At 36.8% G+C, this 57,671-nt stretch carries 55 protein-coding genes (1 of these 55 running past the window's edge); 26 read left to right on the forward strand and 29 right to left on the reverse strand.

Annotation, left to right across the window (positions count from 1 at the left end):
- Together ACN5J7_RS14895 and ACN5J7_RS14900 are read left to right on the forward strand one after the other, a co-directional pair.
- A partial coding sequence (locus ACN5J7_RS14895; protein WP_418604564.1) for a T9SS type A sorting domain-containing protein occupies positions 1-136 on the forward strand: 136 nt, incomplete at its 5' end.
- A 144-nt stretch (positions 137-280) separates the two neighbouring features.
- On the forward strand, positions 281-1,027 hold the full coding sequence (locus ACN5J7_RS14900; protein WP_418604517.1) for a head GIN domain-containing protein: 747 nt from the start codon (positions 281-283) through the stop codon (positions 1,025-1,027).
- Between the two features lie 72 nt (positions 1,028-1,099).
- Here ACN5J7_RS14900 and ACN5J7_RS14905 read toward each other — a convergent pair whose 3' ends face one another.
- The 3 genes from ACN5J7_RS14905 to gldA form a co-directional block, all read right to left on the reverse strand.
- Positions 1,100-2,296 carry an acetate/propionate family kinase gene (locus ACN5J7_RS14905; protein ID WP_418604518.1) on the reverse strand — a complete coding sequence of 399 codons (1,197 nt, stop codon included), beginning with the start codon at positions 2,294-2,296 and terminating at the stop codon, positions 1,100-1,102.
- A gap of 3 nt (positions 2,297-2,299) precedes the next feature.
- Positions 2,300-4,390 (reverse strand): phosphate acetyltransferase, encoded by a 2,091-nt coding sequence (pta, locus tag ACN5J7_RS14910; protein ID WP_418604519.1) that lies wholly within the window; start codon positions 4,388-4,390, stop codon positions 2,300-2,302.
- 126 nt (positions 4,391-4,516) lie between these two features.
- The gene (gene gldA, locus ACN5J7_RS14915; RefSeq protein ID WP_418604520.1) at positions 4,517-5,413 is read right to left on the reverse strand and encodes a gliding motility-associated ABC transporter ATP-binding subunit GldA; all 897 of its coding nucleotides are present in this window, start codon (positions 5,411-5,413) and stop codon (positions 4,517-4,519) included.
- Positions 5,414-5,746: 333 nt separating this feature from the next.
- Here gldA and ACN5J7_RS14920 point away from each other — a divergent pair, with 333 nt between their 5' ends.
- The 4 genes from ACN5J7_RS14920 to ACN5J7_RS14935 all read left to right on the forward strand — a co-directional run bounded on the left by ACN5J7_RS14920 (position 5,747) and on the right by ACN5J7_RS14935 (position 9,963).
- The gene (locus tag ACN5J7_RS14920; RefSeq protein ID WP_418604521.1) at positions 5,747-6,574 is read left to right on the forward strand and encodes a prephenate dehydratase; all 828 of its coding nucleotides are present in this window, start codon (positions 5,747-5,749) and stop codon (positions 6,572-6,574) included.
- Positions 6,571-7,716 carry a pyridoxal phosphate-dependent aminotransferase gene (locus tag ACN5J7_RS14925; RefSeq protein WP_418604522.1) on the forward strand — a complete coding sequence of 382 codons (1,146 nt, stop codon included), beginning with the start codon at positions 6,571-6,573 and terminating at the stop codon, positions 7,714-7,716. The genes ACN5J7_RS14920 and ACN5J7_RS14925 overlap by 4 nt, the downstream gene beginning before the upstream one ends.
- 2 nt (positions 7,717-7,718) lie before the next feature.
- Positions 7,719-8,570, forward strand: a complete 852-nt coding sequence (locus ACN5J7_RS14930) for a prephenate dehydrogenase (RefSeq protein ID WP_418604523.1) — start codon at positions 7,719-7,721, stop codon at positions 8,568-8,570.
- Positions 8,571-8,880: 310 nt separating this feature from the next.
- Entirely contained in the window at positions 8,881-9,963 is a 1,083-nt protein-coding gene (locus tag ACN5J7_RS14935) for a bifunctional 3-deoxy-7-phosphoheptulonate synthase/chorismate mutase type II (RefSeq protein ID WP_311934998.1), read from the forward strand.
- Positions 9,964-10,018: 55 nt separating this feature from the next.
- Here ACN5J7_RS14935 and ACN5J7_RS14940 read toward each other — a convergent pair whose 3' ends face one another.
- On the reverse strand, positions 10,019-10,471 hold the full coding sequence (locus tag ACN5J7_RS14940) for a hypothetical protein (RefSeq protein ID WP_311934996.1): 453 nt from the start codon (positions 10,469-10,471) through the stop codon (positions 10,019-10,021).
- A 79-nt stretch (positions 10,472-10,550) separates the two neighbouring features.
- Here ACN5J7_RS14940 and rsgA point away from each other — a divergent pair, with 79 nt between their 5' ends.
- The 9 genes from rsgA (at position 10,551) to queA (ending at position 20,495) form a co-directional block, all read left to right on the forward strand.
- Positions 10,551-11,501, forward strand: a complete 951-nt coding sequence (rsgA, locus tag ACN5J7_RS14945; protein ID WP_418604524.1) for a ribosome small subunit-dependent GTPase A — start codon at positions 10,551-10,553, stop codon at positions 11,499-11,501.
- Between the two features lie 32 nt (positions 11,502-11,533).
- Positions 11,534-12,694, forward strand: a complete 1,161-nt coding sequence (locus tag ACN5J7_RS14950; protein WP_418604525.1) for a sialidase family protein — start codon at positions 11,534-11,536, stop codon at positions 12,692-12,694.
- 13 nt (positions 12,695-12,707) lie between these two features.
- A complete protein-coding gene (dtd, locus tag ACN5J7_RS14955) occupies positions 12,708-13,160 on the forward strand; it encodes a D-aminoacyl-tRNA deacylase (protein WP_418604526.1) in 453 nt (150 codons plus the stop codon).
- Entirely contained in the window at positions 13,161-13,694 is a 534-nt protein-coding gene (locus ACN5J7_RS14960; protein ID WP_418604527.1) for a metal-dependent hydrolase, read from the forward strand. It begins immediately after the preceding gene.
- A gap of 69 nt (positions 13,695-13,763) precedes the next feature.
- Positions 13,764-15,677, forward strand: coding sequence for a DUF3857 domain-containing protein (locus ACN5J7_RS14965; RefSeq protein ID WP_418604528.1), 1,914 nt, complete (start codon positions 13,764-13,766; stop codon positions 15,675-15,677).
- Between the two features lie 5 nt (positions 15,678-15,682).
- A complete protein-coding gene (locus ACN5J7_RS14970; protein WP_418604529.1) occupies positions 15,683-17,692 on the forward strand; it encodes a DUF3857 domain-containing protein in 2,010 nt (669 codons plus the stop codon).
- A complete protein-coding gene (locus tag ACN5J7_RS14975) occupies positions 17,692-18,018 on the forward strand; it encodes a nucleotide pyrophosphohydrolase (RefSeq protein WP_311934981.1) in 327 nt (108 codons plus the stop codon). The genes ACN5J7_RS14970 and ACN5J7_RS14975 overlap by 1 nt, the downstream gene beginning before the upstream one ends.
- 118 nt (positions 18,019-18,136) lie before the next feature.
- Positions 18,137-19,366, forward strand: a complete 1,230-nt coding sequence (locus ACN5J7_RS14980) for a 3-phosphoshikimate 1-carboxyvinyltransferase (protein ID WP_311934979.1) — start codon at positions 18,137-18,139, stop codon at positions 19,364-19,366.
- Between the two features lie 79 nt (positions 19,367-19,445).
- Positions 19,446-20,495, forward strand: a complete 1,050-nt coding sequence (gene queA, locus ACN5J7_RS14985) for a tRNA preQ1(34) S-adenosylmethionine ribosyltransferase-isomerase QueA (protein WP_311934977.1) — start codon at positions 19,446-19,448, stop codon at positions 20,493-20,495.
- A gap of 77 nt (positions 20,496-20,572) precedes the next feature.
- Here queA and ACN5J7_RS14990 read toward each other — a convergent pair whose 3' ends face one another.
- From ACN5J7_RS14990 to radC, 4 genes are all read right to left on the reverse strand, one after another.
- Positions 20,573-21,436, reverse strand: coding sequence for a hypothetical protein (locus tag ACN5J7_RS14990; protein ID WP_311934975.1), 864 nt, complete (start codon positions 21,434-21,436; stop codon positions 20,573-20,575).
- Between the two features lie 190 nt (positions 21,437-21,626).
- Positions 21,627-22,316, reverse strand: a complete 690-nt coding sequence (locus ACN5J7_RS14995; protein WP_311934973.1) for a YjjG family noncanonical pyrimidine nucleotidase — start codon at positions 22,314-22,316, stop codon at positions 21,627-21,629.
- Positions 22,306-23,607: a polysaccharide deacetylase family protein gene (locus tag ACN5J7_RS15000; RefSeq protein ID WP_311934971.1), complete on the reverse strand. Its 1,302-nt coding sequence runs from the start codon at positions 23,605-23,607 to the stop codon at positions 22,306-22,308. The genes ACN5J7_RS14995 and ACN5J7_RS15000 overlap by 11 nt, the downstream gene beginning before the upstream one ends.
- A gap of 94 nt (positions 23,608-23,701) precedes the next feature.
- Positions 23,702-24,400 (reverse strand): RadC family protein, encoded by a 699-nt coding sequence (radC, locus tag ACN5J7_RS15005; protein WP_311934969.1) that lies wholly within the window; start codon positions 24,398-24,400, stop codon positions 23,702-23,704.
- Between the two features lie 64 nt (positions 24,401-24,464).
- Between radC and ACN5J7_RS15010 the strand changes: the two genes are divergently transcribed.
- On the forward strand, positions 24,465-25,061 hold the full coding sequence (locus ACN5J7_RS15010; RefSeq protein WP_311934967.1) for an FMN-binding negative transcriptional regulator: 597 nt from the start codon (positions 24,465-24,467) through the stop codon (positions 25,059-25,061).
- Between the two features lie 75 nt (positions 25,062-25,136).
- On the forward strand, positions 25,137-26,702 hold the full coding sequence (locus ACN5J7_RS15015; RefSeq protein WP_311934965.1) for an arylsulfatase: 1,566 nt from the start codon (positions 25,137-25,139) through the stop codon (positions 26,700-26,702).
- Between the two features lie 53 nt (positions 26,703-26,755).
- Here the strand turns inward: ACN5J7_RS15015 and ACN5J7_RS15020 are convergent, their stop codons facing one another.
- A complete protein-coding gene (locus ACN5J7_RS15020; RefSeq protein ID WP_418604530.1) occupies positions 26,756-27,733 on the reverse strand; it encodes a polyprenyl synthetase family protein in 978 nt (325 codons plus the stop codon).
- A 298-nt stretch (positions 27,734-28,031) separates the two neighbouring features.
- Here ACN5J7_RS15020 and ACN5J7_RS15025 point away from each other — a divergent pair, with 298 nt between their 5' ends.
- Positions 28,032-28,910, forward strand: coding sequence for a choice-of-anchor J domain-containing protein (locus tag ACN5J7_RS15025; RefSeq protein ID WP_418604531.1), 879 nt, complete (start codon positions 28,032-28,034; stop codon positions 28,908-28,910).
- Positions 28,911-28,940: 30 nt separating this feature from the next.
- Here ACN5J7_RS15025 and rlmN read toward each other — a convergent pair whose 3' ends face one another.
- The 6 genes from rlmN to ACN5J7_RS15055 form a co-directional block, all read right to left on the reverse strand.
- The gene (rlmN, locus tag ACN5J7_RS15030) at positions 28,941-29,981 is read right to left on the reverse strand and encodes a 23S rRNA (adenine(2503)-C(2))-methyltransferase RlmN (protein ID WP_418604532.1); all 1,041 of its coding nucleotides are present in this window, start codon (positions 29,979-29,981) and stop codon (positions 28,941-28,943) included.
- 240 nt (positions 29,982-30,221) lie between these two features.
- Complete coding sequence (locus tag ACN5J7_RS15035; RefSeq protein WP_418604533.1) at positions 30,222-31,712, reverse strand: cellulose synthase family protein; 1,491 nt, start codon at positions 31,710-31,712, stop codon at positions 30,222-30,224.
- Positions 31,709-32,425 carry a glycosyltransferase family 2 protein gene (locus tag ACN5J7_RS15040; RefSeq protein ID WP_311934955.1) on the reverse strand — a complete coding sequence of 239 codons (717 nt, stop codon included), beginning with the start codon at positions 32,423-32,425 and terminating at the stop codon, positions 31,709-31,711. The genes ACN5J7_RS15035 and ACN5J7_RS15040 overlap by 4 nt, the downstream gene beginning before the upstream one ends.
- Entirely contained in the window at positions 32,422-32,898 is a 477-nt protein-coding gene (locus tag ACN5J7_RS15045) for a hypothetical protein (RefSeq protein ID WP_311934954.1), read from the reverse strand. The genes ACN5J7_RS15040 and ACN5J7_RS15045 overlap by 4 nt, the downstream gene beginning before the upstream one ends.
- A 63-nt stretch (positions 32,899-32,961) precedes the next feature.
- Positions 32,962-34,542 (reverse strand): 4Fe-4S binding protein, encoded by a 1,581-nt coding sequence (locus tag ACN5J7_RS15050; RefSeq protein WP_418604534.1) that lies wholly within the window; start codon positions 34,540-34,542, stop codon positions 32,962-32,964.
- A gap of 9 nt (positions 34,543-34,551) precedes the next feature.
- Positions 34,552-35,943 (reverse strand): NAD(P)/FAD-dependent oxidoreductase, encoded by a 1,392-nt coding sequence (locus ACN5J7_RS15055; protein ID WP_418604535.1) that lies wholly within the window; start codon positions 35,941-35,943, stop codon positions 34,552-34,554.
- 205 nt (positions 35,944-36,148) lie between these two features.
- Between ACN5J7_RS15055 and ACN5J7_RS15060 the strand changes: the two genes are divergently transcribed.
- From ACN5J7_RS15060 to ACN5J7_RS15085, 6 genes are all read left to right on the forward strand, one after another.
- Positions 36,149-36,862, forward strand: coding sequence for a DUF547 domain-containing protein (locus tag ACN5J7_RS15060; protein ID WP_418604536.1), 714 nt, complete (start codon positions 36,149-36,151; stop codon positions 36,860-36,862).
- A gap of 32 nt (positions 36,863-36,894) precedes the next feature.
- A complete protein-coding gene (locus ACN5J7_RS15065) occupies positions 36,895-37,761 on the forward strand; it encodes a transporter (protein ID WP_418604537.1) in 867 nt (288 codons plus the stop codon).
- Positions 37,762-37,798: 37 nt separating this feature from the next.
- The gene (locus ACN5J7_RS15070; protein WP_418604538.1) at positions 37,799-38,806 is read left to right on the forward strand and encodes a glycoside hydrolase family 113; all 1,008 of its coding nucleotides are present in this window, start codon (positions 37,799-37,801) and stop codon (positions 38,804-38,806) included.
- The gene (locus ACN5J7_RS15075; protein ID WP_418604539.1) at positions 38,803-39,537 is read left to right on the forward strand and encodes a hypothetical protein; all 735 of its coding nucleotides are present in this window, start codon (positions 38,803-38,805) and stop codon (positions 39,535-39,537) included. Before ACN5J7_RS15070 ends, ACN5J7_RS15075 begins: the two co-directional genes overlap by 4 nt.
- Positions 39,534-40,796, forward strand: coding sequence for a POTRA domain-containing protein (locus ACN5J7_RS15080; protein WP_418604540.1), 1,263 nt, complete (start codon positions 39,534-39,536; stop codon positions 40,794-40,796). Before ACN5J7_RS15075 ends, ACN5J7_RS15080 begins: the two co-directional genes overlap by 4 nt.
- Before the next feature lie 200 nt (positions 40,797-40,996).
- Complete coding sequence (locus tag ACN5J7_RS15085) at positions 40,997-41,728, forward strand: metallophosphoesterase family protein (protein WP_418604541.1); 732 nt, start codon at positions 40,997-40,999, stop codon at positions 41,726-41,728.
- A 109-nt stretch (positions 41,729-41,837) separates the two neighbouring features.
- On the opposite strand, the gene ACN5J7_RS15090 is transcribed toward ACN5J7_RS15085, so the two are convergent.
- From ACN5J7_RS15090 to ACN5J7_RS15135, 10 genes are all read right to left on the reverse strand, one after another.
- The gene (locus tag ACN5J7_RS15090; RefSeq protein WP_418604542.1) at positions 41,838-43,364 is read right to left on the reverse strand and encodes a carboxypeptidase-like regulatory domain-containing protein; all 1,527 of its coding nucleotides are present in this window, start codon (positions 43,362-43,364) and stop codon (positions 41,838-41,840) included.
- A gap of 78 nt (positions 43,365-43,442) precedes the next feature.
- Positions 43,443-44,243: a TIGR04283 family arsenosugar biosynthesis glycosyltransferase gene (locus ACN5J7_RS15095; protein WP_418604543.1), complete on the reverse strand. Its 801-nt coding sequence runs from the start codon at positions 44,241-44,243 to the stop codon at positions 43,443-43,445.
- 54 nt (positions 44,244-44,297) lie between these two features.
- Entirely contained in the window at positions 44,298-45,140 is an 843-nt protein-coding gene (locus ACN5J7_RS15100; RefSeq protein WP_418604544.1) for a DUF547 domain-containing protein, read from the reverse strand.
- Between the two features lies 1 nt (position 45,141).
- Positions 45,142-46,257, reverse strand: a complete 1,116-nt coding sequence (locus ACN5J7_RS15105) for an inorganic phosphate transporter (RefSeq protein ID WP_418604545.1) — start codon at positions 46,255-46,257, stop codon at positions 45,142-45,144.
- 125 nt (positions 46,258-46,382) lie between these two features.
- Positions 46,383-47,351: an arsenosugar biosynthesis arsenite methyltransferase ArsM gene (gene arsM / locus ACN5J7_RS15110; protein WP_418604546.1), complete on the reverse strand. Its 969-nt coding sequence runs from the start codon at positions 47,349-47,351 to the stop codon at positions 46,383-46,385.
- Positions 47,352-47,432: 81 nt separating this feature from the next.
- A complete protein-coding gene (locus tag ACN5J7_RS15115) occupies positions 47,433-48,245 on the reverse strand; it encodes a purine-nucleoside phosphorylase (protein ID WP_418604547.1) in 813 nt (270 codons plus the stop codon).
- A 69-nt stretch (positions 48,246-48,314) separates the two neighbouring features.
- On the reverse strand, positions 48,315-48,944 hold the full coding sequence (locus ACN5J7_RS15120; RefSeq protein WP_418604548.1) for a TIGR04282 family arsenosugar biosynthesis glycosyltransferase: 630 nt from the start codon (positions 48,942-48,944) through the stop codon (positions 48,315-48,317).
- The gene (locus tag ACN5J7_RS15125; RefSeq protein WP_418604549.1) at positions 48,937-49,431 is read right to left on the reverse strand and encodes a rhodanese-like domain-containing protein; all 495 of its coding nucleotides are present in this window, start codon (positions 49,429-49,431) and stop codon (positions 48,937-48,939) included. The genes ACN5J7_RS15120 and ACN5J7_RS15125 overlap by 8 nt, the downstream gene beginning before the upstream one ends.
- A gap of 82 nt (positions 49,432-49,513) precedes the next feature.
- Positions 49,514-50,572 carry an arsenosugar biosynthesis radical SAM (seleno)protein ArsS gene (arsS, locus tag ACN5J7_RS15130; RefSeq protein ID WP_418604550.1) on the reverse strand — a complete coding sequence of 353 codons (1,059 nt, stop codon included), beginning with the start codon at positions 50,570-50,572 and terminating at the stop codon, positions 49,514-49,516.
- 435 nt (positions 50,573-51,007) lie between these two features.
- Positions 51,008-51,343 (reverse strand): arsenosugar biosynthesis-associated peroxidase-like protein, encoded by a 336-nt coding sequence (locus tag ACN5J7_RS15135; protein ID WP_311934915.1) that lies wholly within the window; start codon positions 51,341-51,343, stop codon positions 51,008-51,010.
- Positions 51,344-51,496: 153 nt separating this feature from the next.
- Here ACN5J7_RS15135 and xdhC point away from each other — a divergent pair, with 153 nt between their 5' ends.
- Positions 51,497-52,288 carry a xanthine dehydrogenase accessory protein XdhC gene (xdhC, locus tag ACN5J7_RS15140; RefSeq protein ID WP_418604551.1) on the forward strand — a complete coding sequence of 264 codons (792 nt, stop codon included), beginning with the start codon at positions 51,497-51,499 and terminating at the stop codon, positions 52,286-52,288.
- Here the strand turns inward: xdhC and ACN5J7_RS15145 are convergent.
- The 4 genes from ACN5J7_RS15145 to ACN5J7_RS15160 all read right to left on the reverse strand — a co-directional run bounded on the left by ACN5J7_RS15145 (position 52,265) and on the right by ACN5J7_RS15160 (position 57,069).
- Entirely contained in the window at positions 52,265-52,783 is a 519-nt protein-coding gene (locus ACN5J7_RS15145; protein WP_311934911.1) for a hypothetical protein, read from the reverse strand. The genes xdhC and ACN5J7_RS15145 overlap by 24 nt on opposite strands.
- Before the next feature lie 80 nt (positions 52,784-52,863).
- Positions 52,864-55,188 carry a xanthine dehydrogenase molybdopterin binding subunit gene (locus ACN5J7_RS15150; protein ID WP_311934909.1) on the reverse strand — a complete coding sequence of 775 codons (2,325 nt, stop codon included), beginning with the start codon at positions 55,186-55,188 and terminating at the stop codon, positions 52,864-52,866.
- Entirely contained in the window at positions 55,181-56,590 is a 1,410-nt protein-coding gene (locus tag ACN5J7_RS15155; RefSeq protein WP_311934907.1) for an FAD binding domain-containing protein, read from the reverse strand. The genes ACN5J7_RS15150 and ACN5J7_RS15155 overlap by 8 nt, the downstream gene beginning before the upstream one ends.
- Positions 56,590-57,069, reverse strand: a complete 480-nt coding sequence (locus ACN5J7_RS15160; RefSeq protein ID WP_311934905.1) for a nucleoside deaminase — start codon at positions 57,067-57,069, stop codon at positions 56,590-56,592. The genes ACN5J7_RS15155 and ACN5J7_RS15160 overlap by 1 nt, the downstream gene beginning before the upstream one ends.
- 206 nt (positions 57,070-57,275) lie before the next feature.
- Between ACN5J7_RS15160 and ACN5J7_RS15165 the strand changes: the two genes are divergently transcribed.
- Positions 57,276-57,671: the 5' portion of a helix-turn-helix domain-containing protein gene (locus ACN5J7_RS15165; protein ID WP_311934903.1), read on the forward strand. It continues 2,040 nt past the right edge of the window; 396 of the gene's 2,436 nt are visible here — the first part of the coding sequence; its start codon is at positions 57,276-57,278; its stop codon lies beyond the right edge, outside the window.

The raw sequence follows: 57,671 nt of genomic DNA on the forward strand, positions 1-57,671 counted from the left end.
ATTAAAATCAAAAAAAGACCTAACCAATAAAAAGAATTATACTTTAAACATTCCCAACTTAAAAAATGGCATGTATTATTTAAAGGTAATAACAGAAAAACATACCGAAGTACACAGAATACTTGTAGACCGCTAAAAGTAAGTGGTTATCAGTAAAACGAAAAAAGCCCTATAATTTCTTTTTAAAAAATTATGGGGTTTTTGTTTGGGTTTTTTAATATAAACTGAAAGCTTAATAATAGTTGTTCGCAATACCTATATTTGCAGGCATAACAAATAAATGAAAAAACTAATTTACATATCAATTCTGTTTTTAATTTTTGCTTGTGATAGTGAAAACGCAAACGACTGTTTCCAAAAAATGGGAAGCCTTATTCAAAAGGAAATAACCGTTGATGCTTTTGATAAAATATTGGTGAATCGCGATATTGAACTAATCGTTAAAGAAGGTCCAACCCAAAAAGTAAGTATTGAAACCGGAGAAAATTTATTGAACGATGTTACGGCGACCGTTGTTGATGGCAAACTAACACTTACCGATAATAATAGTTGTAATTATGTACGCGATTATGGGGTAACAAAAGTATATATTACATCGCCGAATCTTACCGAAATACGCAGTTCCACGCAATACGACGTAAGGTCAGACGGGGTTTTAAGCTATCCGAATTTAACCGTTTTATCCGAAGATTACAGCGCGCCAGACACCTTTACCAATGGCAATTTTAGACTTCAAATTGATAATAATACCTTCACTTTGGTTTTTAATAACCTATCGAATTGTTTTATCTCTGGAAAAACCAATAGCCTAAATATTACGTTTGCTGCCGGAACATCGCGTTTTGAAGGTCGCGATTTAATCGCTCAACAGGTTGGTATTTGGAATAGAAGCTCAAACGATATGATTGTAAATCCACAGCAATCCATAAAAGGAAAAATATCTGGGACTGGTAATGTCATCGCTGTAAATAAACCTGGAACAGTCAATGTGGACGAACAATACAAAGGCCGATTAATTTTTGAATAAATTTTGGTTACATGTCATTTCTAAAGCAAGACATATAAATCGTTAGAAATCTTATAAATAAATTAAATTGCCTTAGTTTGAAATGGTTTCGAATAAATTTACCGACTGTTTCGCTATTTCCAATTCTTCATTTGTTGGGATTACCAATATTTTAACTTTCGATGTTTCGGTGTTAACGGCTTTTAAGCTTTTGGGTCTGCAATTGTTCTTTTCCGCATCTAATTCAATACCTAAAAAATCCATGTTTTTACAAACATGTTCCCTGATAAACTGTGAGTTTTCACCAATGCCTGCGGTGAACACAATGGCGTCCAATCCGTTTAAAACGGCTGCGTAACTGCCTATGTATTTTTTTATGCGGTACACATTCATTTCCAATGCCAATTGACAAGCTTTATTGCCTTTTTCAGCTTCTGCTTCAATATCCCTTAAATCGCTATAACCCGTTAAACCAAGCATACCACTTTTCTTTTGTAGTAAGGTATTTATTTCGGTTAAACTGTAATCGTATTTTCTGGCTAAATAAAAAATGATGGAAGGATCAATATCACCAGAACGGGTGCCCATAATCAGGCCGCTAACGGGCGAAAAACCCAAAGAATGATCAATGCTTTTTCCGTTTTTTACAGCCGTCATACTACAGCCATTTCCTAAATGAATAGTGATGATTTTTGACTCCTTTTTCTCTAAATATTCAATCGCTTTTTCTGAAACATATTTATGACTTGTGCCATGAAACCCATAAACACGAATGTTGTGCTTTTCCGAAAAATCGTTTGGAATGGCATATTTATAGGCGTAGTCGGGAATGGATTGATGAAATGCCGTATCGAAAACCGCCACTTGTTTCGCCTTTGGAAAAATGGTTTCGGCAACCTCAATACCTTCTAAATTTGGAGGATTGTGCAAAGGCGCCAATGACGATAATACTTTTATTTTGTCTTTTACCGCCTCCGTGATTTCGGTGGTATTGCTAAAATGACTTCCGCCATGTACCACGCGATGCCCAACCATATGGATGGCGTCGGTAGATGCAATAATCCCCGTATCTTTATGTAAAAGTTGTTGGGCCAAAAGCTCTAAGCCTACTTTATGATTTGGAATATCTTCTATAGTTTCAATAGTATGTTTATCGGTTTTGAATTTGAATTTAGCATCGGTAAACCCAATACGTTCAATTAAACCAGAACACAAAATGATTTCTTCTGGCATTTGAAACAGTTGAAACTTTAATGAGGAACTTCCGGAGTTTAAAACTAATACTTGCATAAATTAAAGGTCTTGTGCTTGTATGGCGGTTATTATTACGGTGCTGTAAATATCGTCGGCAGTACAGCCGCGGCTTAAATCGTTAACAGGTTTGTTAAGGCCTTGTAACATGGGGCCGATAGCCAATGCACCGGTTTCACGTTGTACGGCTTTATAGGTGTTGTTTCCCGTGTTTAAATCTGGGAAAATAAGCACGCTTGCTTGTCCGGCAACATCAGAATCCGGTAATTTACTTTTTCCAATGCGCATATCTACGGCGGCATCGTATTGGATGGGGCCTTCAATTTTTAAATCCGGCACTAAATTTTTAGCAATTTCCGTGGCTTTTCTAACCTTATCGACTTCTTCACCTTTTCCGGATGCGCCAGATGAATAGGACAGCATCGCCACTTTGGGTTCAACACCAAAATTTTTGGCTGTTTTAGCCGATGAAATAGCAATTTCAGCCAACTGTTCGGCATTGGGGTTTGGGTTAATGGCACAATCGCCAAAAATAGAAACGCGATCTTCCAAGCACATAAAAAACACGGACGACACAATATTTACACCGGGTTTGGTTTTTATAAACTGTAAGGCTGGTCGCAACGTGTGAGCGGTTGTGTGCAATGCTCCAGAAACCATGCCATCGGCGTGTCCTTTGTAAATCATCATGGTAGCGAAATACGACACATCGGTCATGGCATCTTTGGCCATATCCAAATTCACATCTTTATGTTTTCTAAGTTCATAAAAAGTGTTTACGTAATCATCAAAATGAGGCGATTTAATAGGCGAAACAATATTAATATCCTCAATATTTAAGGCAATATCGAATTTTTTAATACGTTCTTTTATCTTTTCCTCTTCACCAATTAAAGTAATGTTTACCACTTGTGCATCAATTAATCTTGCTGTGGCGCGTAGTACGCGTTCGTCGTAACCTTCGGGCAGTACAATGTGTTTTTTGTCTTTTAAAGCGCGTTGCAACAAATTATACTGAAACATTCTTGGTGTGAAAATGTCGGATTCAAAGGTGATTAAATCCTCCGATAACTTATCGGTATCAACATGCTTTTCAAAGGTTGCAATCGATGTGGTAATCTTATCGATGTTTTCAGCGTATATTTTAGATTTTATTTTTCCAATGGTATTGGTCACGTGGAAGGTGCCTTCTTTGGCGCTAATTATGGGCACCACGCTTGAAAGCCCTTCAATTAATTTTAAAATCGGGTCTTCGGGAATTAAACCACCGGTTAAGATAATACCGGATATTTTTGGATAATTTTTAGAGATGTTGGCTTGTAGGGCGCCTAAAATTATGTCGGCTCTATCGCCTGGAGTAATCACTAAAGCATTCTCTTTTAAGTGCGTTAAATAATTGCGCAATTGCATAGCGCCCACACTAAAGTTGTCTATTTGGTTGTTAATTAAATCTTTGCCAAAAAGGATGTTACCGTCTAGTTTTTTAAAGATTTCTTTTAAAGTAGGGCTCGCCAAACTTTTAATTTTCGGAATAACGCTAATATCGGTACCGTTGTTAATTCGGTTTTTTAGTTGGGTTTTTAAGTCGGTAAGATAATCCGGATTGACTTTATTGGTCATTATCGATAACACATCCACTTCTTCTTTAAAAGTATCGTGGGCCAACTGCACATTGTCCACAATTTCCTTTATGTCTTTTCCATCGCCTTGTGATACAATAATAACCGGTAATCCCAGATTTTTGGAAATTAGAATATTAATATCCAATTCTAAACTGGAATTTTCATGTGAAAAATCGGTACCTTCAACCAATACAATATCGAAGCGCTCTTCCAGGTATTTATACTTTTTAATGATTTCGTCGATAACCTCGCCAGATTTTCCTTGGTTGTATAAATCAAGTACTTCGTTTCGGGTATAAACATACGTTTTTTTGTAGTTGATATCGATGTCAAAATATGAAATCACGGTGTTGATGTGATTGTCCATTTCGCCATCTTCGGTATCTTCTATAATGGGTCGAAAATATCCAACCTTTGCCGTTTTTCCTAAAAGCATGCGCATTAAACCAAGTACGGCAACAGATTTTCCGCTGTTGGGTTCAATAGTCGCTACATAAATTCCTTTACTCATTTTTGATTATTTTTTGCGTTGCAAAGATAGTTCATTGCTTCCTTGAAGAAAGATGATTTTTGTCATGCTTTTAAACTATAAACCATCAAATTCAAAACCATATAAACCGAAATGACCGTTTAAAAGTTATTCGGCGGTCAATTCCCGAAACAAACTCTCCAAACTCGCATTTTTTTGATTGAGTTGAAGAATTTTTAACTTGTTGTCGTGCGCAAAATCAAAAACGTAAGAGCGCATATCTTCGGTAGTTTTAAAAGTGATTTCGTAAACAAAACCATAAGTGTTTACCACACGTTCAGCTTTGGGGAGTTTTAATAAAAAGGCATCTTCAACACGGTAATCAAACTCTACGATAACGGTTTGTTCTTTACCTTCACGAAGTTCTTTTAGCTTTTTGTCGGCAACAATTTCACCTTTATTGATAATAATCACGCGGTCGCACATGGCTTCAACCTCTTGCATAATGTGGGTGGATAAAAACACGGTTTTTGTTTGGCCAATGTTTTTAATAAGGTTTCTAATATCTATAAGCTGGTTGGGGTCTAAACCCGTTGTGGGCTCGTCTAAAATCAACACATCGGGGTCATGCAACAAGGCATTTGCTAAACCCACACGTTGCCGATAGCCTTTGGAGAGTTGCCCAATTTTTTTATGTACTTCGGGTGTTAAACCTGTGAGTTCAATAACTTCGGCAATACGTGCTTTTGGCACTTTGTAAATATTTGCATTAAAGGTTAAGTATTCTTTAATGTACATGTCTAAATATAACGGATTGTGCTCGGGCAAATACCCAACACTTTGTTGTACGTTTTGTGTGTTTTCAGTTATCTCAAACCCATTTACTTTGGCAATACCGCCTGTAGCAGTAACGTAGGTGGTTAATATTTTCATCATGGTTGATTTTCCGGCACCGTTGGGTCCTAAAAAACCAACAATTTCAGGTTTTTCAACCTTAAAGGATATATTGTTTAATGCTTTCTGATTTCCGTAAAGCTTTGAAATCCCTTCAACTTCAATAGACATAATTAAAATATTTATTCAAAAATAACGATTATCTAATATTATATTGGTTTTACTGTAAAATCTTTAAAACTTTTAATAAATTCAAAAAAAAGATTATATAGTATTTTGATTTCTTGAAATATTATTTACTTTAGCCCCGTAATTATTATGACAACAGTATATTATACATATTTTAACAACTGGTTTTATTTCTTTTTTAGCAAAAGGAACGAGGCGTTGTATGTATAATTTATAACTATAAATTTTAATATAAGTCTCGATGAAAATCGGGACTTTTTTTGTTCAACTTTTGTTTGAACAACGGCAATGAAGATTATTTAAAAAAACTAAATTTTGATAAAAACAGTAGCTATACAAGGTGTAAAAGGATCGTTCCATCATATCGTATCCCAGCAATTTTTTGATAATGATGTAAAAGCTATGGAATGCTTAACTTTTGATGGCGTTGTTGATGCTTTGATAAACGGCGATTGCGATGCTGCTATCATGGCTTTAGAGAATTCCATTGCCGGTTCTATAATACCAAATTACGCCTTAATCGACAACCGAAATTTACACATTGTTGGCGAGCATTATTTAGATATTCAGCACAATTTCATGGCGCTTAAAAACCAGAGTATTGCCGATATAAAAGAAGTGTATTCGCACCCCATGGCACTGTTGCAATGTAAAGAGTTTTTTAAGCAACATCCGCATATAAAACTGATTGAAGACAAAGATACTGCCGAGGTTGCACAACGCATTAGCACACATAAACTAAAGGGTGTTGGCGCCATTGCCAGTGTAATGGCCGCCGATATTTTCGAGCTCGATATTTTGGCACATAGCATACAAACCATTAAACATAACGAAACGCGATTTGCTATTGTAAAACGCACGAATTCCGAAATTGTTGAAGCAGAAACCAACAAGGCTTCCTTAAAGTTTGAAGCCAACCACAAACGGGGCAGTTTAGCCGCTATTTTAAATGTGATGAGCGATTGCAAACTGAATTTAACAAAAATCCAATCTTTACCAATTATTGAAACACCTTGGAAATATGCCTTTTTTGTTGATGTTACCTTTGAGGATTTTTCAGATTTCAAAAAAGCAAAATCGTTAACAGAAATAATGGCAGATAATTTTAAAGTTTTAGGCGAATATAAAAATGCAAAGCTATGATTGAAGTCGCTAACCGCTTACATACCGTTGAAGAATACTACTTCTCAAAAAAATTGAGAGAAGTCAATCTGCTTATTGCCAGCGGAAAACCCATTATCAATCTCGGTATTGGTAGTCCCGATTTGCAACCACCGCAAAAGGTAATTGAGGCATTAACCAACGGTTTGTTAAGCCCCAATGCCCATAAATACCAAAGCTACCAAGGGTTGCCGGAATTACGGGAAGCCATTGCCGGTTTTTATAAAACGCATTTTTCGGTAAACTTAAGTGCCAATACCGAAATACTTCCGTTAATGGGAAGTAAAGAGGGAATTATGCATATTTCGATGGCGTATTTGAATGAAGGCGATGCCGTTTTAATACCAAATCCCGGTTATCCAACCTACCAATCGGTAACAAAATTAGTGGGAGCAAAACCTGTTTTTTACGAATTGGATGCCACTAACAATTGGTTGCCCGATTTAAAAAGTTTAGAACAAACGGATTTGAGCCAAGTGAAATTGATGTGGGTTAATTATCCACACATGCCAACGGGGGCGCAACCAACAGAAACTGTGTTTGAAGATTTAGTGGCCTTTGCAAAACGACATAATATTTTAATAGTAAACGACAATCCGTATAGCTTTATCCTCAACGATTCACCAAAAAGTATTTTAAGCGTTAAAGGCGCAAAAGATGTGTGTTTGGAGCTTAATTCGTTAAGCAAAACCTTTAATATGGCAGGTTGGCGCGTGGGCATGTTGGTAGGGGATAGCGAACATGTTAACCATGTTTTAAAGGTGAAAAGCAACATGGATTCCGGTATGTTTTACGGTATCCAAAAAGGTGCCATTGAAGCTTTAAAATGTTCTAAAATGTGGTTTAGTACATTAAACAGTGTATATCAGCAACGGCGCGATTTGGTTTGGCAATTGGCCGATGCTTTAAACTGTACCTACGATAAAAATGCCACGGGACTTTTTGTTTGGGCAAAATTACCAGCGAATGTAAGAGCAGAGGAGTTTATAGATTTAATATTGAAAGAGAACCATATTTTTATAACACCCGGAACTATTTTTGGGAGTCAGGGCGAAGGTTATATCCGCTTTTCGCTATGTGCCTCAACAGAGGTTTTGGAAGAGGCAATTGCTAGAATAAAATAAAAATGAAAAATATATACATCATAGGCGTTGGTTTAATAGGAGGCAGTCTTGCTATTGATATTAAAAAGAATAATCCAGATATGGTTATTCACGGTATTAGCAGAAAAGACGCCACCTTGGAAACCGCTTTGTCACTTAATTTGATTGATAAAAAAGCGACTTTAGACGATATTGAACATGCAGATTTGGTAATTGTGTCCATTCCCGTTGATGCAACGGTTACATTGCTACCAACCATTTTGGATAAGATTTCGGATAACGGATTGGTAGTAGATGCGGGCTCAACCAAAGTAGATATTTGCAAAGCGGTTGAAAACCACCCCAAACGCCGGAATTTTTTGGCGATGCACCCTATTGCCGGTACCGAACATTCGGGACCCCATGCGGCCATTCCGGATTTGTTTGTTGGCAAAACAAATATTGTTTGCGAAGTTGAAAAAACCGCCTTTAAGCTTCAAGAAAAAGCGTTAAAGCTGTTTGCCGATGTTGGAATGCGCATGCGCTACATGAATCCTGTGGCGCACGATAAGCACATTGCGTATATGTCGCATTTATCGCATATCAGTTCGTTTATGTTGGGTAAAACAGTAATCGATAAAGAAAAAAACGAGCGCGATATTTTTGATATGGCGGGCAGTGGATTTGCTTCCACAGTGCGATTGGCAAAAAGTTCGCCAGAAATGTGGACCCCCATTTTTAAACAAAACAAAACCAATGTTATTGAAACTTTAGAGGAGTACATAATAAACCTCACGCATTTTAAGGAATTGATGAAACAAGATGATTTTGATGCGATTTTTAATGAAATGAAAGATACCAATTGTATAAAAGATATTTTAAACGGCATGGGTTAAAGCCCCTCCTAACCTCCCCAAAGGGGAGGGGTGCTCACTCTTGAGTGAGACCCGAGAGGTTTTAAAGAACTCGATAGATTTGGGCTTGAGTACGTGTTCCCCTCCTTTGGAGGGGCTAGGGGTGGGTTTTTAGAGCAAGAGTGATGCGTTAGGGATTGCAGAGGAAAGCCCACAGCGAGCCTTTTTTGGCGAAGCGAGGACTTGTAACGTAAAGCCCGACCCCTTTTTCGGGGTAACGCCCACATTAAGAGAAAACAGTAAAAATTAAATAGTAAACGGAATAGCTTTAGTGGCTAAATATTAAGGAAAAATGGAAAACAAAAAAGAAATGAGAACCTGGTTAGATGATTTAAAGTTAGATCATCCTTTAGTAATTGCAGGACCATGTAGCGCAGAAACCGAAGAGCAAGTTTTAAAAATAGCTCACGAGCTTAAAGATACCGATGTAAGTTATTTTAGAGCAGGTATTTGGAAACCAAGAACACGCCCCGGTATGTTTGAGGGCGTTGGTGCTTTAGGATTAAAATGGTTGCAAAAAGTAAAGGCCGAAACAGGAATGAAAGTGTGTACCGAGGTAGCCAATGCAGCACACGTTAAATTGGCTTTGGAACACGATGTGGATTTATTGTGGATTGGTGCACGATCAACCGTAAGTCCGTTTATTATGCAAGAAATTGCCGATGCTTTAAGAGGCACAGACAAACCGGTGTTGATAAAAAATCCCGTTAATCCAGATTTAGCGTTATGGCTAGGTGGCATTGAAAGAATTTATAAAGCGGGTGTTAAAAATATTGGCGCTATACACCGTGGGTTTTCAACGTACGAAAAATCTAAATACAGAAATAATCCGGAGTGGCAATTGGCCATTGAGTTTCAAAATAAATTCCCGGACATTGCCTTAATTAACGACCCGTCGCATATTACTGGCAAACGTGATATGATTTTTGATATCTCCCAAACGGCATTGGATTTGAATTTTGATGGGTTGATGATTGAAACGCACTACGACCCGGAAAATGCGTGGAGTGATGCGGCACAACAAGTAACGCCATCTACTTTGGTTCAAATTATGAAGGATTTGAAAATAAGAAAAGAAACCGATGCCGAAGCAGAATACATAACGGCATTGAATAATTTAAGAGCGCAGATTGATGTGATTGATAATCAAATTATAGGTTTGTTGGGCAAACGTATGGTTGCTGCAGATAGCATTGGCGCCCTTAAAAAGCAAAAAAACGTTGCGGTGTTGCAAAGCAAACGTTGGAACGAGATTTTGGGCAATATGGTTTTAGAAGGTCAAGACCACGGGTTAAGCGAAGAGTTTATCTTAAAAATGTTTAAAGCCATTCACCAAGAATCTATTAATCACCAAGAGAAGATTATTAAAGGCTAATACCTAGCAATAAAAAAATGCCTCGCTTTTTGCGAGGCATTTTTTATGTTGAATATTATTGTTTGTTTCTTTTAAAAATATAGCGGGTTATAAAAATACCTTGGCCGTCACCTTTTCCGCTATCGCTTTCAACGGCACTAGTAACAAATGCCAATTCCCAGCCTTCGGTAACCATCGTATTTATTTTTGAAGTAATAACAGCATCATTTGCAGCGATGTTCTGAAAACGGATACCACCAAGATTAAAGAAGTTCAATAATTTGGTTTCATCAAAATCTTTAACTCTTATCTCGCCACGTTTTGATTTGTTACGCGTGTTATCGTCTTCGGTTTGGGTGCTGGTAAATTCTTCGAAATTTTTTTCTTCATTGGCACTAATAAGTCTGGAGCGTCCTAAACCGCTGGAAACTATAGATTCTACGCTGGTAATAACTTTATATTCCACTTGGGCGTTTATTTCAACGAAGCCAAATAAGGACATGCAGAATACTACTAAAATTTTTTTCATATGGTTGATGTTTTTTAAATTACGCCTCTAATATAATTCATTAACTTAAAAGTTGTTAATTTGTATCATAATTAAATGAATGACAGGACGCGTATATAAATCTACAGGAAGTTGGTACACCGTTAAAACCGAATTGGGTGATACTTACCAATGCCGTATAAAGGGCAAATTTAGGTTAAAGGGTATAAAAAGCACAAATCCCATTGCGGTGGGCGATATTGTGGATTTTGAACTGGAAACCGACCAAAATCAAGAATCCGGTGTTATTTATAACATTCACGACCGAACCAATTATATTGTTAGGAAATCGGTAAATCTATCGAAGCAAACCCATATCATTTCGGCGAATATCGATCTGGTTTTTTTAATGATTACCATTAATAATCCACCAACGTTAACCAGTTTTATCGATAGGTTTTTGGTAACAGCCAATGCGTATTCCATTAAAACCGTTTTGCTTTTTAATAAAATTGACACCTACGACGAAGAGACGTTAAACGAAGTAAAATACCTAGCGCATATTTATAGAAAAATCGGGTACGAATGTATTGGGGTGTCTGCGGTAACAGGAAAAAACGTTGATAAAGTAAAAGCGTTAATGCAAGGTAAAGTTAGCGTGTTTTCCGGTCATTCGGGCGTTGGTAAATCCACGCTTATTAACACCATTGAGCCTTCGTTAAATATAAAAACAAAAGAGATTTCTACCCAACATAACCAAGGGCAGCATACCACAACATTTGCTGAAATGTTCGATTTAAGTTTTGGAGCCAAAATTATCGATACGCCCGGGATAAAAGGTTTTGGCGTGGTGGATATGGACAAAGAGGAAGTGGGCGATTATTTTCCCGAAATATTCAAACTAAAACAAGATTGCAAATTCAATAATTGCTTGCATACCCAAGAACCAGATTGTGCCGTTAAAAAAGCCTTGGACAATGATGAATTAGCCTTTTCGCGCTACCGTAGTTATTTGCAAATTATTGAAGGCGAAGACGAACACTATAGAACCGATGTTTGGGATAAAGAGTAATTAATTGGCATAATAAAAATAGTTTTTGATATATGAAGCGTAGTTTGTTTTTTGCTTTTGTGGCTATATTATCAGTAAGTTGTTTAAATAAGAAAACAGAAAAATCAGCAAAACTTAATCCCGTTGAAACACGGGAAACTTCAAAGTTAAACACCTTGTTCAAACCAGGGGAACAAGGCTATACCTGCTTTAGAATACCGGCTGTAATAACTACCAATAACGGATCCGTTATAGCGTTTAGCGAAGCTCGAAAATCGGGATGCTCGGACACCGGGGATATTGATTTGGTAATGAAAAAATCTACAGATAATGGCTTAACTTGGAGTGCGCTACAAGTGATTTGGGATGATAATGACAACGTATGTGGAAACCCCGCTCCCGTACGCGATGCCGAAACGGGAACTATTCATTTGTTAACTACCTGGAATAACGGAAAAGACCATGAGTCTGACATTATTAACGGAACAAGTATGGACAGTAGATTAATTTATCAGCTAACATCAACTAATAATGGGCAAACATGGTCTGAACCAAAAAACATTACCTCAAGTGTGAAAAAGCCCAATTGGACATGGTACGCTACGGGTCCTGTGCATGGCATTCAATTAAAAAAAGGAGCACATAAAGGGCGATTGGTAATTCCTTGCGATCATATTGAAAAGGAAACGAAAAAATATTATTCGCATGTATTTTATTCCGACGACCACGGTGTTTCATGGAAACTCGGGGGAACCACGCCTTTCGACCAAGTTAATGAGTGCACCGTTGCCCAATTATCCAATGGCGATTTGTTATTAAACATGCGTAATTATAACAGAGAAGCCGTTAAAGCTAGGCAAATAGCGATTAGTAAAGATGGCGGAGATACGTGGATTGATCAAAAATTTGATACCCAACTACCGGAACCTAGGTGCCAAGGGGCGTTGTTGTCGGTAAAAAACGAAGCCAAAAATGTACTACTATTTACAAATCCAGCAGATTCGATTGCGAGGGTGAATATGACACTTTCGGTAAGTGATAATGACGGTTTAAGTTGGGAAAAAAAGATTCCGATTTATGAATCGCATGCAGCCTATTCAGATCTAACGGAATTAGAAAACGGAAACATTTTAGTGCTATATGAAGCCGGTGAAATCAATCCATACGAGGGTATTCATTACAAGGTTATTCCTAAAAAAAACATCTATAATTAAGCCCCATTTATAAATGAAAGTAGTCATACAACGAGTATCAAAAGCAAGCGTAACCATTAAAGGAGAAAAAGTAGCATCAATTGAAAACGGACTTTTAATTTTATTGGGTATTGTAAATGAAGATGCGCAAGACGATATTAATTGGCTCTCAAACAAAATAGGAAACCTTCGCATTTTTGAAGATGAAAACGGCGTGATGAACAAATCACTTTTAGATGCCAAAGGCGATGTTATTGTGGTAAGCCAATTTACCTTGCACGCATCAACTAAAAAAGGAAACCGACCTAGTTATATTAAAGCTGCAAAACCAGATGTAGCTATACCTCTGTACAATGCTTTTGTTAATCAATTAGAATCGGTTTTAAGAAAACCTGTCCAGACCGGATCCTTTGGTGCCGACATGAAAGTGGAATTAATAAACGATGGCCCTGTAACTATTATCATCGATTCGCAAAACAAAGAATAATTGGCTTCAGTTTTTGGGCATACTGCAGTCGGGTTTACTTTATCTAAATTAATAGATAATAAAAATAATAGACTGCTATTGTGGCTCGCCATTTTCTCCACCATCATGCCGGATTTTGATGTGATAGGTTTTAAGTTCGGTATTCCTTATGCACATCCCTTAGGGCATCGCGGATTCACACATTCTATTGTTTTTGCACTTGTTTGGGCACTTATTTTAATGTTTGCTTTTGGCAGAAAAAACAAGCTCATTTGGTTTCTGGTTATATTTTTATCCACCATATCCCACGGTATTTTAGATGCCATGACCAGTGGGGGCGAGGGCGTTGGTTTCTTAATTCCGTTTAACAATAATCGGTTTTTCTTTTCTTTCAGAGACATCGTGGTTTCACCGTTGGGCATAAAAAACTTTTTCTCAAAATGGGGCGCTCAAGTTATTTTTAGCGAAATAAAGTATGTTATTCTCCCGTGTTTTTTTATATTAGCTGTAAGATTTTTAATTAAAAAAATAAAGAAAAGCTTTCTGGATACATGATTTTCCTCATATAATTAAAGGTTATTATCCTTTATATTTATAGCTTTAATTTAGAATAAAAACCAAATTATGTCCCTAAAACTTATTGCAAATATGGTCATGCTATTTGCTGCCCTAACTGTTTTTTCGCAAGATAATTTATATTCCAGTTTAACAATTCCCAAAGATTTAAAGCAAAACGCAAATGCTGTGATACGGCTAAATGAGGTTGTTGTTTCGATAAAATCTTCTAGCGAAATGTCTGTTAAAGAAAAAAGAATAATAACCGTTTTAAATAAAAAAGGGAATACAAATGTTGATGCTTATGTGCATTACGATGAAAATGTAAAAATTAAAACCCTTGAAGTTTTAGCTTTTGATGCTTTTGGTAACGAAATAAAAAAGATAAGAAAAAACGATTTTAAAGATGTGAGCGCCGTTGATGGCGGGACGTTGTATTCAGATTCCCGAGTAAAGTATTTGGAGTATACGCCCATTAAATACCCCTATACCATAGAGTTTACGAGTGAAACCATTACCGGAAACACGGCTTTTATTCCTTCATTTACGCCCATTAACAGTTATTTTGTTAGTGCAGAAACGAGCACGTATACCATTAATTACCCAGAACACATTACGATTAGGAAAAAAGAAAAAAACCTTGAAAATATCGATATTGAAACCGAAGCTATTGCGGGCAGCATATTTTACAAAGCCAAGAATTTAAAGGCTTTTAAACCGGAAGATTATAGCCCGTCAATTACAGATTTTACGCCTAAAGTGTTGTTTGCTTCAAAGCAATTTACCTTAGAAGGTGTTGATTCGGTTGTTGAAAATTGGGACGATTTTGCAAAATGGATGTATCACGATTTAATTAAGGTTACCCACGATTTACCAGAAAGTACCATTAGCGACATTCAAAACTTAGTTAAAAATGAAACCAACGATATTGATAAAGCCAAAAAAATATATCAATATGTACAAGATAAGGTTAGGTATATAAGTGTGCAAGTTGGTATTGGTGGCTGGAAACCCTTTAATGCTTCAGAGGTCGATAGACTGAGTTATGGCGATTGTAAAGGTTTGACCAATTACACTATGGCCTTGTTAAAGGCGGCAAACATTGAGTCTAATTATAGTGTGGTTTACGCTGGGAAATCACAAAGAAGTATTGAAGAAGATTTTACTTCAATACAAGGTAATCATGTTATTCTTAACATACCGAGCGACAACGAAGAAGATATTTGGTTAGAATGTACAAGCCAGAAACTGCCATTTGGCTTTATTGGCGACTTTACCGATAACAGAGACGTATTGGTAATTACCCCCGAAGGTGGCAAAATACAACGCACCAAAAAGTACAATACCGAAGAAAACACCCAAGTTACCAAAGGCCGCTATACGGTATCAAACGATGGTACGATTACAGCTGAAGTCAACGTGAAATCCAAAGGCATTCAGTACGACGATAAATATTGGTTGGAATCTGAAACCGAACGTGATTTAGACAGACGCTACAAAACACGTTGGAGTTATATAAATAATATGGCTATCGATAACATGTCGATTGAAAATGACAAAGATAGCATTGTGTTTAACGAAACCTTGGCTTTTCAGGCCACAAGCTATCCTAAAATAGTGGCTAACAGAATGCTATTAACCGTTAATGCCCTAAATAGAAACACGCATATCCCAGACCGTTACCGTAACCGAAAACTTCCGCTTAAAATAAAAAGGGGCTTTAAAGATGTGGATGAGGTAGAAATAAAATTACCGCAAGATTATAAGGTTGAATCGTTGCCGGCCAAGAAAATAATTGAAAACAAATTTGGCAGTTATAAGGCCGAAGTTGTTGTAAAGGATGAAAACACCTTGCTTTATAAAAGAGAGTTTGTGGTGAACGATGGCGAATTCCCAAAAGAAGATTACAGTAAATTCAGAACATTTTATAAGGACGTTTCAAAACAAGATAACGCCAAAGTAGCATTAATTAAAAAGGAATAATAAAAATGAAAAACATTGTTACCCTATTAGCCGTATTATTTGCTTGCCAAATAACAACTGCACAAGATTACAAGTTCGGAAAAGTTTCAAAAGAAGAACTTGAAGAAACGTTTAATCCGTTGGATTCATCGGCGAGCGCCACCTATTTGTTTAAATACAGAAAAACGTTTTACGAGTATGATCGAGACAAAGGATTCCAATTAATCACCGAAGTGCACGAACGTATAAAAATATACAACCAAGAGGGTTTTGATTATGCGACAAAAGCCATAAACCTTTATAAAAGTGGTTCGCACCAAGAAATTGCCAGAGGCTTAAAAGCTTATACTTATAATTTAGTTGGCGGTAAAATTGAAGATACCAAACTTAAAAAAGAAGGTATTTTTAAAACCGAAAAATCAAAATATCGCAACGAGACTAAATTTACAATGCCCAATATTAAAGAGGGTTCGGTGGTAGAATACGAGTATAAAATTATATCTCCTTTTTATCAGAATGTTGATGAGTTTCGTTTTCAGCATGCCATTCCGATAAAGAAATTAGAAGCCGAATTTCAAGCGCCAGAGTATTATAATTTTAAAGTAAATATGAAGGGGTTCTTGAAGATAACGCCCAAAATAGAAAACAAAAGAGATAAAATAACATTTAGTAGTAAAAGTAGGACCGGTCAATCCGGAGCTGTTAGAACCTCTTTTAATTCTTCAGATTTAGAGTTTACTAAAAAAGTATCAACTTATAATTTAGAAAACATTCCTGCTTTAAAAGATGAGCCTTACGTAAATAATATAAATAACTACAGGTCGTCGGTTAAGTATGAATTATCGTATGTAAAAATGCCGCAATCAACCATAGAATACTATTCAACAACCTGGGAAGATGTGGTTAAAACCATTTATAAAAGCTCCAGTTTTGGAGACGAATTAGATAAATCTGGCTATTATGAAGACGATATTGATGCCCTGATAGGTAGCGTTTCAGACCCTAAAAAGAGAATAGCATTAATTTTCAATTTTGTAAAATCTAAGGTAAAATGGAACGAATATTACGGCTATCGAACAGCTGATGGCGTTAGAAAAGCCTATAGGGAACAGGTTGGCAATGTTGCCGAAATCAATTTAATGCTCACCTCCATGTTGCGTTATGCGGGCTTAGAGGCCAACCCTGTTTTGGTTAGTACGCGTCGTAACGGTATTCCGATATTTCCAACAAGAGAAGGCTACGATTATGTGATTTCTTGTGTGGAACTGCCAACAGGGAATGTGTTGTTGGATGCTACCAATAAATACGGATCGCCAAATGTTTTGCCATTTAGAACCTTAAATTGGGAAGGCCGGATTATTAAAAAGGATGGCTCTTCTAGTTTAATAAGTTTGTACCCCAATGAAAACTCCAAAAACTCCATTTTAATGATGGCCAGTTTATCTGAAGAAGGCGATTTGGAAGGTAATTTCAGAAGTGTTAAAACTAATCATAAAGCCTTATCTTATCGAGAACGTTATAATAATACAGATGAAGATGATTTTTTAGAAAAGTTAGAAAACAATTATGACGGCTTGGAAGTTTCAGATTTTAAAGTATCAAATGCCGTTGAGCTTTCCAAACCAGTTATGGAATCGTATAAATTCTTTAAGGAAAGTCAAGCCGATATTATAGGCGATAAAATATATTTTTCGCCGTTGTTCTTTTTACGTTCAAAAGAAAATCCATTTAAACTGGAAAAAAGAGAATTTCCTGTAGATTTTGGTTACCCATCATCAAGCACATACCGAATAACCATTAAATTGCCCGAAGGCTATAAAGTGGAGTCGATACCCGAAGCTTCGGCATATGCTTTACCCGATAATTTGGGCATCTTTAAATATATGTTATCACAAAACCAATCAACCATTCAGTTGTTAATTGATACTAAAATAAACACCTCAATTATTTCACCTTTGTATTATGACACTTTAAAAGCGTATTTTAAGCAACTCATAGAAAAAGAAAACGAACAAATTGTATTAACCAAAGTATAATGGATATTAAAAACGCACAAAAAATAGTTGACGATTGGATTAAGCAACACGGTGTACGCTATTTTAACGAGCTTACAAATATGGCACAACTTACCGAGGAAGTTGGCGAAGTGGCCAGAATTATAGCACGTCGTTATGGCGAACAAAGCGAGAAGGAAAGCGATAAGGATAAAGATTTAGGTGAAGAATTGGCCGATGTGCTGTTTGTGGTGCTGTGTTTAGCAAACCAAACGGGGGTAGATTTACAACAAGCATTCGACAATAGAATGGACAAGAAAGCAAAACGCGACCACGATAGGCACCATAATAACGAAAAACTGAAATAACATTCTTGGAATGATATGACGCAAGAATTTCAATGCAGCCAAAAAAACATGAAATTCCGTAGTATTAATCTCGATTATCGAGTAAATTTGCTAGCTTTAAGAAGCAAGACAATTTACAATGAGCAGTATTACACTTCATAAATCTGAATTAAAAAACCGTAAATTCGACGTTACGATAACAGGTTCCAAAAGCGAATCCAACAGGTTATTGTTGCTAAAGGCGTTGTATCCTGAGATACGTTTAGACAATGTTTCAAATTCTGATGATAGTCAACTCATGACCAAGGCGCTATCGTCCACATCACATATTGTAGACATTCATCACGCGGGTACCGCTATGCGATTTCTAACGGCTTTTTTTGCAGTACAAGAAGGTCGGGAAGTTACGCTTACAGGTTCAAAAAGAATGAAAGAGCGTCCCATTAAAATATTGGTTGAGGCGTTGCAGGCTTTAGGTGCCGATATTAATTATGCTGAAAACGAAGGCTTTCCGCCATTAAAAATTAAAGGAAAAAAATTAACCAAAAATAAAGTCTCGCTAAAAGCTAATGTGAGCAGCCAGTATATTTCGGCTTTATTGCTCATCGCTTCAAAACTTGAGAATGGTTTGGAACTAACGCTTGAGGGCGAAATCACTTCCATTCCGTATATAAAAATGACCTTGAGTTTATTGGATGAAATTGGTGTAGCATCGTCTTTTGTAAACAATACCATTACCGTAAAACCCAATAATAGTAAGTCAACCGCTAAAACCTTAACCGTAGAATCAGATTGGTCTTCGGCATCCTACTATTTTAGTATTGCCGCGTTGTGCGATATGGGGACCGAAATCACCTTATCGTCATATAAAGAAAACTCCTTACAGGGCGATTCGATTTTGGTCGATATTTATAAAGCATTTGGAGTGGTTTCAACGTTTAAAGAAAACCAGCTTACTCTAAAAAAAGAAACTTTTAATATTGAAGCTATAAATTTAAACTTGCAGAATGCTCCAGATATTGCGCAAACCATTGCGGTAACTTGCTTTGCATTGGGCATTGTATGTAATTTAAAAGGTTTGCATACGCTAAAAATAAAAGAAACCGATAGACTCGTGGCTTTAAAAACCGAAATCGAAAAATTAGGTGGGCAAGTAGATATTACAAATGATGCGCTGTATTTGCATCCATCAAAAGCAATTAACGAGATGGTTTCCATTGCAACCTATCACGATCATAGAATGGCCATGGCTTTTGCACCTTTGGCATTAAAAACTTCACTGGTTATTGAGGATGCCATGGTGGTTTCAAAGTCGTATCCAACGTTCTGGAACGACCTAAAAACCATGGGTTTCAAAATATCTGAATAATAATCACTTAAATACTTGACAACGCCTATTCGCAGATTGTATATTTGCAACTTTCTTTAAAACACTTAAATACGTATACATGAAATTATCACACTTTGGTTTCAACTTACCAGACGAATTATTAGCAGAATATCCAGCAGAGAATAGAGACGAATCGCGTTTAATGGTATTGAACAGAAAAGAGCAAACCATTGAGCACAAAATGTTTAAGGATCTCATTGATTATTTTGATGAAAATGATGTTATGATTCTTAATAACACCAAAGTATTTCCTGCCAGATTATACGGAAACAAAGAAAAAACCGGTGCTAGAATAGAAGTGTTTTTGTTAAGGGAATTAAACGAAGAGCAACGCCTTTGGGATGTTTTGGTAGATCCTGCAAGAAAAATAAGAATTGGCAATAAGCTTTATTTTGGCGAAGATGAAACGTTGGTTGCCGAGGTTATAGATAACACAACATCGAGAGGGCGTACCTTGCGTTTTTTATATGATGGATCGTACAACGAATTCCGCAGAAAATTAACCGAACTTGGTGAAACACCACTTCCAAAATACATAAAAAGAGAGGTTGAACCAGAAGACGAAGACCGCTACCAAACCATTTTTGCGAAAAACGAAGGTGCTGTAGCAGCACCAACAGCAGGCTTACACTTTTCAAGACACTTGTTAAAGCGTTTAGAAATTAAGGGCGTTAATTTTGCCGAAGTAACCTTACACGTTGGGTTAGGGACATTTAATCCGGTTGAGGTTGAAGATCTTTCCAAACATAAAATGGATAGCGAGGAATTGACCATTAACGATAAAGCTGTTACAACCGTTAATACCGCTTTAAAAAACAAAAAACGTATTTGTGCGGTGGGCACTACGGCTATGCGCGCTATAGAAAGTGCGGTGTCATCAAACGGAGAGCTTAATGAATTTGATGGTTGGACCAATAAGTTTATTTTTCCACCATACGAATTTAGTATCGCAAACTGTATGATTACTAATTTCCACACACCAAAATCTACATTATTGATGATGGCTTCAGCTTTTGCAGGTCACGATTTTATAAAAAAGGCCTATGACGAAGCCATAAAAGAGAAGTACAAATTTTACAGCTATGGCGATGCCATGTTGATTATTTAATAACATTATATCAAAAAAAAGCCTCGTTTTTACGAGGCTTTTTTTATACGTCATGTTTTTGAAACTACAGAAAAAACTTAAAATTTAATATTCAATTCTTCCTGAGTTAAGGTCGCACCGTAATAATGGTCCAAAAACCAAGTGTTGTCTTTTTTGTAAATAATACCATCAATTCCTTCAACCACAAAAACATCTTTTAAGTTGGTTCTATTCATTCTATAAACCACTTTTGGTGAGCTGTCAACCAACTGAAAGCCGTCTGGGGTTTCTTGAGCGTACAATATATTTGAGGTGCCCTCGATTACCGTTTTGGGCATTGTTTTGGTCTCTTTTACCGGTACTTCAACAATTTCTTCAACCTCAGTTTTGGGGCCGGCAACCTCTGCAACTTCTTCTTTTTTGTTTTTTAAAGATTGTATTTCTTCTTTTAATTTCTGGATTTCTTGTGCCACTTCATTATTGGTTTCCACATCTACTTTGGCAACGGATATAGCGTTTTTAGTACTTGGCTTATAACTGTAATTCAAGTCTTCAAACGATTTAAAGGCATTTCGCAGCGCTTCGTTGTAAGCTTTGCTGTATTCCTTCAATCTGCTTTCGCCCAATTGCGAAGTATAAACCACTACGCCATTACAGTCTTTTAGCGCAACGGTTAGTTTTGTTTTAAACATTCCAGACTCTTTTAAAACATCGGAATTTAAACCCATACAACGGTTTTGCTTAAAGTCGTCTGGATAGGTTTCGCCTTCCAATAAGGTGTTAAATCCATGTTTTTCGAATAAAAATTTGGTCAACGAATTTAAAAGATATTGATTTTCTTGTTTTAAGAAACTGTATTTTTTAGGAACAATTACATATTTATAATCGTTTAAATTGGTTTGAGAAAATGCACTTGCAATAATAAAACAAGCTATACATGTAGTAAATAATTTAGTTTTCATTTTTTTAAATAATATAGTTAAACCCCAAATTTGTTTGGAAGGTTGTAAATAGTCATCTGTTTTAATGTAGCGCTTAATTTGTTTAAGCATTACATCATTGTTTATTTATGTTGTAACCCTGAAACAAGCTCGGGGCGACTAAGGTTTACGATGCATTACTAAACTAAAAACCCAATTGTAAAGATACGTTTTACAAATAATTTTTTAAATGAATTAGGTTGTTTATTTGTTTAACATCCTCATTTATAGCTTCGTTTTTGGTGTCGAACAAAATGGCATCCATTCCAATATTTATGGCACCTAGTATGTCTGCTTCGTAGTTGTCGCCTATCATTAAGGCTTTATTTACGGGCGTATTGGCGGCTTTTAAGGCATGGTTGAAAATTTTAGGGTTCGGTTTTTTTACACCAACCGACTCGGAGTTAGTCACCGTTTTAAAATAATGGATGATGTTCGAGTTTTTCATTTTTCCCTGCTGCACTTCGCTAAATCCGTTGGTTATAATATGAAGGGTGTAGTTGTGCTTTAAATAATCCAGGATTTCAAAAGTGTTTTCAAACAAATGGTTAAAACTGCTTAAATGTGTAATATAATCTTCTGAAAGTTGATGGATTACATGATTTTCAACCGTAAAATCGACTGCTGAAAAAGCATCGTTCAACCGCCCGAAACGCAATGAAGCCTTGTCTATTTTTTCATCTCTGTAAAGCTTCCAATAATTTAAATTGATAGGTTCGTAATAGGCTAAAAATTCATTCAAATTAATATTGATATTATTCAGCTTAAAAATTTTATCGAAAGTTAGGGCTGAGTTTTTATCAAAATCCCAAAGGGTATGGTCTAAATCAAAAAATATATCCGTGATGCCTTTAATCTTCATTTGCCGATTCTAAAATAATATTAAACAATGTTTTAAAGCCGTTCCAGCGGTTGGAATCGCTAAATGTATAGTTGTGAAATACAGGAACAAATTCCCCGTTTACCCGTTTTACTTCGTTGATAATTTGATTTAATGCCATTTTTTTATCCAACAACGATTTGTTTTTAAGCAAGGCAAAATCCATAAGATGGTAACCATGCACTTTTAAAGGGGTTTGGGTTTCGTAATCTAAGTCGTAAAACAAAAATGGGGTACAAGACCCAGCCCTAAAACCAATATGGTTTATATAGCCCATGGTGTAATCTTCTTCTATTTCCAAATCGATAAGATTTCTGTAAGATTCGGGTAAATTAAGTTTAGAATGCGATTGCCTTGAGGCTTTTAAATTGGTGTTAATTATGGCTTCCATTTGAAGTTTTTCCTTTTTTAAAATCTTTTGATGGTCGATAGCAAAGAAAGATGTTTTTAACCCCACAAGGCTGTAATCTGCCACCTGTTTTATAAGCGATATAAACTTTTTTTTGTTAGGATTAATGCCTTTATCGTACGTGGAATAAGAGCCTATTAAAAAGAAGAACACAAACTTAAACTTGCTTTGTTTTTGTTTGTTTATAATGTATTTAAAGGTGTCAAACGGGTCGTGTTTCAATCCGAAAAGCACCATAAACCTATCGTATAAACTTTTAAGTTTAAAGCGCAATAAGTCTCTAATGGAACCACCAAAAGATCTGATGATGCCCTTTAGTTTATAATTGTACGGGCTTGGTACATCAATTACAGGTTTTATACTATAGGCGCGTTGCGGGAAACTAAAATCGGGAAAATGATTTTGTAAGGCATCCTTAAATTTTAACGCCCAAATATCAACAACGGGTTGATGTAAAAAGTTGTGTTTAAACGCGATGCTTTCGGTAGCCAAAAAACGTCCAAATTCGTCTCGTACCTGCGGTAAATACTCCTCGTAACGGGACAATAAATAAAATGATGCCGCAAAAATATCAAACGGAATGACGCTTTTATCTCCGTTGTAAAAGAAGCCTTTGGTATCCTCCCAATCGTGCACGTGTATGTCTACGTCCGATAGCCCTTGCTCAAATAAGATGTCGTGGCTTTTAATAAAAAACTCGTTCGCCAATGGCTGTCGAGTATACGACATTTTTAAATTATCGTGCGCAATAAAGGTTTCGATTTTTGTGGTAAACGAAACTTCAATACCCAATACCCTGGTGCAAATATGCTTGAAAACATATTTTAATCTTGGCGATATTTTATGAGTATAAACTAATAACATTTTGCAAATGTAAATTCCAAAATTTTTAAAAAAACAAACTCCAATGATTTTCTGTTTTTGGAATTTGGGATTTGTGTTTTAACTTTTTGCGTTTCTAAAGCATGTTTTCATCCGCAAAACTAAAGTATGCTTTTTCTGTTATAATTAGGTGGTCTAGCACTTTTATATCTAAACTTTCGGCAGCGACTTTTAATTTATTGGTAATTTGTTTGTCGGCTTCACTGGGTTTTAAAGTCCCCGACGGATGATTATGTGCCAAAATTAAACCTGTCGCCCCAACTTGAAGCGCATTTTTTAATACCAAACGTATATCGACCAAAGTGCCTGTAATACCGCCTTTGCTCAATTGGTTTTTTTGAATGACCTTGTTGGAATTGTTCAAGTAAATAATCCAAAATTCTTCGTGCTGCAGCTCGCCAATAATGGGCTGCATCAGTTCGAAAACCGATGCGCTGGATGTGATTTTATTTTTACGCAATGCCTCTTCGCCTCGTCGTCGTCTTCCCAATTCCATCGCAGCGGTAATGGTTATGGCCTTGGCCTCGCCAATGCCTTTAAATTGCATCAATTGTTCAACCGACAGTTTTCCCAGTTCACTTAAATTATTGTCAGCACTTGCTAAAATACGCTTGCATAAGGCCACGGCACTTTCTTCTCTGTTGCCCGAGCCTATTAAAATAGCCACTAACTCCGCATCGCTTAAAGCTGTCTTGCCTTTATAAAGTAATTTTTCGCGGGGTTGATCGTCTTGCGCCCAATTTTTTATTGAAAATGATGATGGTTTTTCAGACATTTGATAAATATAATTATTGTAAATTTATAAATCAACATTCATTAATTTTAATTCGTAAATCCATTTGAATTATCCACCAAAACACCATCAAGAAAACAATATTAATCGCCTCATTGAAGTGATTAAAACCTATCCGTTGGCCACGGTTATTTCAGTAAAAAACAACACGCCTTTAATAACCCATTTGCCCTTGATTTACAACGAAAACGGTAAGCTTGTTGGGCACATCGATAGGTATAATCCGCAAGCGCAATTGCTTAAAGATAATAATCCAGTAACGCTAATTTTTTCCGGACCGCAATGTTATATTTCCCCCAGTATTTATTCAACGGCGCAGCTACCAACTTGGAATTATATAAAAGTGCATATAAAAGGAACTGTAGCCGAGGTAAACGACGAGGAAAAAGTAAAACAAGGTTTGGTAGATATGGCTGGTTTTTTAGAGGCTCCAGACCATAAATACCAACTGAAAATGGACAACCCAAGAATGCACGGTTTAATAAATTATATAAAAGGATTTGAGATTGATATTACCCATTGGGAAGGCAAATTTAAACTCTCGCAAGACAAAAATAAAACCGATATAACCAATGCGAAGGAGGAGCTTATTCGAGCCAATAAAACAAGTATTGAAACTTTTTTAAGTAAAGTATTTAACTGAAGCTATACAGGGCATTTGATTGATAATACGTTGTGTATAGCCCAATAAATAGTATTGAAATTATTTTTAAATTAAATGAAAAACCACACGCTAATATTGTTACTGTTTATCCTTTTTATGGCTGCAAGTTGCTCAAAAGCCACAAAAACGGAAGCCCAAAAACCAAATATTATTTATGTGTTGGCAGACGATTTGGGCTACGGCGATATATCCAGCTTTAATGAAAACGGACAAATTAAAACCCCAAACATCGATCAATTGGCCAACGCTGGCATTAAGTTTACCGATGCACATACGTCATCGGCAGTGTGCACGCCAACGCGCTATAGTATTTTAACAGGACGATATAATTGGAGAAGTAAATTAAAAAGCGGTGTGCTAACAGGAAAATCTAAAGCCTTAATTCCAAATTCGAGAACAACCGTGGCTTCCATGTTGAAAAAACAAGGTTACCACACCGCCTTTATTGGCAAATGGCATTTGGGTTGGGATTGGACTTTAAAAGATGAAGATAGTTTTGGCGGAAGCGGTTGGGATTTTAAGGATTTTGACAATATAGATTTTACAAAACCCATAAAAAATGGCCCAAACGAATTAGGGTTTACTTATGCTTACGGACATTCGGGGTCGTTGGATATGGCGCCTTACGTGTATGTTGAAAACGGACAAGTTACCGTAGTTCCAGATTCCGTTACCGAAAACTCGGGCAAATACACTTGGTGGCGAAAAGGGCCAACTTCAAAAGATTTTATACATGATGATGTAACGCCCAATTTCTTCAGAAAATCGTTTAAATACATTACCGAAAAAGCTAAAGACAACAATCCGTTTTTCTTATATCTTGCTTTGCCATCGCCACACACCCCAATTTTGCCAACGGAAGAGTGGTTGGGGAAAAGCCAATTAAATCCTTATGCTGATTTTATGATGCTCATCGATGCTTATATGGGACAGCTTACCAAAACGATTAAAGACGCAGGAATTGAAGAGAATACCATCGTTATTTTTACCAGCGATAATGGCTGTTCGCCAGAGGCAGATTATGGGGTTTTAAAAGCTAAAAACCATAACCCAAGTTATATATATCGCGGCCACAAAGCCGATATTTTTGAAGGCGGACATCGAGTGCCTTTTATCGTTAAATGGCCAAAAAAAATAACGCAAGGTATTACTTCAAAAGAAACTATTTGCACTACCGATTTTATGGCGACCTGCGCCGAAATTTCCGGATATAAACTTTTGGATAACGAAGCCGAAGACAGTTACAGTTTACTGCCATTATTCACTCAAAAAAAGCTTGATAAACCCTTTAGGGAAGCTACGGTGCACCATTCCGTTAATGGGAGTTTTTCCATAAGAAAAGATGAATGGAAACTTATTATGTGCCCAGGTTCCGGTGGTTGGAGTTTCCCAAGACCCACTAATAAAGCCGCTATGGATTCTTTACCAAAACACCAACTTTATAATTTGAAAAATGACCCGAGCGAAACGAATAATATAATAGCAATAAACCCAAAAAAAGTTATGGAATTAAAAACTTTACTAACGAAATATATTGTTGAAGGGCGAAGCACACCTGGAACACCACAAAAAAATGATGCTATTGATTTTGATTGGAAACAGGTTGGGTTTATTGAATAGAAGGCTTACAACTATTAGATTTGACAAAAAAAAAAGAATCTCTTTAAAACCCACTATTTTTTCCTTTCAATAACATAATTCACCATCAATTTCAGGGCATTTTTATACTCTGAATCTGGATAGGTATCCAACAACTGCAAAGCTTCATTTTGAAACGTTTTCATTTTACCCACGGCGTAGTCTAAGCCGCCATTATTTTTTACAAAGGCTATTACTTCCTTTACGCGTTTGGTATCTTTATTATGGTTTTTAATGGAGTTTATCAGCCAACGTTTATCATTTTTATCGGCTTGGTTGAGCACATAAATTAATGGTAATGTCATTTTTTGTTCTTTAATATCAATGCCTGTGGGTTTGCCTATTTGGGTTGCGCCGTAATCGAACAAATCGTCTTTTATTTGAAAAGCCATACCGATAAGTTCACCAAACTTTCGCATGGTTTCAACATCCTGTGAATCGGGTTTTACTGATGCTGCCCCCAAACTACAACAGGCCGCTATAAGCGTTGCTGTTTTTTGACGTATAATTTCGTAGTAAACCGTTTCGGTAATGTCTAATTTTCGAGCTTTTTCAATTTGAAGCAGTTCGCCTTCACTCATTTCTCGAACCGCAATAGAAATGATTTTAAGCAAATCGAAATCATTATTGTCTATGGATAACAACAATCCTTTAGACAGTAAATAATCACCTATTAAAACAGCTATTTTATTTTTCCAAAGCGCGTTTATCGAGAAGAATCCACGACGCCGGTTGCTATCGTCCACCACATCGTCGTGCACCAAAGTTGCCGTATGGATAAGCTCAATAACCGATGCGCCTCTGTAAGTGCGTTCGCTTACTTCTCCGTTAGATACCATTTTAGAGACCAAAAACACAAACATAGGGCGCATTTGTTTCCCTTTTCGGTTAACAATATAATGCGTAATTCGGTTTAGCAACGCCACTTTACTGGACATGGACAATTGGAACTTTTGCTCGAAAAGATCCATTTCGTAGGCTATGGGTTGCTTTATTTGTTCTACTATTTTCAAATGCTAAAATTGAATGTCACAAAGCTAATGATAAACTGATATTAAGCAATGTTATAATCAAAAAAAACTATTTATATGAGAAATGATTATCCACCAAAATATTAAGTCATTAGTCTTGTTGTCCAGCTTTAAAAACAATATTTGTTTAAAACAAAATTTCATATGGGTTATTCATTTTACTTTTAACGTTAATCGATTATTAATAAAATTAGTAATTTAGCATAAATTAAGGCCTTAATAAATGTTTTATAAAACATTTATTGAAAACAAATCTATCACAACATTAAACCTATTAATTATGAAAAAAATTACTTTATTGTTTGTTTTTTTAATCTCTTTCCATTTTGTTGGTGGTCAGATTTTATCAGAAAATTTTGATGATGTTTCCACCTTGTCAACGGCGGGCTGGACCATATTAAATGTTAGTGAGTTTCCAGGTACCACAAATTGGTTTCAAGGAGATACAAGTAGGTTTAATGCTCATGGAGGTGCTTTAAATTCTTATATAGCAGCTGATTATTTGTCAGCTTCCGATATAGGTCAAGCAGTTAGCACGTGGCTTATACTTCCAACACTATCGTTAAAAAATGGTGACGAATTAAGTTTTTATACCAGAACGGTTGACCCCGTTCAATATCCGGATAGACTACAGGTACGTATTGGAGCAGGAACCAATCCAATTGCTCCAACAAATAGTACAGATGTAGGTGAATATACTACCTTGTTATTAGATATTAATCCAACATATCTTACTACAGGTGCAGGCTCTTATCCTACAACATTTACACAGTATACAGTAACGGTTTCAGGCTTGAGTGTTACACCTGTTGATGCACGTCTTGCATTTAGGTATTTTACTGAAAACAATACGAATAACTCTGACTATATAGGTGTTGACACTGTTGTAGTTACTAGCTCTACTCTTGGTTTAACGGATGTAGAAGCCAAAGCCTTCAGTCTTTTCTATAATAAGTACGAAGGAGTTTTGTCTTTAAAATCACCTCATTCTAAGTTGCAAAATGTCACCCTGTATAACTTATTAGGGCAAGAAGTTTTGAGTAAAAAATTATATCAAACAGAAGAGAAGGTTGATGTTTTGGATTTAAACCGGGGTATTTACCTCGCTAAGGTGACCTTAGAGGGACATTCGAAAACCATCAAATTTTACAAAGATTAATTAATAAAAAGCTGCAAATTGCAGCTTTTTTTAACCTTTATTTGCTAATTGTCCGCATGCCGCATCAATATCTTTTCCTCGGCTTCGTCGTACATTAACCACTATTCTATTTTTTTCTAAAGTGTTGATGTAGTTTTCCAAGGCCTCATTTGAGGCTTGCTGAAAATGGCCATCGTCAATAGGGTTGTACTCAATTATATTGACTTTACATGGCACGTATTTACAGAATTTAACAAAAGCATCAATGTCTTTTTGTGAATCGTTTATGCCCTTCCAAACTACATATTCATAACTTATTTTACGGTTTGTTTTTTCGTACCAATATTCTAAAGATTCTTTTAAATCCTTTAAAGGAAAAGTTTCGTTAAAAGGCATGATGGTGGTTCGAACCTCATCGATAGCTGAATGCAACGATACAGCTAAATTAAATTTAACATCGTCGTCTGCCATTTTTTTAATAATTTTTGGCACGCCAGAAGTGGAAACGGTTATGCGCTTTGGCGACATGCCCAAACCTTCGGGCGAGGTTATTTTATCGATGGCCTTAATTACGTTGTTGTAATTCATTAGCGGTTCGCCCATGCCCATAAACACTATATTGCTTAATGGCCTATTGTGATATAATCTACTTTGGTTATCGATAGCAACCACTTGGTCGTAAATTTCGTCCGGGTTTAAATTACGCATCCGTTTTAACCGTGCCGTGGCACAAAATTTACAGTCTAAACTACAACCAACTTGACTGGATACACAGGCTGTTGTACGTGTTTTGGTTGGAATTAAAACCGACTCAACAATTAAACCGTCGTGCAAGCGCACCGCGTTTTTAACCGTACCATCGTTACTGCGCTGCATGTTATCGACCTTTATGTGATTGATTACAAAATGGTCTTCGAGCATTTGGCGTGTTTCTTTTGAAACATTGGTCATGTCCTCAAAATGGTGTGCCGATTTTTGCCAAAGCCATTCGTATACTTGATTGCCCCTAAATGCTTTGTCGCCTTGTTTTACAAAGAATTCTCTTAATTGTTCTTTGGTTAATGCGCGTATGTCTTTTTTCTTTACCGTCATAAGTTTTGCAAAAATAGTGAAAGGAATTTCGATGGACGAATTACAGTTAACGATTTTTAATGGGAGTTAGCATTTGCGTTAGGGATTGCAGTGGAAATCCTTTTTGTGAGGCACGAGCAAAAAGATTGTAGCGTAAAGCCCGACCCCTCTTGCCCTGAGCTGAGTCGAAGGGTGGGGTAACGCCCAAATAATGATGATGCGATGCTAAAATAAGTTCAGCATGACAAATCATGGTAGAATTTAGATTTTTGAAGTCAACGATTTAAAGAATACGTAGCCAAAACCTAGAAATAACATGAGGTGAAAGGGGAACAACCCGAAATCGCCACCTTGGTCGCCAACCACGAATGCGCTGTACATGCCAAAGGCGAAGTAGAGCATGAGGGCGCCTTCGAAAATGACGTTTATAGAGATTGTTTTTTTGAGGTATTTGTTGTTTTTCCAACCGTCTTTTATCGTGCTTATATTGAATTTTGGCGTGCGCACAAATTCACTTTTTTTGCCCAAATGTCCTTCTAAAACAGCAATGGAATTGTGCAATGAAAAGCCCATGGCTATTGAGAAAAACACGAAAAACATACCAATGTAGTTCATAAAGTTTTTTATGCCGCCGCCGTACATTCTGCGGTACATAATCCAGTAGCAAACAAAAAATATTACGGTGCTTATAATAAAGAAGCTCATTACAAAAAAATAGGCTTTTAAATGGGTGTACTCGTTTTTTATGTAAAGCATGGGGATGCTTAAAACGGCCACTATAAGGATGTTTAAAAACATGGTGCTGTTTAATAAATGCAGCAGGCCGTGGGCTTTGGTTTTCGCCGAAATGTTTTTGTTTTTTAATACTTTCCACAGCATTTTTTTGAAGTTTTCGGCACCGCCTTTGTTCCACCTAAATTGTTGCGAGCGTGCCGCGCTTATGGCCACGGGGAGTTCTGCCGGTGTTTCTACATCTTCAAGATATTTGAATTTCCAGTTTTTTAATTGGGCGCGGTAACTTAAATCGAGGTCTTCGGTTAGGGTGTCGCCTTCCCAATTGCCAGCATCTATAATACAGGTTTTGCGCCAAACGCCAGCGGTTCCGTTAAAATTTATAAAATGCCCTTTACTATTTCGGCCTACTTGCTCCAATGTAAAATGCGCATCTAAAGCAAAGGCCTGAATTTTTGTTAACACCGAAAAATTGCGATTAATGTGCCCCCAACGGGTTTGTACAACCCCAATATTGTTGTCTTTAAAATAAGGAATGGTGCGTTTTAGCCAATCTTTTTTTGGTAGAAAATCGGCATCGAAAATGGCAATAAAATCGCCTTTGGCTGTTTTTAAACCTTCTTTAAGTGCACCGGCCTTAAAGCCTTGTCGGTTGGTTCGGGTGATATGTTGAATATCTAAACCTTTGGCTTTAAGTTTGGCGATTTGATTTTTTGTGGTTTCAACAGTCTCATCGGTTGAGTCGTCTAAAACCTGGATTTCCAATTTGTTTTTTGGATAGTCGATTTCCGCAATGTTGTCGAGCAAACGCTCCATGACATACATTTCGTTATAAACGGGCAATTGTATGGTTACAAAGGGGATTTCTGCCGGGTTTGACAAATTGAAAGTTTCGCAGGATGTGTTGTTTTTTTTAGAAGATAAATAATTAAATAGTAGGTTTAATTGTGCCAAAGCATACATAAATATAAGCAATAACGCGATGGTGTAAACGACTATAATTATGGTTTCTAAAATCATTTCTTAATACTGTATTTAAAAATCCAACCTAATATTTTAAAGCCTGCAAATATAGCACCTTTTACCGTTCCGGAAACTTTTGAGACGCCAATTCGGTTTCTGTAATTCACGGGTATTTCGGTGTATGTTAGTTTTTGCTTTAAAGCTTTTAGTTGCATTTCTACCGTCCAACCATAGGTTTTGTCTTCCATATTTAGACGCAATAGTTTATTGTATTTAATGGCTCTAAATGGCCCCAAGTCGGTAAATTTTGCTCCAAAAAATAAGGTCATTAATGTGGTTGCCAACCAATTGCCAAAAATTTGGGGAAACGTCATAGCGCCCTGCTCTCTCAGTCGTTTTACACGCGCACCGATTACAAAATCTATATCATCATTAATAATTGGTGCTACAATTTTTGTTAATTCTTCGGGGTAATCGCTGTAATCGCCATCTAAAAAAACGACTATATCTGGTTTTAAATTCTGTTTTGCTATATGGGCCATACCTTTTAAACAGGCGTATCCGTAGCCTTTTCTGGATTCGGTTAAAACCGTTGCTCCAGCTTTTTTAGCGTTGATTTCGGTGTTGTCGGTGGAGTTGTTGCTAACCACAATAATTTCATCAACTATATTGGGAATATCATTAATAACATATGCGATGGAGTCTGCTTCGTTATAGGCAGGAATAATGACTTTTATACTTAGGTTTTGCTCAGCACTGGATTTGATCATTGTAGGTCTAGTAAATTATTTTCTTTTTTGAACGCTTTTAAATCTGTCCATGTTTTAATTTTTTTTCCGGATTTAAACTTAGCGACAGAAACTAATTTTTCATTTTCGTACATGAGGCAATATCCGTTTTTCCGATTGTATTTAAACTGGCATTTGTAATTGATTTTTTCAGCGTTGTTATAAAACGACCACCAGTTTGTTTTTTCGCCATTATCAAAACGACCTTCACTTTGTTTTGTGCCGTTTTCAGTGTAAAAATACCAATATTTAATAGGTTTGTTTGCTGAAAAATGACCTTCTTTTTCAATGTTTCCGTTTTTGTAAAAGAATTTCCAATAACCATTTTTTTGATTGCTTTTTATCCAGCCTTCAGATTTTAAAACGCCGTTATCAAAATAATTTTTTTGATAGGTTTTTTGAGCTGAAATTGATAAGCTGATGGACAGGATTATATAGAATGAAATCTTTTTCATTTTAATTTATTAAAGTTAGCCACAAATACACGAATGTTTTTTAATCATGTTGAAACTGTAAACTTATTTCTGATTCACTAAATCCATTAAATTCACATCGTTACCCAGTAAAACATCGGTTGGATTGATGCGTCCTTTTTCCGGGCCATTTTCCAGTTTTAAAACACCTCGCGGGCAAACCGCGGCACAAATACCACAGCCAACACAACTCGCTCTAATAATGTTTTCGCCTTTTTGTGCATAGGCGCGCACATCGATTCCCATTTCACAATAAGTTGAACAATTACCACAAGAAATACATTGGCCGCCATTGGTCGTTATTCTAAAACGGGATTTAAAACGCTGTACTATACCTAAATAAGCGGCTAACGGACAACCGAAACGGCACCAAACCCGATTGCCAAAAATGGGATAGAACCCTGTGCCGATAACCCCGGCAAAAATGGCACCGATTAAAAAGCCGTAAACATCTTGTATGGTTTGTGTTTTGATACCCAATACCGCCTCAGCTCCCGAAAAATAGGAGTAAAGTGTAAAGCCTGTCATTACTAAAGCAAATACCAAAACACCATGTACCAACCAACGTTCCAATTTCCAAGCGCTTAACGATTTATCGGATAGTTGTCTGTAAGGGTCGCCCAAGGTTTCAGCTAAGCCACCACAACCGCAAACCCAACTACAATACCAGCGTTTTCCAAAGAAATACACCATTACGGGAACGATAACCAAGGTTAATACGATGCCCCAAACCAAAATAAACAAACCCAAGCCACCGCTATTTATAAGTTCATCAAGATTCCATTTAAAGAAGAAATCGTAATCCAATGGAAAGGCGTTTTTAAAATCGTACCAAGGTTTTTCAAAACGAACTAAAATTTCTGGAATTAAAAAGGCAAACACAATTTGAAAAAACAAAACCGAAGTGGTTCGTAATATTTGGTATTTATTGTGTCGGTATTTTATATACATTCTCACCGCCATAACCGTCATTACGGTGCAGTATAAAAATCCGTATAAAAACCATTGACTTGCTGGGTTTCCGTTTAAACTTTCACTTATGGGGTCAACAAGGTACACCCAGTTTACAATATAATCGGGCCTGAAATAAAGCAGGATATAAAAACCTACCAAAAATATAAAGGCGAACCAACCTATCCAACCTCGGTTTGTCGCTGCACTATGATAAATGCCATTGTTTTTAATGCCTGCAGGTCCTAAGGTAATAACCTTTGGAATAATAAATAACAATGCACCAATAATGCCCAAACCAAAAGTGAGCCACCAAAACAGCCATTTGTTTTCTTTAACCATGCCGCTTCCGGCGCTTTTGGCTATTTGGTAAGAAAAACTGTGTGGCTTGTCCCAAATAACTTTATCCCATTCGCTATTTTGTTTGTGGGTTTCGTTTGCTGTTTTTAATGCCGATGTGATTTGAGATGAAAATGAAAACGGATTTGTAAATTCCTTCTTAACCACGTTCGTTTTTAAATCATCAATAAAAAGCTCGCTTTTAATGCCTTTGTTGATAATGACTTGGTCTAATACCTGAGGTGTTAACTCATACTTCCCTAAAAATACTAGCGCGATAAATATAGCGAGACCTGTTAAAAATAAACCAAGTCCTATGTTTTGAATGTTCTTCATTTGATTTATTTATGAGGTTTGAAAAATACGTTTCCAACTTTTCTTTTTCAGCTGAATATTCGTGTGGTTTTCTTGGTTGAATTTTGCAACGATTTCCGGTTCGTGCAGTTTGTAAAACTCAGGATCAAAATTAGCATCGGCCAAATGTTCTAAAACATAATCGACCGAACGTTTTTCGGTTAAAACCTTATCGAAAAACTCATGTCGCATTCTAATTCCCAAATTATTAATCCCAATAAATTCACGCATGTTTTTATCGTAGTTGATGTGAATACATTTGTTGCCTTTATGGTGTTCCCAATAAAAACGAGCTTCGTTTTTCTTTGGTTGCGCCCAAACCCAACCATAGGTTTGGTATTCAATATCAAAAAACTTAGCCGAGTTAAACCAGTGTCCGGGTTTGTATGCAATGCGGTTCCCGCAAATGGTTTGCGCAACGGTTTCTCCCATCATGCGTCCGGTGTACCAAACGGCTTCAATGGGTCTGCGCTGATCAATGCCTTCGTGTTGTTCGGCGCAATCGCCAATGGCATAAACATCGGGGATATTGGTTTCTAAAAACCGATTCACTTTTACACCGCGCCCCGTTTCAATACGTCGCCCGGGCTCAGTACGGGTTTCAGATTCTTTTAAAAAATCAATATTCGGTGAAACACCAGCAGTTAACCCAACTACATTACAGTCAATTTCTTCGCCTGTTTCTTCAATAATCACCGATTTTACCTGACCGTTTTCATCGGCTTTAATTTCTTTTAAATTCACGCCTAATCGTAAGTCGATACCGTTTTTTAAAATTTCGCGGTTAATCATAGCCGATTCACCTTTAGGTAAAACTGCATCCCAAAAACTATGTTCCCGTACTAAAAAAGTCACTGGAATATGGCGCGAATGCAACATTTCAGCAAGCTCAATACCTATTAATCCGCCACCAACAATTACGGCGTGTTTACATACTTTATTATTGGGTGCATATTTTTCAAGATTATCTAAATCTTGTTTGTGGTACATACCCATAACGCCATCTAAATCTTGCCCTGGCCATCCAAATTTATTGGGTTTGCTGCCCGTGGCAATTATTAGTTTGTCGTATTGTAAGGTGTCGCCATTTGCAAACTGTAGTGTTTTAGATGTGGTTTCAACCGTATTTACATAGCCTTTTTTAAGGTTGATGTTGTTCTTTTCCCAAAACCAATTTTCGTAAGGTTGTGTATGCTCAAACTTCATGTGTCCCATATAAACATACATTAGCGCGGTTCGAGAAAAGAAATAATCGGTTTCGGCAGATACAATGGTGATTTTTTTAGCCTGTGCTGAACTTGTTTCAGTATCGGAAAGTTTTCTTATATGCCTCGCAGCGGTAACGCCCGAAATGCCATTTCCTATTATAACAATGTGATCCATATTTAATGATTGTGTTGTAGTAGGTCGAAGTTAAAGATAATAACTTATATTGAAGTTGTTAATTTAGAATTGCTTTAAATTACAGGTGTTTTGTAAGGATTTAGAATTTTTAAAGACGCAAAAAAACTTTTTTTAACCATGTAAGTTAGCTAACATTTTATACGACCTAGGTGGTAACACTTTGCAAAGCATAAACTATAGATAGATGAAAAAGCAACATATCATTTTAATTATTATTCTAGTGAGCATTGAAGGATTTTCGCAAGATGTGAATGTTTTTTTTAGTAAGGCTGATACTTTTTTTAGGACTTATGTTGATGTGGGGAAAGTAGCCTATTCGGACATTTACAACAATCAAAGTGGTTTGAATGAATTGATGAAATTAGCCGAAGCTATTTCGGTTTCAAAAGAAGATGCAGAGGTCTATCAAGCCTTTTGGATTAACGCTTACAACCTATCTGTTATAAAAGGCATCATTGCTAATTACCCCACAAAATCGCCATTGAATCACGCGGGTTTTTTTGATAAAACAACTTATAATTTAGCAGGAAAAAACATCACACTAAACGATATAGAACACAAGTTATTAAGAGCCCAATTTAACGATGCGCGCTTCCATTTTGTGTTGGTTTGTGGTGCCGTTGGTTGTCCGCCATTAATCAATAAAGCCTATTTACCAAACACCTTGGATGCACAATTGGAAACGCAGACCAAAAAAGCCATAAACGGTAGTTTTTTAAAAGTGAATACCAAAAAGAAACGTGTTGAAGCATCGCAAATTATGGAATGGTATAAAGCGGATTTTACCATGAACGGTACAACGGAAATCGATTTTATTAATAAATACAGAGCTGAAAAGTTAGAAGGCAAGTACAAACTGGGTTATTTTCAATACGATTGGAGAATCAATACACAGTAAGGTCTAAAAAAAGAAACAAAAACCAAATACAGATGAAAAAAACAATAGCATGTCTTATAATTTCAGCGATAGCATTTACCGGGTTTTCACAAGAAGAAGATGTCCAAAAAAGCAATATCCAAACCTATACACCGTCAAAACTGTTAAAAAAAGGCCAGTGGGATATTAAGTTTTTCAACAACTTATACACCCAAACCAAAGTGGCAAATAGTAGTGGCGATGTGTCTAAAAATGAACCGAGAGAAACCTATTTTACATCAACAATCGACGTGTTTACGGGCGTTTCGCAAAACAGTACATTGAATGTGGGTTTGTTGATTGAAATGCGTTCCAACATCGTTGGAAACCGTAAAGCCCTCGATGTTTTTAAGTTTGACGGCGAAACCAATACGGCGCGTTCGGGCATAACATCTATCGCACCCGCTATCAAATTCAATCCGTTTAATAATGTGAGCAACTTTACAATTCAAACGGCATTCCATATACCATTGGTTGATAACGAAACCGAAAACAACGTGTTTTTAGACCAAACCGCATACACATTCCAAAATCGATTTTTCTACGATTACACCTTTCCAAGTGGTGATTGGCAACTGTTTACAGAGCTAAACACCGAGTATAATTTTGGTGAGAAAACCAGTTTTGCCAATAAAACATTTGTGTTGGCTCCGGGTGTGTTTTTAAGTTATTTCCCCAATAAGGAATTTACCATTTTAGGATTTGCGCAGCATCAACAACGTGTTGGCGATTTTAAACAAGATTATACGGCATTGGGTTTTGGTGGAAAATATCAATTATGTAAAACTTTAAATTTAGAGGTGCTTTACAGTAATTTTATAAGAGGCAACACTACGGGTTTAGGACAATCATTTAATATAGGTTTAAGGGCTTTGTTTTAATTAATAATGTAAATTAGGAGTTTATAAATCGTTTTTTATGAAACTATTTAAGTTCCTAATTGTTTTTTTAGCGCTGATTTTTCAGACCTGTTTAAGTCAACCAGAAAAAATTAACGGTGTAAGTTTTGTAGCCTCACAAGAGTCCATTGATCATGCGCATGTAAAACCTGTTGTAAACGTCAACGCTAATTATGCAGCCATTATGCCTTTTGGGTTTATACGAAATTTGGAACACCCGGAAATTGTGTTTAACACGCAGCGACAGTGGTTTGGTGAAACCACAGCGGGAGCAAAGCAATATGTTGAAGTACTTCGACAAAAGCATATTAAAATTATGATAAAACCCCAAATTTGGATTTGGCATGGCGAATTTACGGGGTATTTAGAAATGGCATCTGAAGCCGATTGGAAAACCTTGGAAAATTCATATTCCAAATTTATATTAGAATACGCCCAATTAGCTCATGAGTTTGATGCTGAACTATTTTGCATTGGTACAGAACTTGAAAAATTCATTGAAAACAGACCAGATTATTGGCGTAATTTAATTGCGGAAATAAAAAAAACATACAAAGGCAAACTAACTTACGCTGCCAATTGGGACGAGTTTAAGCATACACCATTTTGGGATGAATTGGATTTTATTGGCATTGACGCCTATTTTCCCGTTAGCGATAGTAAAACGCCTACGGTCGCCGAAGCTACAGCAGGTTGGAAAGCACATAAACCAGTTATTGAACAGGTTTCAAATACCTTTAACAAACCTATTTTGTTTACTGAATTTGGCTATAGAAGCGTGGATTATTCTGGGAAAGAACCTTGGAAAAGCGACAGAAATATGGGGCATGTTAATTTAGATGCGCAAACCAATACCACTAAAGCGCTGTTGGAAAACTTTTGGAATGAAGACTGGTTTGCCGGTGGTTTTATTTGGAAATGGTTTGTTAATCACGAAGCGGTTGGTGGCGTAAACAATGCACAATTTACACCGCAAAACAAACCCGTTGAAGCTGTTTTACGTAAACATTACAGTGATTTTAAATGAATAAATTGAAGTACATATTGGTCTGTCTTTTCGCTTTTACATCTTGTTCAAAAGATGCGGATGACGACCTGCGCAATACGTTAGAAGCTTACGTTTTAAACAGGTCTTTTGAAGTGGGTGCTGTTATTGCCTGTGCCGCAAGCGATGAAAATACCAACGAGATTCTAACCTTTTATTACCCAGAATCCGGTGCAACCCATATCCGCCTTTATGAAACTGAAAATGCACAAGTTGACCAAAACGAGTTTTCAAATTATGTGCAAATCACCATTCCAAACGAACCGTTTTTTAATGGGTATTTGGGCAAGTTTGTACAATCTTCTTCAAATGAAAAATGGATTATTGTTACTTTTGAATTGCATGGTGAAATAAAAATGTCCAACCCCATTCGGTCCAAACAAAACACCAAACCAACTGTTTGGAATAGTGAAGTCGTTATCGACCAATCGCAACCCAACATGCCTAATTTTATGTGGGAAGATGATGCTTTTGACGATAATGCCATATATTTTCAAGTGGTTTCGGATGCGCAAAACAATTTACTTTCGGGCACCTATACTTACGAGAATCATTTTCAATATTACAACACATCCAACGTGGTTCTAAATATAACGACCCAGCAAACGCCACCATTGCTCATTTCTGGAAATAATTATAACTTCACCTTAATGGATGTTAGTGAAAATAATTGGGTAAATTGGGGCATTCTTAAAACCTTTGAAGCTCAATGAGTAAAACGCTAGCCATTGTATTTTTAAGCTTTTTCACTGTGAGTTTGTTTTCGCAGAATTATACGGTTGCCGATTTAAAAATTCAGGGTAATAAAAAGCTCAAATCGTCTTTCATCAAAAAAATATCATCTATTAAAACTGGAGAAAAGCTGGATTCGTTGGTTATCGAGCAAGATATAAAACGCTTAAAACGCTTGCCGTCGGTGTCTCACGCTTATTATCAGGTGTTTTATTCCGAAAACAATCAATACAACGTGTTTTATAATGTTGTTGAGAACTTCACCTTAATTCCTTCGGCCAATATGTATACCACAAATAACGATGAGTTTGCCTATCGTTTGGGACTGCACGAGTTTAATTTATTGGGGAGAAACATTGGTTTTGGCGGGTTTTATCAAAAGGATATTTACAGCAGTTACGCCATAAATTTTAGGGCGCCTTATTTGGTTTCAAACAAATTGGGTTTGGCTGTAAACTATCAAGATTTAACAACCCAAGAGCCTGTTTTTTTTGATGGTACAACGGCCGATTATAAATACAATAACCAATCTTTGGAAATTTTGGGTTTATACGAGTTTAACTTTAACAACAAACTGGAACTCGGAATAAACTATTTTGTTGAAGATTATGCCTATAAATCTGGCGCTACAAACCCCAATGTGCCACAGCAATTAAATGTGCACAAATGGTTGCTTAAAAGCATTTACGAATACAACAATCTGGATTATTTTTACCAATATGTGTCCGGTGTTAAAAATCAATTTAACTTTCAATATGTAACATCAACCAACGATATGCTCCCTGATTTTTTTATCGCTTGGAACGATTTTTTCTATTTTAAACGTTTTGGCATGCGTAGTATTTGGGCAAACCGATTGAGATTGGGCTTGTCAAAAAACGATAAAACGCCATTCGCCCCTTTTTCGGTAGATAATAATTTGAATGTTCGTGGCGTTGGAAACACCATCGACAGAGGCACAGGCGTTATTGTTTTAAATACCGAATTCCGTTATACCATTTACGAGAAAAATTGGTTCGTTTTGCAAGGAAACACATTTGTTGATGCCGGTTCTTGGCGAAATCCAGGAGGCGATTTTGGCGATTTTAGTAAAGACGAAAACATCAAAATATATCCGGGTTTGGGGCTTCGTTTTATTCATAAAAAAATATACAACGCCATTTTTAGAATTGATTACGGACATGGGATCACCAAAAATGCAACCAAGGGTTTTGTGTTTGGTATTGGACAATATTTTTAAAGTATTTCGGGCGTTACCTCTTCGTGCCTTGGGGTCGGGCTTTCACCAGTCGCTCTCTGCGAGGAGCTCCAACAAACTTGTGCTGAGCGATGTCGAAGTATGCTCAATCCCTAACGAACCAATCCGCCACAGTAAGTTTTAAAACGCAAAGTCTAGTTAATTCAAACACAAACATTTATTTTTGAAAAAACGAGGGTTATATGCGAACATTTGCAATTGGCGATATTCATGGTGGTTTAAAAGCATTAATTCAGCTATTGAATAAAATGGAAATTAAAGATGAAGACACCCTTATTTTTATGGGCGATTATGTTGATGGCTGGAGCGAATCTGCACAGGTTGTTGCGTTTTTAATAGACCTTTCTAAAAATTTCAATTGTGTTTTTATAAAGGGGAACCACGATGTTTGGTGTGAAAACTGGTTAAGAGAAGACCGTGTTGACCCCGTTTGGTATATGCATGGCGGTAAAGAAACCATAGACAGTTATGCGGGGTTTTCGGAAGCCAAAAAAAAGAAGCATTTAGAATTTTTTGAAAGTATGCCACTTTATTTTATTGACGGCGAAAACAGATTGTTTGTTCACGCTGGATTTACATCAATGCACGGTGTGGAAAAAGAGGTTTTTAAAGAAAGTTTATATTTCGATAGAACGCTTTGGGAAATGGCTTTAACGATGGATAATCGCATTGCAAAGGATTCTACATTATACCCAAACCGATTAAAACACTACAGCGAAATTTTTATTGGGCACACTCCAACTATAAATTTTAACGTCGGCGTGCCCATGCAAGCCGCAAACATTTGGAACATTGATACGGGCGCTGCGTTTACCGGTAAATTATCTGGAATGAATATAGACACGAAAGCGTTTTTCCAAAGTGATAATTTGCCCAATTTATACCCCAATGAAAAGGGGAGGAATAGAGGTTAAATAAGTTAACTGCGTTTTTAGTTTGGGTCTCCTGCAAGGTTTTGTTTTAAGCTTGTAAGTCTACTAAAAAGAACATACCTCAAGGTTCTGGAAACCTTATAGGTTAATTTCACTCAATACTCTTAAAATCCTTTATCGCCTGATTGGGTTCCATAACATTATAGCCTTTCCAAAATTCGGGGTCGTATTTTGGTAAATACGTGGGCTTAACTTTGGCTTTTTCAGTAATGTTATTAAATGCCGTTTCGGTAATACTTTCGTTTTCAAAAACCACGAGTTCTTTTTTGGTGGTGTTCGATACGATAAAATGAATATGGGTAGAAATTTCATTCTGCTTTCTCCGCCCTTTTACATGTTTGTTTTTTTCAATAATCTTTAATGGGCGTTTAATTCCAAACTTATTCCCGTTTTCCACTTCGGCATATTTAAGGGCATATTTAGCGGCATTATTTTTAGCATAAATAAAGGTGCCTTTTTTTAAATATTCACTGTAAGAGATGCCTAAAAGTCTAAAGTTTTTTAGGTTTTTCACATTCTCATAGTCCACCCTAACAATGGCAAAATCATCAGTATTGATATATAAAACACCTTTGAAACCTTCTTTTCGCTTTGGGGTAAATGTTATTTTATAAACAAATTCACCGTTTAAAAATTGATAGTCCAAAAGCTCGAATCTGTATCTGTTAGACTTTTCAAGAAAGTTTAAAAACGAATCCTCAAAGATAAAACTGCTGGTCTCTAAATTTGCAATAGCGCGTTTTCTGTATCTTAAAAAGTTCTGTTTACGTTCGTTTTCCTTCTTTTTTTGTTCGTCAATAAAGGCTTTGGTTTTTTCAATGTCTTCATCGGCTTGGGCATCGCCAAAAAAGGAAGAGTCAATGTCTTCTTTTGTGCCGAAAATCCCGGATTTAATTTTAAAATAGGAATCTCTTTTAATGTGTTTTTTAAAAATGGTATTAAATTTTTCTTCAAGGTCTTCAAATGAGATTTCATTGTTTTTGTCGTAAAGGTTTGAAGCTTTTATAATATCTAATTTTAGGGCGTTTTCAGCAATGGGCTTTAGGTATAAATCACCTAAAAGCTCTGTGTAATTACCCGAGTTTTTAGGCATAATATCCAATACGCTATCAACAAATTTTTGATTGATTTCCGGAATGGTCGATTTATTAATAGCAATGATGTTTTTAATCATGTTATTATGGTCGGATTGCCTATAAAACAGCCTGCTTTTGGTGTATTCAAAATCGTAATTTGTTGCTAAGTTTTCTTGTGTTTTTTCTATAATTTCCTCAACCGTATAGGCTTTGTTCGAAACCAAAACCTCGTCCAATTCAATGGATTTCTGACTTAAAACAATAATGCTATCGGTGAATTTTTCAACTGCAACGCGCTTGGTTTCGTAACCCAAACAATTGATAAAAAGGGAGTCGTTTGCCCTAGTTTTTTTATTCAAATATATTTGAAACACGCCATTGTCGTTACTAATAACCCCAGATTTTTTATTGAGCTCAATAGTCGCAAACGCGATGGGTTTTTGTGTAGTGGAATCAATTAATTTGGCATGAATGGAGTTCTGTGTTTGAGACCATTGAAAAATAAATAATGTAAATAAAACTAGAAATAATTTTGGATTCATATAAAAATCTATTTGCTATAAAAGTAGACGATTATATAACCTATTTGTACCATTTAGAGTTTCGTTAAGTGAATTTTATCATTTTTTAACACTTACATATTTTAAATAATATTGGTTTAATTGATTTGGCGAAGCGCCCAACCATTTTTTTAAATGAATGGTCCAATAATGAAATTGCAAACGCCAAACACCATTGGTATTGTAATGCCTTGGCGAGGTTGTTAACCATTTTTGAATGACCACAAATTGCTTGCGAGCGTAAAGTTTGCCAATTAAATCGTTGTCTTCGTATATTTTAAAATTCTCATCAAAACCATTAAGGGTTTTAAAAAGTGATTTTGTGATAAATAAACTTTGGTCGCCACCTCGACAAGATTTTAAAGGTAATCGTGTTAATTGTCCCGCTAGTTTTAGCCACCAATGGTCGCTGTTAAATTTCATGATAAAGCAACCGGCATGATGGTTTTTTTCAACTTGTTCAATAATATATTCGTCGAAATTTTTAGGTGGAAAAGAATCGGCATGCAAAAAATACAGAATGTTTCCCGAAGCGTTTTTTGCTCCTAAATTCATTTGTTTGGCACGACCTTTTTGCGAGTGAATTAATTTGATGTCTGGTCGAGTAGAATTTTCGATAGAAAATTTTGTATCGAGAACTTTAATTAAGTCTTCTCGACACAATTTTTCGTTATGCTCAAAATCACTCGAAGTGACAAAGTTCTGTACTATTTTACAAGTCTGGTCTGTACTGCCGCCATCAACAATAATAATGTCTGAAATGTTTTCTTTCGAAGCATTTTTCAATAAATGATTCAACAGATTTTCAATATGGTCTGCTTCATTTAATGTAGGTATAATTATGGAGATTTGGTGTTTCATATTTTGTTTTTAGAGACCTGTTAGGTTTTTAAAACCTGACAGGTCTAAATGTTTTTATTCATTCAAATCCCAATTATAGCTTTTATAACTTTTTTTCGCTTTCGCGGAAATTTGAACGTCTGAATATTGGTTTAAAAAATCGACTAAACTACCATTTTGTTTAAAATCTTTTGCAAACCATTGAAATATTTTCGATAGCTCAAGACTGTCTTTTGATATGTTGTTTTTTGTTGAATCGCTTAAAAAACCCTTTGTGGCTTTAGTAAGTTGTGCTTCTAAATTTTCAGCCGTATAAGCTTCGTTTAATAATTTAGGGCATGAAACCGAGGCGCAAACAATGGTAAAATGAATTCGTGGTTCGTCCATTTTCCGTAAAATCTCATGTTCAATATCATTTAAACTAAACTCTTTTTCACCTAATTTCCACAGGCGTTGCTCCCAGGGTTTTTTAATGTCTTTTATGCTTTTTAGGGGATACTGTCGCAAAATTAAATCAATCGTAAAAGCATTGTAAGCGTTAATCCAAAAGGCAAGCTTTTCATCGTTAGAAATAGTGTTAAAAGCATCATTTGCATAAAATAAGCTTAAAGCGTAAATGTAGTCGAGCAGTTTTTTATGCTCGATTTTAAATGATTTGTAATTTACATTGCCGTTTTCTGAAACGTGTTTCACTAATAGTTCGTCCCATAATTGATGTGTGGTAATAACTCCTTTGGTAAGCTTTTGATGGAATCCGTTATCAGCTACTTCAGTTTCTTTTTGCAATGGCGAATCTATTTCCTTTTTGGTGTCTATTTCAGATTGAACTACGGGATTAGGTTTATGTTCAACCACCTTTTTCGTTCTAGCGCAAGCTGATAAAATGATGACAAAGGTTGTTAAAATGAGGTATTTCATTTTATGATAAAGTTTCTAAAAGTTTAAATAAAATTGCACTTACAATGGCTGCTAATGGTAGCGTTAAAAACCAAGATAACAATATTTTGCTTATCATTTTGTAATCTGCTTTTTTGGTCGCAGTTCCTATTCCGAAAATAGAACCAACCGATACATGGGTGGTAGAAACCGGTAGCCCATGAATGCTTGCCGAAGTTACCAACAAACCTGTAATTAAGTTGGCCGTAAACCCTTGTCCGGAATTCATCGGCGTGATTTTTTTACTCATGGTCAACCCTACTTTTTTGGCATTCATCAAGCCACCAAAAGCCATGACAATAGCAATAATTGCCATGCTTAATTTAATATCTATAACGTTGATTATTAAAAGCAACCCAACAATCTTGGGCGTGTCGTTTAATCCGCGCGCAAAACTTACAATGCCGGCGCTTAAATAATGTAAAGCATCTAAAACTTTTTGTGAACTTAAGCCTAGAATTTGCCCTTCGTAAGTTTCTGTTTTATTTTGAATGGTGGCTTTAATAGCGGTTTTGGATTTCAAACTTAAGGTTTTATCCATATTTAAAGTAGCTATGGACTGCGTTTGTTTTTTATGGATATTCAAATTTGTTTTTTTGGTAACGCCTAATTGTTTTCTAAAGTATTTAAAAATAATGTAAAGCATTAAACTTAATACAGCGGCCATTAAAGGGCTTACAATTAATGGTATTAAAAAAGTGGTTCCTAGTTTTTCGAAGTTAAACTGAGAGCCCACTGCCATAACACCGGCACCAAATAACGCGCCCACTAAACTATGTGTTGTAGAAATGGGCATGCCGATTTTTGTGGCAATAAATACGGTTAAAGCGGCTCCAAAAGCTATTGAAATAGCAAAAATTGGCATTGCGATTAGTTCGTTTGGGACTAATCCTTTTCCTGAAAAATTCTTGACCAATTCTTTTGCCAATAAAATCGCAGCTACAGAACCTGAAAGTGTGGTAATGGTTGCCCAATTAATAGCCTTTTTGTAGTTGGTAGTACCGCTTCCAAAAAGTGTGGCAACACCTTTAAAATTATCGTTAGCACCATTGCTGTACGCTAAAAAACAGGCTGAAAGAAATAAAAGAGCAAGAATCATTAATAAATCGTTTATTAAGATTTTGACGATTATATAAGTGATTGCTTACTATTATCTTTAAAAATTAAATGTTAAAAAAAGAGCGACCCATGGGTCGCTCTTTTAATTATTTTGCAATTAGATGCTTAGCAACAACCGCCACCATCGTAATGAAACGTAGATTCTGAAAAATAGATATCATCTCTATTTAAAGCTTGTAAAGTTGCAGCTGTTTTATCGCATATCGCTAAGGGTTGATTTTTTAGTAAAACATGACCCGCTTTGTCGTCAAAATAGTCATCGGCGCCATAATAAATAGCTGCTTTCCCAGTAAAAACACATGGGCCATCAGCGGGCATCGGGTCTTTAATGGCAGCAACTTCTATGGATTCAATATAGATTAATTCGTCTGTTGGATAATTTTTAGGATCAAGAATTCTGTACGGTTTTCGAGCTCTAATTTCAATGGTTCCAAAACCTGCATCGGTTAATGCTTTTACGTATTCTGCAATGGGCAAACTACCGCTTAAACAAAGGGCCCGTAAGCGTTCGTCGTTACGCAGATCATCATTCATGGGTTGTTCGCAGGTCGGGTCGCTCATTACTAAACGCCCGTGGGGTTTTAGTACTCGGTACATTTCGGCAATGGCTTTTTTTAAATCATCAGCCTTAAAAATATTGAATAAGCAGTTTTGTGCGGCCACGTCTATACTATTATCTTCAACAGGAAGATTCATGGCATCACCTTTTTTAAGGTCGACAAATTTACTTTTAAACCAAGGATTTTGAGCTTCGGCTTCCATGAAGTTTTTGCGTGAAGCTTCTAACATTTCATCGACAACATCCACACCAATTACACCGCCTTTTTGACGATTGAAGTAGGCAAATTGCAGCAATTCCATACCACCGCCCACACCAACATAAAGCATTTTTGGGTTGTTGGTTAAATCGCGTGCATGAACCGTAGAACCACAGCCATAGTTCATTTCCTGCATGATTTTTGGGATTTTTAACTCGGGCAATTCCCAAATAGGGTTTGTGGTGCAGCAGAGCCCGACATCGGGTGTTAATGCCGCTTCTTTGTAAACGTTGTGTGTGGTTTCTAGGTAGCTCATTTTTTTTCAGTTTGCAGTTGGCAGTATTCAGTTTACAGTCCCAGAATAACTGAAAACTGTGGACTGAAAACCGCCAACTAATTAAAGTGTTTTTATTAATTCCTTAAATAATGTAATCATATTTGGTTCTGCTTTTGCAGCCATGGCTATGATTTCTGAAATATCAACAGGTTTTAGATTATCTGGGTCGCATTCATCGGTTAAAACTGACACTGCCGCTACTTTTATATTTAGATGATTGGCAACAATAATCTCGGGAACGGTGCTCATACCAACGGCATCGGCACCAATAATTTTAAGCATTCTGTATTCGGCGCGAGTTTCCAATTGCGGGCCAACAACACTGGCGTAAACGCCTTCGTGAAGTTTTATGTTGCGGTTTTTGGCAATGGTTTTAAATGTAGAATTGATGCCCTCATTGTACGGTGCACTCATATCCGTAAAGCGTTCGCCTAAATTCTCGACACCGTTAAAAGCCAATGGCGAACTGCCTTGTAAATTTATATGATCCTCAATAAGCATGAGTTCCCCTTTTTTGAAGTTGAGGTTTATAGCACCGGCGGCGTTGGAAACCAACAAGGTTGTTATGCCCAGTTTTTCCATAATACGTACCGGATAGGTAACATCTTGTAGCGTGTAGCCTTCGTACAAATGAAAACGGCCTTGCATAACAATAACTTTTTTTCCGGCTAAATGGCCATAAACAAGTTTGCCTTTATGGAACTCGACCGTGGCGGTTGGAAAGTAAGGAATATGGTTGTAGCTAGCCTCAACCAAAATGTCTATTTCGTTTATAAGTTGACCCAATCCGGTTCCTAAAATGATACCAATTTCTGGGCTTTCGAATCCTTTTTCTTGAAGGTATTCAACAGTTTCGTTAATGTATTTTAACATGTGTTAATATTTGTGAATTTGAAAAATTTGATTAAAAATAAGAGTTTCCAGCAACTGTTTGCCATCTTTTCAATCATTTAATTGTTCTATGCGGTGTTGTAATTTAATATTCGATTTGTAAAATGCTGAGGCTTGTAAATCTTCAAATGTGTCGATGTCGTTTAAAGGCTCAAGCAACCCGAAAGATACAGCATTTTGTTGTAATTCGTTTAAAGTAGCTTCTAATAAATTGGATTGGCTCCACGGTTTGTTATCGAAAATAAAATGATGCATTTTGTTCATGCCGATTAGGTAATAGCCACCATCGATGGCGGGACCAAAAACAACATCATGGGTTTTTAGGGATTGCAATCCGGTTTTAATATAAGTGGCATTGATGTCGGGCAAATCGGAGCCGATTAACACGATGTTTTCATATCCATCTTCAATTCCTTTTATAAAGGCGTTTTTCATGCGCTCGCCTAAATCTTTACCTTTTTGAACGGCTTTATATTGGCCTTTCCATTTGGAATCAATTATGGCATCAGAAAAATAAATACGCTTATCGATTGCTATGTTTTCGGTAGCTTTTTCGGTGATTTTAACCAGTTCGCTGTATACCTCAAAGGCCGCTTGATTGCCAATGGTTTTGGCGAGTCGCGTTTTTACTTTGCCCAGTTTGATGTTTTTCACAAAAACGATAATGAGTGCTTTAGTCATAAATTTTAATGCCTTTTTTTAACCATTTACTCCATTCTTTATTGAATGTGTGTATGCTATCGGTTTCTTTTTCTTCGGAATTATAAACGGGTAAATTGTTGTTTTTCCATTCAAAAATTCCACCGTATAAATTGTAAATACTGGTGTAACCTGCTTTTTTGAGTTTTTCGGCAATATCTTCGGACCGTACTCCTATCGAGCAATACACGATTACAGGTTGCTGTTTGTTGTTGAGTTTTTTTATGGTTTTTTTAAGATTGAAATCGTCGTAACCCACATAAATAGCGTTTTTTAGTCGACTGGTTTTGTATTCTGAAAATTCCCGGGCATCTAAAATAACGGCGTTTAGCTGTTTTGAAGCGTCTTTAACCGTAATGTACGGGATGCTTTCTGTATTGTATTTTTTTAAGACCTCTGCAATTGATTTTTGAGAAAAACTTAAAGTAGATATTAAGAATATTATTATGTATGCTATTTTTTTTGCCACGAATTCACGAATATTTTATTTAAGAAATATAGATTGTTTAAAATGTAATACCTGCAAACGGCTACTGATTACTGACGAGTAGCTACGCCACAACGCCTTGACAGCTACTTCCGGCTCCCGCGGTACAACCGTAACAGTGTTGCGAAATTACAATATTTCGGCCTTCCAATAGTGCTTCGTTGTATTCTGAAATATGTTTGGCTTTACTGTTTACGGGCAATTCCAACATTTGGTTAAAATCGCAGTCGTATAAATAACCGTCCCAACTTACAGACAGCGTATTGGTGCACATCACGTTTGCAACGGCAGCAGGATTGTAGGCTTCAACGAGCGCGTACATGTAATCTTCATAATTTTCCGAAGCGATCAAATAATCCAAAAACCGTGAAATCGGTAAATTGGTAATGGCGAATAAATTATGGAATTGAATGTTGAAATCTTCTTTTAACGCTTTTTTAAAATCCTTTTCCATAGCGGTTTGATCGCCCGGTAAAAACGCACCCGACGGATTGTAAACCAAATCTAATTTAAGCTTGCTGTCTGGCATGCCGTAACCAACGGCGTTTAATTCTTGTAACGCTTTTATGGATTGATCGAATACACCTTCGCCACGTTGTTTATCGGTTTTTCCGCGTGTCCAATGTGGCATGGAGCTTATTACGTGTATATTGTGTTTTTTAAAGAATTCCGGTAAATCGTGATATTTTTTATTGGCGCGGATAATGGTGAGGTTGGAACGCACGATAAAATCTGTAATACCGGCTTTGGATGCTTCTTCGACAAACCAACGGAAATCGGGGTTCATTTCGGGTGCACCACCTGTTAAGTCGAGCGTGTGCGCGCCTGTTTTTTTTATAACATTTAAACACTGTTGCATGGTTTCGCGGGTCATGATTTCTTTGCGGTCTGGACCCGCATCAACATGACAGTGCTCGCAAACTTGATTGCACATATAGCCCACGTTTATCTGTAGGATTTCCAGTTTTTTCGCTTTAAGCGGAAACTGATTGGTTTCGGCAATTTTAGCTTTAAAGGTTGGCAGTTCGCCGTTTTTGAAAATACCGTTAGATAGAATTTCCAGTTGCCTGTTGCTTTGTGCTAAATCGCTTTGGCGTTTATGTAAGGATTGTGTTTTTGTCATATTCATTTTTTTTCTATTCATTTTGCCTTGGTGCAAAACGAACCAAAAAATCATGTCAATCTGAGGAAATTGCTAAAGCATCATTCGCTTTCGGAATTACGTGCTTGAAGCTACGCTTCGCATCTTCATTCCTTCGCTCTTTATTTCTGCAGATTGACTTTCCCGACTGCGCCGGAATTTAGGGCTTGACTTTTTGTTTGGTTTCTTTTCTGTTTTTAACTTGTTTTTTGTTTTCCCCAAAATTCTTTTTAAATAAACTCTGACTACAGGCCGGTTATTGCCCTCTGCAAACGGGCCCGCGTTAGGGATTGAACGGTTCGACTGCGCTCACCGCAGGCTAAATGTTTGAGCTCCCCGACGCAGGAGGGAGCGAGTAGTGAAAGCCCGACCCGACGGTCGCTGAGGTACTCGAAGCGCAGGGTAACGCCCAAAAAATTACCCGTCCAGTTTGTTTACTTTATTCATCATTTGCACACCATGAACCAGGGTTGCTCCGCTTTTTATGGCGGCGCCTACGTGTAGGGCTTCCATCATTTCTTCTTTGGTTATGCCGCGTTGCAGGCCGTCTTTGGTGTAAGCATCGATGCAGTACGGGCATTGCTCGGTGTGCGAAACGGCTAGCGCGATTAACGATTTTTCGCGGGCAGTGAGCGCACTTTCTTTAAAAACCGAATTGTAATAATCGAAAAATTTGGTGCCCAATTCTTCGTTCCACTCGGTGATATTTCCGAATTTTTTAAGATCTGCTGGGTCGTAATATGTTTTAGACATAGTTATTTGTTATGTGTTAAGTAGACGAAAGCTTTTGCTAAAGTTTACAGTAAATTTAGTTAAATTATTGCTGGTTTATTTTGGCTTAAACATAATGATATTATAAGATACCATCCGTTAAAAAAGTCTTATTTTTATTGGCATTTTATTTTTATGTTAAACTGGATAGACTTACTGAAGCATTATAAAGATAAGCGGGAAGCTGTGGCTTTAATTACCGTTACCCAATGCCTTGGCTCGACACCTTGTGTGGTTGGTTCGAGAATGATTGTTACCAAAAACAGGGATATTCACGGTACGATTGGTGGCGGAAAACTTGAGTTTAATGCCATAGATGAGGCGATTATTGCCATTAATGAAAATAGAATTATGACATCGAGTTACACCTTAGGGCCGGAATTTGAGCAATGTTGTGGCGGTAAAGTGGAATTAATTATTGAACCTATGAACCAATTTCCGAAATTATTTGTGTTTGGCGCGGGACACATTGGTGTTGAAATTTGTAATATGATGGAAAACACCCCTTTTGAAGTGCATTTAATTGATTCTCGAGCCAATTGGTTCTCTAAAATTCCATTGAAAGCTCACGTCCATAAACATGAAGCCAAATTAAACGATTTTAAAACCTTTAAGGATGCGGTGCAATGGGGAAGCCAATGTTATGTATTGGTTTTAACGCACGACCATAAATTGGATTTTGATATTATTGCGATGGCACTAAAACAGGATACCGAGTTTTTAGGGTTGATTGGCAGTAAAACCAAGCGTGTGCGATTTAACAATATGCTTATTAAAGACATGCAGATTATAGAAGGCATGGGCCATGTAGTTTGCCCTATTGGTTTGGAACTTGGTGGTAATTCTCCCAAGGAAATTGCGATAAGTGTTGTGGCGCAACTCATTCAAATACACTATAAAGGTTTACCCGAAAAGCGTTTCGCTTAATGCGTAATAAATGGCCATAATTGCTGAAAAAATAGCACTTCCCAAAAATCGCCACTTGAGTTTAAATCGGTTTTGAATGATATAATTCGCAATAAATGAAATTAAAATGTTGGCTAAAAACGACCAAAAGGCAATGGCTAAAAGATTCCAGCCAATTGTTTTGAACTCACCGGAAAATAACTTGATAAACAACAAATGCCTTGCTACCCATAATGGATTAAAATAAAGTACGGCAAGTCCTGTTTTGGTTAGCGTCGCTTTAATGCCTTTTAAATGGGCTGTTTTTTTTACAATCCAATCAAAATAATTTGGGATTTCGAAAGCGTAAAAGGTGGCTCCAACGAGCATCAGGCCTAGGACACGATATACTGAAAACTCATCAATTAAAAGTGCTGCAATAGTATCTCCGGCACTATAAATTAGTGCGCCTTTAAGGATGTTGGATGTTTTGTAGTGTAGTGCGATAGGTTTAGTTATTGTCCTGCAAGGTTTCAAAAACCTTGTAGGTATTAATCATCTTTTTACACCTACAAGGTCGAAAAAAAAGGCCTTGCAGGATAGGTTGTGAGTACAATTTAGCTTTCATACAAACCCATGAGTACTTTTTCCGGAGTCATAGGTGCGTGGAATTTTAGTTTATAATTTGGGTTAAACGCTTTAAGGGCATTCTGAATGGCGAAATAAGCACCAATGCCGTACATTAATGGCGGTTCGCCAACAGCTTTCGATTTTAAGATGGCCAGCTTATGCCCACTGGTTTCCAAAGGCACTGTTTCAACTGTTTTTGGTACTGAAAATATATCAGGAACTTTATATGTCGATAATGCATTTGAAAGCAATTTGCCTTCATCGTTATATGCGATTTCTTCCATAGTCATCCATCCGATGCCTTGTGCCAATGCGCCTTCAACCTGCCCCAAATCAATGGCTTTGTTCATGCTTTTGCCGTAGTCGTGTACTATTTTAACAGCGTCAAATTCGTAGGTGCCGCGCGTGCAATCAACGGTTGTGGTAATAATGGCGGTTCCATAAACGTGATAGGCGAAAGGATGTCCTTTTTCCTTAGATTTATCAAAGTGGATTTCTGGAGTGGCGTAGTGAGCGTTTTCAGTTAAAGCGACACGTTTCAACATGGTTTTACTGATGAGCTCCGTCCACGATAAATCCGATTTTTCATTATTTACATAAACGAATTCATCTTTTAATTCAATGTGTTCTTCTGAAACATTAAAGTCTTCCGAAGCCACTTTTTTCAAACGGTCAAGTAACGCGTTACAAGCTTTTAATGTTGCTTTTCCGTTTAAATCGGCCGTAGAACTTGCCGCAGAAGGCGAGGTATTGGCAACTCTTGTGGTGTTTGTGGTTTCAATCTTTATTTTTTCAATAGGAATAGAAAATACCTGTGCTGCAATCTGCATGATTTTGGTGTTTACGCCTTGACCCATTTCAACAGCGGCAGTGCTAATGCCAACGCTTCCGTCAAGGTAAATATGAACCAAGGCACGTGCGTGATTCATGGGTGTATTGGTAAATGAGATGCCGAAACAAATAGGCATGAGCGCTATGCCCTTTTTGAAATTTTGATGGTTTTTGTTAAAATCTTCAACCTCTTTTTCCAAAGTTTCAATATGGTAAATCGATTTGGCCGAATCCCAAGTGTTTTTAGCTTCCACTTGTTTGGCAATTTGACCATAGGAAAAGGTATCGTTTTCTTGAAGCAAGTTAATTTCTTGAATTTTTTGTGCGGGCACGCCAATTTCATGTGCAGCTTTTGCAATAGCAGATTCTATAACAAACATGCCTTGTGGTCCGCCAAAACCACGAAATGCTGTGTTTGGTGGCAAATTGGTTTTGCAACTTAAAACGGTTGTGGTCACGTTCGGAACAAAATAACTGTTGGTCGCGTGAAATAAGGTGCGTTCGGCAATGGCGGGCGATAAATCGGCGGCAGCACCCGAATTTTGAAGAAACTCAGCTTCGTAAGCCAAAATTTTTAAGTCTTTTGAAAGCCCTATTTTATAGATACTTTCATAAGGATGCCGCTTGCCCGTCATGCGTAAATCGTCATGGCGATTCAGTATTAATTTTACTGATTGGTTTAAATGAAAAGTTCCCAAAGCAGCCATAACGGCCCAAGGAGTGGCTTGGTCTTCTTTTCCGCCAAAACCACCTCCCAGACGAGTAACGTCCACTTCAATTTTGTGCATGGAAACGCCTAAAACCTGGGCAACAGTTTTTTGGACAGCTGTTGGCCCTTGGGTTGATGAGGTGATTTTAATGTTTCCATTTTCTAAAGGTTCGGCATAAGCGCCCTGCGCTTCGATGTATAAATGTTCTTGTCCGTTTGAGAAGGTTTCGCCCTCAAAAACATAGGTGCAATTTGCAAAGGCTTTTTCGGTGTCACCTAAACTAAAAGTACGCGGAGCATTTATAAAACTGCCTTTCGCCTTGGCTTGTTTTGCGGTGGTAATAACTGGTAATTCCTCGATTTCAATTTTAATTAATTCCCTTGCTTGTCGCGCAATAAATTCGGTTTCGGCAACGATAAGTGCGATTGGCATGCCGCAAAAATGAACCTCGTTTTCGGCAAATAAAGGTTCGTCTGGAATAATGCCACCAATTTGGTTTTTTCCGGGAATATCTTTGTAGGTAAAAATGCGTTCAACACCCTCCAAAGCTTCCGCTTTAGAATAATCAACATGCTTTATTTTTCCGTGTGCTTTTGGCGAATCGAAAACCACGGCGTGAAATGTGCCTTGTCTGATATTTACATCATCAACATACAACGATTCACCACGAAGATGGGTGTACGAATCCAGGTTTTTTATGCTCTGTTTTAAAGCCGTTTCAACTTGCGATTTTTTAAAATCCAAAATGGTATTTGATTTGTTTTTATGCATGTTGAACAAAGTCGTTTAAAGTGAATTGCTTCGGAAATAACTCGGTGAAATGTGCAAAGAACAACTGTCTTGCCAATAAACGTTTGTAATCGCTCGAACCGCGAACATCGCTAATTGGAGAAATTTCGTTTTGGAGGATTTCGTTGGCTTCAAGTATGGTTTCAGCAGTCAAAGGTTTTCCGGTTAAAAACCGAGACGTGTCGTGTAAATACTTCGGAATGGCAGCAACACCACCAATGGACACATGTGCTTCTAAGATCATGCTGTTTTCAACTGAAAGAAGAATGGCAGAATTAACGCTAGCAATATCTAAATGGGTTCTTTTAGAAACTTTTTCAAAATTAAAAAACGAATGTGGAGTTGGTAATTTAAAACGAATTGTTTTCAGCAATTCACCTTCGTTTAGATCAAATTTTTTATAATCTTTATAGAAATTTTTAAGCGCTAAATGTCTTTCGGTTCCGTTATCATTTAAAATGGTAATTTCGCTGTTTAATGCTAAAAAGAAGATGGTCATATCGCCAATGGGCGAAGCGTTGACTAGGTTTCCACCAAATGAAGCCATGTTTCTAATTTGCTCTGAAGACACCAATTTCAGATGTTTTTTTAGATTTGGAAAATAGTGGTTTATTTCATGGTGATTCCATAAATCGGAAACGGTTGAATTGGTTCCGATGGTGCAAATGCCGTTGTTTGTGTTTATGCCTTTTAAAGCATCTTTTTCAGTTATAAGATGCACCGCATTGTCAACTAAATTATCGGCTTGCTGCACATATAAATCGGTACCACCGGCAACATATTTTCCTTTGGGCTGTTGTATTGCTTTAGCTTTTAAGTTTTTTAAACGCTTCGGGATATCCTTAAAATATTCGGGAAAAAATTCGTTTTCAATTAACCAATTAAATGAATTTTCATCTGTATTTCCTAATTTATCGCATACATGTTGCGCTGCTTTTTCAATAGATTTATAGCCTGTGCACCTGCAAATATTTCCGCTGATGGCATCTAAAGCATGGTTGTAATTTTTTTCAGAATTTGACAAAGCAAAACCCGTTAACGCAACCACGAATCCAGGAGTGCAAAATCCGCATTGCGTCGCATAATTGTCTTTCATGGCCAATTGCACAGCGGTTAGTTTTTTTGATAGGTTTGTACCTTCAACCGTTACAATGTGTTTGCCATGTGCATTACCTAAAGGCGAAATGCAGGAGGTAATGCTTTGGTAGTTTATGGTGTCATTCTCCAACGTGCCAACCAAAACGGTACATGCCCCGCAATCGCCTTCGCGACAGCCAATTTTTGTACCTGTTAAGCGTTGTTGGTAGCGTACAAAGTCGAGCAATGTCATTCCAGAATTTGCCGCCGTTTTGACAATTTTATTATTGAGAATGAATTGAATCATTAATACTCGGTTTTATCTTCTTTTTCAGTCCATTTTTGAAACGCTTCTAAAGCGATATCGCGAGCAAGCTGCTCAAAAGGAATGCTTCGTTTTTCATAAGGCAAAGGGATTTCTTTATAGATAAACTCATCATCAAAACCAATTTTTGCCGCATCAATTTGATTGCTTCCGTAATAAACTTTATCGGGTCGCGCCCAATAAATAGCCCCCAAACACATCGGACAGGGCTCGCAAGAGGTGTAAATTTCACAGCCTTCTAATTGAAAAGAGCCTAAGTTTTTACAGGCATCTCTAATTGCCGTAACTTCGGCATGCGCCGTGGGATCGTTGGTAGATGTGACTTTGTTGTTGCCTCTTCCAACAATTTCACCATCTTTAACAATTACGCATCCAAAAGGGCCACCTTCATTATTTTGCATGCCTTTAAGCGCTGCATTTACAGCTTCGAGCATGAATTTTTCTTTCTTTAATGTATTCATTTTTTTTCTTTTATTAGAGGATAAATAAGCACACCAATATACAATTTTTAAAACCTTAATTGAAGCAGATATTAATTAAAAACTATATTTTAGCAACACTGTAAATTGAAGAAATCATATTGTATTTCATCGATTCAGTACTTGCTTTTTTATAGCTACGGACGTATTAGTAGCAACCTAGTTATGAAGTTAACCAAATTTTTAAAATGAACGTAAATAACGAATTGGATTTAGCCTGGGATTTTGTAAATAATACAGACAGAAATGTGTTTTTAACAGGAAAAGCCGGTACGGGAAAAACCACGTTTTTACACAGACTAAAAATGAAATCGTTAAAGCGTATGGTTGTGGTGGCGCCAACGGGCGTAGCCGCAATTAATGCCAAAGGGGTTACCATTCATTCGTTTTTCCAGATGCCTTTTGGCCCTATTTTGCCCGATGCCGATTTGGGTGCTTCTTCGGGTTTCAATCGTAAATTCAGCAAAACAAAAATCAATATTATCAAATCTTTAGACCTTTTGGTAATTGATGAAATTAGTATGGTTCGCGCCGATTTATTGGATGGCATCGATAAAACCCTAAGGCGGTTTAAAAATAAAAAT

This window comes from Hwangdonia sp., assembly GCF_048381975.1.
Lineage (GTDB): Bacteria > Bacteroidota > Bacteroidia > Flavobacteriales > Flavobacteriaceae > Hwangdonia > Hwangdonia seohaensis.

Bases quoted from the DNA above. Each gene is read 5' to 3' on its own strand.
- ACN5J7_RS14900 (WP_418604517.1), top strand. From the start codon at position 281: ATGAAAAAACTAATTTACATATCAATTCTGTTTTTAATTTTTGCTTGT.
- ACN5J7_RS14905 (WP_418604518.1), bottom strand. From the start codon at position 2,296: ATGCAAGTATTAGTTTTAAACTCCGGAAGTTCCTCATTAAAGTTTCAA.
- pta (WP_418604519.1), bottom strand. From the start codon at position 4,390: ATGAGTAAAGGAATTTATGTAGCGACTATTGAACCCAACAGCGGAAAA.
- gldA (WP_418604520.1), bottom strand. From the start codon at position 5,413: ATGTCTATTGAAGTTGAAGGGATTTCAAAGCTTTACGGAAATCAGAAA.
- ACN5J7_RS14925 (WP_418604522.1), top strand. From the start codon at position 6,571: ATGATTGAAGTCGCTAACCGCTTACATACCGTTGAAGAATACTACTTC.
- ACN5J7_RS14930 (WP_418604523.1), top strand. From the start codon at position 7,719: ATGAAAAATATATACATCATAGGCGTTGGTTTAATAGGAGGCAGTCTT.
- ACN5J7_RS14935 (WP_311934998.1), top strand. From the start codon at position 8,881: ATGGAAAACAAAAAAGAAATGAGAACCTGGTTAGATGATTTAAAGTTA.
- ACN5J7_RS14940 (WP_311934996.1), bottom strand. From the start codon at position 10,471: ATGAAAAAAATTTTAGTAGTATTCTGCATGTCCTTATTTGGCTTCGTT.
- rsgA (WP_418604524.1), top strand. From the start codon at position 10,551: ATGACAGGACGCGTATATAAATCTACAGGAAGTTGGTACACCGTTAAA.
- ACN5J7_RS14950 (WP_418604525.1), top strand. From the start codon at position 11,534: ATGAAGCGTAGTTTGTTTTTTGCTTTTGTGGCTATATTATCAGTAAGT.
- dtd (WP_418604526.1), top strand. From the start codon at position 12,708: ATGAAAGTAGTCATACAACGAGTATCAAAAGCAAGCGTAACCATTAAA.
- ACN5J7_RS14965 (WP_418604528.1), top strand. From the start codon at position 13,764: ATGTCCCTAAAACTTATTGCAAATATGGTCATGCTATTTGCTGCCCTA.
- ACN5J7_RS14970 (WP_418604529.1), top strand. From the start codon at position 15,683: ATGAAAAACATTGTTACCCTATTAGCCGTATTATTTGCTTGCCAAATA.
- ACN5J7_RS14975 (WP_311934981.1), top strand. From the start codon at position 17,692: ATGGATATTAAAAACGCACAAAAAATAGTTGACGATTGGATTAAGCAA.
- ACN5J7_RS14980 (WP_311934979.1), top strand. From the start codon at position 18,137: ATGAGCAGTATTACACTTCATAAATCTGAATTAAAAAACCGTAAATTC.
- queA (WP_311934977.1), top strand. From the start codon at position 19,446: ATGAAATTATCACACTTTGGTTTCAACTTACCAGACGAATTATTAGCA.
- ACN5J7_RS14990 (WP_311934975.1), bottom strand. From the start codon at position 21,436: ATGAAAACTAAATTATTTACTACATGTATAGCTTGTTTTATTATTGCA.
- ACN5J7_RS14995 (WP_311934973.1), bottom strand. From the start codon at position 22,316: ATGAAGATTAAAGGCATCACGGATATATTTTTTGATTTAGACCATACC.
- ACN5J7_RS15000 (WP_311934971.1), bottom strand. From the start codon at position 23,607: ATGTTATTAGTTTATACTCATAAAATATCGCCAAGATTAAAATATGTT.
- radC (WP_311934969.1), bottom strand. From the start codon at position 24,400: ATGTCTGAAAAACCATCATCATTTTCAATAAAAAATTGGGCGCAAGAC.
- ACN5J7_RS15015 (WP_311934965.1), top strand. From the start codon at position 25,137: ATGAAAAACCACACGCTAATATTGTTACTGTTTATCCTTTTTATGGCT.
- ACN5J7_RS15025 (WP_418604531.1), top strand. From the start codon at position 28,032: ATGAAAAAAATTACTTTATTGTTTGTTTTTTTAATCTCTTTCCATTTT.
- rlmN (WP_418604532.1), bottom strand. From the start codon at position 29,981: ATGACGGTAAAGAAAAAAGACATACGCGCATTAACCAAAGAACAATTA.
- ACN5J7_RS15035 (WP_418604533.1), bottom strand. From the start codon at position 31,712: ATGATTTTAGAAACCATAATTATAGTCGTTTACACCATCGCGTTATTG.
- ACN5J7_RS15040 (WP_311934955.1), bottom strand. From the start codon at position 32,425: ATGATCAAATCCAGTGCTGAGCAAAACCTAAGTATAAAAGTCATTATT.
- ACN5J7_RS15045 (WP_311934954.1), bottom strand. From the start codon at position 32,898: ATGAAAAAGATTTCATTCTATATAATCCTGTCCATCAGCTTATCAATT.
- ACN5J7_RS15050 (WP_418604534.1), bottom strand. From the start codon at position 34,542: ATGAAGAACATTCAAAACATAGGACTTGGTTTATTTTTAACAGGTCTC.
- ACN5J7_RS15055 (WP_418604535.1), bottom strand. From the start codon at position 35,943: ATGGATCACATTGTTATAATAGGAAATGGCATTTCGGGCGTTACCGCT.
- ACN5J7_RS15060 (WP_418604536.1), top strand. From the start codon at position 36,149: ATGAAAAAGCAACATATCATTTTAATTATTATTCTAGTGAGCATTGAA.
- ACN5J7_RS15065 (WP_418604537.1), top strand. From the start codon at position 36,895: ATGAAAAAAACAATAGCATGTCTTATAATTTCAGCGATAGCATTTACC.
- ACN5J7_RS15070 (WP_418604538.1), top strand. From the start codon at position 37,799: ATGAAACTATTTAAGTTCCTAATTGTTTTTTTAGCGCTGATTTTTCAG.
- ACN5J7_RS15075 (WP_418604539.1), top strand. From the start codon at position 38,803: ATGAATAAATTGAAGTACATATTGGTCTGTCTTTTCGCTTTTACATCT.
- ACN5J7_RS15080 (WP_418604540.1), top strand. From the start codon at position 39,534: ATGAGTAAAACGCTAGCCATTGTATTTTTAAGCTTTTTCACTGTGAGT.
- ACN5J7_RS15085 (WP_418604541.1), top strand. From the start codon at position 40,997: ATGCGAACATTTGCAATTGGCGATATTCATGGTGGTTTAAAAGCATTA.
- ACN5J7_RS15090 (WP_418604542.1), bottom strand. From the start codon at position 43,364: ATGAATCCAAAATTATTTCTAGTTTTATTTACATTATTTATTTTTCAA.
- ACN5J7_RS15095 (WP_418604543.1), bottom strand. From the start codon at position 44,243: ATGAAACACCAAATCTCCATAATTATACCTACATTAAATGAAGCAGAC.
- ACN5J7_RS15100 (WP_418604544.1), bottom strand. From the start codon at position 45,140: ATGAAATACCTCATTTTAACAACCTTTGTCATCATTTTATCAGCTTGC.
- ACN5J7_RS15105 (WP_418604545.1), bottom strand. From the start codon at position 46,257: ATGATTCTTGCTCTTTTATTTCTTTCAGCCTGTTTTTTAGCGTACAGC.
- arsM (WP_418604546.1), bottom strand. From the start codon at position 47,351: ATGAGCTACCTAGAAACCACACACAACGTTTACAAAGAAGCGGCATTA.
- ACN5J7_RS15115 (WP_418604547.1), bottom strand. From the start codon at position 48,245: ATGTTAAAATACATTAACGAAACTGTTGAATACCTTCAAGAAAAAGGA.
- ACN5J7_RS15120 (WP_418604548.1), bottom strand. From the start codon at position 48,944: ATGACTAAAGCACTCATTATCGTTTTTGTGAAAAACATCAAACTGGGC.
- arsS (WP_418604550.1), bottom strand. From the start codon at position 50,572: ATGACAAAAACACAATCCTTACATAAACGCCAAAGCGATTTAGCACAA.
- ACN5J7_RS15135 (WP_311934915.1), bottom strand. From the start codon at position 51,343: ATGTCTAAAACATATTACGACCCAGCAGATCTTAAAAAATTCGGAAAT.
- xdhC (WP_418604551.1), top strand. From the start codon at position 51,497: ATGTTAAACTGGATAGACTTACTGAAGCATTATAAAGATAAGCGGGAA.
- ACN5J7_RS15150 (WP_311934909.1), bottom strand. From the start codon at position 55,188: ATGCATAAAAACAAATCAAATACCATTTTGGATTTTAAAAAATCGCAA.
- ACN5J7_RS15155 (WP_311934907.1), bottom strand. From the start codon at position 56,590: ATGATTCAATTCATTCTCAATAATAAAATTGTCAAAACGGCGGCAAAT.
- ACN5J7_RS15160 (WP_311934905.1), bottom strand. From the start codon at position 57,069: ATGAATACATTAAAGAAAGAAAAATTCATGCTCGAAGCTGTAAATGCA.